A 57671-nucleotide genomic window follows, 5' to 3' on the forward strand; every position below is an offset into this window, starting at 1 on the left:
CATACCGCCAGCGTTCATCCTGAGCCAGGATCAAACTCTCCGTTTTGGTTTGTTTCGAGTTTGTGGCTCCGAAAAATTTATTTCTCGGAATCCTAGTTATAATTTCGACTATTTCTTTGGGAAATCCCAAAGATAAAATCTGTTTGACGAGGATTGGTTATTTCTTAAGCTTTCAAAGTATTATGTTTTTTAGGTTCAGCGCGTCGTTGGCTTCTTTTGCCTTCGCACTTAACTAGAGTAGCTAGTCTTTCTCTAGTTTGTCAAGGGGTAAAACAATCTTTTTTTCTAATGGGACAAATTGCTTGACTGGCAGTACTTTCAGGGAAATAGGTTAAGCAGCAGGAGATAAACGGAAATAAGTGGCTCAATCCTGATGTCTTAATGGTGCAAATTGGTAGTTAGTGTCCCCAAAACACCATCTAATTCAGGTTAGGGGATTTAGATCGTGTTTATCTTACAAGACAGGAGTCAGTCTTGCTGGAGCGATTTATCCCGAATCCAAATGGCCAAACTATATCTGACTTTTCACAAGATATGGAAAACAAGAGAGCGAAACCTAACCCCCAGTTCCCAAGCTTTATAGGGTTGGGGGAGGATTCAAAGCCTCTCTACAGTGGGAGAAAGGAATGGAAGTGAGGTTTTCCAGATCAGAGGGGAAAGTTAGAACTATATAAGATAAAAGCATAACCATTGTCGAGCTTGCTGTTTAAGACCCCCATCCTACGGGTGAAGGTGGTACTGAGACTCAAGTACTTGAAAAGGCTCGGTCTATCGCCACCGCTACGAAGATAGGCAGCCGCTCATGGGAAGGTTCGTTACAGTGAGTCTAGCGCTGTAAAGGGATTTCACAATCGATAAAATAGGTAAAGATAGGGATTCTATCAAAATTATCAGGAAGAAATTTAAATAAGTGGGACAAAGAAAAATTATTGCCATAACTCCAAAAATCTAAGTGCGATCGCCATGATAATTGTCCAATCATATTTTTTAACCAGCTGATTTTTGGCTTACATGCTTATAAATCAGGGACTTTTAAAGGATGAAACAGCTTTGGACTTAAAAAGAGGGCACTTTGCTTTTTAAAATCGATAAAAGTATTTTTGTGTCAATATAAAATCAATAAAATTAGTCAAAAGTAATAATTAAGTTTTAAGATTGGTCGAAACCAGAGAAGTGCGGCAGGTAATATCGTCCATTGACTCTAAACAAATGAATTTTTGATAAAAAGCTAAAAACTAAACTAGGCAATAAATACAGATGATCCGACCGCGTAAGGTCTTTGCTCAACATTGGCTCAAAAGTGAAAAGGCACTCGACGCGATTATTCAAGCAGCAGAGTGTACACAAAGTGATGGCTTTGCCAACGCTAAGGGCGAACGCATCCTGGAAATTGGGCCCGGAACCGGCATTCTGACTCGTCGTTTATTACCCCTAGTGCAATCTCTGGTTGCAGTTGAAATAGACCGCGACTTATGCGAACTATTGGCAAAGCAACTGGGTAAGACTGAAAATTTTTTACTGCTGCAAGGCGATTTTCTCACCCTGGATTTACCATCTCATCTAGTAGCCTTTCCCAATTTCCAAAAGCCAAATAAAGTAGTAGCCAATATTCCTTACAACATTACAGGGCCAATCATCGAGAAACTACTGGGTACGATCGCCAACCCCAATCCCGAACCATTTGACTCAATAGTGTTACTCGTACAAAAAGAAGTAGCAGAAAGGTTGTATGCTAAACCAGGGTCAAAAGCCTTTGGAGCGTTGAGCGTGCGGGTACAGTATTTGGCTGAGTGTGAGTTAATTTGCACCGTTCCAGCGGCCGCATTCCATCCACCGCCAAAAGTTGATTCAGCAGTAGTACGATTATGTCCCCGAAAAATAGAAATAGCAGCACTTGACCCAAGACGGTTAGAGAATTTTTTAAAGTTGGGGTTTGGTGCCAAGCGCAAAATGTTACGAAATAATTTGCAATCTGTTATTGAACGCGATCGCCTGATCCACTTACTGGAACAATTAAAAATAAATCCCCAAGCCAGAGCCGAAGACCTCAGTGTTCAGCAATGGGTAATTCTAGCAAATGAGTTAGGAGTTAAAAGTGAGGAATGAGCAGTTAAGAGTGAACATGTAGATGATTGCTTTGATTCAAAACTCAAAATTCACCCATTCCCAACTAGCAACCCATAACTCCTAACTTTTAACTTTCAAAATGCATTCCTACAGCCTAATTGCCCCTGCCAAAATCAACTTGTATCTGGAAATCATTGGCAATCGTGCTGATGGCTATCATGAGTTAGCCATGATACTTCAAAGTATCGGACTTGCAGACCAAATTGATCTGCGTTCCATCAGCATTGACAGCATCCGTGTTCACTGCAACCACCCACAAGTACCAACAGATAAAAGTAATCTGGCATACCGAGCAGCAGAATTAATGGCAAGGCAATTTCCCGAAGCCTTTGCCAAATATGGGGGTGTTGAGATTACCGTCAATAAGCAGATTCCTGTAGCTGCTGGGTTGGCTGGGGGTTCGACGAATGCAGCAGCTGTGTTGGTAGGGATAAATTTACTGTGGAAATTGGGATTAACTCAGTCAGAACTAGAGGAGTTGGGAAGCACACTTGGTTCAGATGTACCATTTTGTGTAGCGGGTGGAACTGCGATCGCAACAGGTAGGGGTGAGCAACTTTCTCCCCTGCCGAGTTTAGATAATATATATGTAGTATTGGGGAAATACCGCAGTTTGGAAGTTTCCACGGCTTGGGCATACAAAACCTATCGAGAGCAGTTTGGTAATTCTTATATTAGAGATAGCGATAACTTGGTAGCGCGTGCTAATGCAGTTCATTCAGGAACAATAGTAAAAGCTGTCCTGGATAAAGATGTGGGAGGAATTGCCCAAAAACTGCACAATGATTTAGAGCGTGTGGTATTGCCAGCCTATCCCCAAGTCTTGCAACTGCGAGAAGTATTCGCAAATAAAGAAGGTGTTTTAGGAACAATGATGTCTGGTTCTGGACCAACAGTATTTGCTCTTTTTGAGTCTCAACAGCAGGCAGAACTAGTTTTGCTGCAAGTAAGGGAAGCAATTCTTGATCAGGACTTAGAATTGTTTGTAACTCGAACAATTACACATGGTATTAAAGTGGCATCGTCTGTTTAAATAATTATTTTTCGTTAATGAAGTATAAAGAATAGACAAGAATTATTCCTAATGACCCAATCCAAAATATAAAATCTAAAATGGTATGAGTGAGCAAAATTTAACACCACAAACGGATACTAAAATACAGTCGGCAACGAGTCCGTTACGCTGTTTAACTGGGGCAGTGATTTCTGGAGGAATGGGATATGCAGTGTATTCGCTGATGATTGCGATCGCCACAAATTTCGCTACTAAACCGATCCATTCAATTAATCCATTGGTGGTGAAGATTTCTTCTGCTGTTCGGACTCTGGTTGTTGGTGTAGTTGCTTTAGGAAGCGGGATATTTGGTATAGTAGCAATTGGTTTGTTGGCTTTGGGTGTGCAATTATTAGTGCAGGAGTTGACCAAGCAAAAAAGTAGTGAAAACCAGTAATTTGCTTTTAATCAGCAACCTAAAGACACAAGTTTTTCTAACGAACCACAATTTTTGAGCAATTGTAGCTTCGCGCTTTTGAAGGCTGAAAAATTTGTTGCTGTTTTCTTCAAGTTTTGAAAGAAAGCCCGTGGTGCTGACTAAACTGGCGAGAGAAATCACACGTATTTTGATCGCCCAGTGCAATAGCAATCTGTGTATAGTATAACCGTTTGACCTTGACAGATTTCAGGTTGACACTTTATAGACTGGCTGATATTCACAAATTTATGCGGAATTGATACCAGCAACACTGAAATTGATAGCAGCAACATCACTTCTAAGCAAAGTTTATGAACACAACCAAGAGATATTTTTTACCCATTATTTTTATGGCAATGGTTATCAGCCTCAGCAGTTGTAGTTCTAACCCCACAGTTGGTAATGTTGATAGCGGAACGCCATCCCCTACCCTAACACCGACGAATAGCTTATCGTCTCAGACTCCCAGCCAAATTCCTAGCGTAGCTCAGTTGAGAGAAAAATCTTCTAATCAAGAATCTCCTAAAGAAGATACGCCTTCCTCACCAACTTCTAAAGCTGCCACTAACAAAACTACCAAAGTCACACTATACACAAGTGATACTCAATGCCAAAAACTAATTCCAGAAAAGGTTTCAGTACCAGCCGAGGAACCAGTGAAAAATGTAGTGGGTAAAATCTTAGAAAAACGAGATACAAGCGACTTTAGCTTGTCTGGGTATCGTGTCAATATCAAAAATGGCATTGCTACAGTTGATTTGCGAATATCTCCTGAGTCAAAGCGGCAAATAACTTCTCTTTCTAGTTGTGAACAGTTTGCTCTGTTTGGCAGTCTCCGCAAAACCCTAAAGAGTAATGCCCAATGGAATATTAAAGAGGTTCGCTTCACCGAGCGAGGTGAGGACATTGTTCTTTAATTAAATATGGGAGTAAGTGCCGTCATCAGCTAGCTAAAAAATTCCCTAATATGAACAGCCACAGGACTCATACATCAGCAGTTGCCAAAACAGCGTATGTTCTAGCTAATTGAAAACAGCTGTAAATAATGGTATGATTCATTATAGCCCCAAGTTTATGGCAGCAATTCGCGGGTGTAATTCAGTGGTAGAATCTCACTTTCCCAAGGTGATCGTCGTGGGTTCGAGTCCCATCGCCCGCTTTAAAATCATGTACATTAACTAATTATTTGTCACTGTTGACAGGTTAATGTCACTTTTAACAAATTGATGTCATCATTTAGGCTGATGTTAAGCCACTATAGAATTAGTCTTCGCCCAACTACCAGATGTGCAGGTAATTATTTTTGAGCCGTTATCCCAAAGTAGCACAAGATACTGAGCAGGCGATCGCCTGCGGCAACCCATTCGGTGTACGCAAGCGCAAGCGATTTAAGCTTGAACATATTCGCAAAGCTTGGCAGTGTTTGCATGAGCAAAACTGGCTAAACATTAAAGAGCAAATAACTTCTTGAATGTTCTCTCAAGAAAATTCCAAATAAAATTCCAACATAGAGTTTGCCTTACCTCTGTATGATGTATGGCGTTACTGTCATTTATTGGACTTGGAGAACAATTAAATTTTTCACATGAACAGGCTTTTCGTTTACGAAGTCTGTAATACTCTTGCTCAAGAGTAATTAATCCTACATTTTTAAAGTCTGATTTTTTCAGACGAAGTTTGTAATTTTTATAAAAGTGTTTGCTGACTTCTTTCCGAATCCATTTATCCAATTCGCGTATTTGTTGGATGTCTGTAATAACCATAAAAAAGCCCATCCAACTTTTTAGTCTTTCTCCTAGCACACCACCGCATACATCACATATTTTCTCACCACGCCCAGTTACTTTTCTATTAATCACATATTTGATAAAAAAGCTAAATCTACGCTCGAAATTTTCACCAGTTTTATAAGACTGCTCTTTATTAATCTTTTCTATAATTCTTTGCTGAAATCTTAAAATGTTTCCTGGTTTAACTTTGATATGCTCAAGAGTAAATTGAAAACCAACAAACTCTAGAAAATCCTTAGCTATATCAACATATTTGGTTTTACTTTCATCAGTATGTAATTCCAGCTTTATATCTTGTAATTTTTGAGCCACTTCTTGATGTACTATAGAAATTAATTCTTTTTGTTTTAAAAGTATTACAAAATCATCGGCATAACGGACGTATCTTAGAGAACATTTTTTCGATAAATCATTGATAACCCAACAATCAAATTCATGTAAATATAAATTTGCTAACATTCCCGAAAGTACACCGCCTTGAGGGATACCCTGAGTTCTTATAATTCTTTGATTATTAAAAATAGGCTTATGATGATGAAAAAAACGGTATCCGTATGTTTTGCCACGTTGATTTTTATGTGGAAGTCCACCAGCTTTTATAAACCGTATTAATAATTTATTAGTTAGAGTATCTTGACCAAACTTTCTCTCTATAAGTTCAAAAAGATATTCGTGAGACAGCCTATCGAAAAATTTTACTATATCAGCATCTAAGGCAAATATAAAACCTTGTTTAATATAATGATGAATCAAGCTTGCTGCATAGGGTACAGACTTTCCCTTTCTATATGCACAAGATACTTTATCTAGTCTATGTGTGGCTTGAAAATCTTTTTCTATTTCTTTGTAAATAGCATCATACAATACTTTTTGGACAATAACATCGCGTATAGTCGCAATCGATAAAACTCGCTTTCCACCAGATGGCTTAGGAATTTCTATTTCTCGAAAAGTATAAAACTGATATGTACCTTTAAATAATCTATTTGATAGAACCTGACAACGTAAATCAAGTTCTTTTTTAAAGGTTTGGTAAGAAATACCGTCCACCCCCATCTGAACTTTTGGCTCACCCTGCTGGAAGAAGTCCGTTTTTTGTTGTTCGTAAGCTTTAAACGCAGCCTTTAGCTTCTCCGGCTGAAAGTATTCAGTGAGTAAATCGTCCAAATTCTTGGACATAGTCTTATTTTGTAGTGATTTAATTATTTGGAAGTGCTTATTGCTTAGGCGGACAGAGAACGCTAGACACTCCCTCAACCTGTCTCCTCTACGATGGTGTAGAGTATAACCACTACCTATTATTTCTAACAGGTATAAAGAAACTCCTAGTAAGGTGGATCTTTATTGTTTATTCCATACCTGGATTCTATCACAGTTGGAAAAGCAGCCCCCTTGGGATCAAGATGCTTTTAAGCATCTTCCGGCAGGTTCAAAGACCTAACCCAGCATTATTAGACAGCATATCATCAGTTATTAATCTATTGCTTGTAACTGAAATTTTCTATACCAAAAAAACACAAATTAAGTATTATTACTCGAAAACAGATAGAGTGGATTCATTAAAATCATTCTACAAGACTTGTCAAAATAATTTATGCCCCAAAGAACTCCTGAGTATATTCATGTAGAACTGCCTACCGTTCAACAACTCACCAGCATGGGTTGGCAGTACATTGAAGGAGATTGGGACAATGCCAAAGTTACCGAATTTTCAGCAGGTTTTTAAGGATTTACGCAGAAACATATACGCACTCGCTAATTGCTTACAGCTAATGGTAAAAAACAATTAGCAATTCGCAATTAGCACTATGGCAAATTTTCTCCAACCGCCAAGGTTACGCATTGGTGAAGACACTGAAGAAGAACGACGCGCCACTTGGCTAGAACTTTTTTATGATTTGGTTTTTGTAGTTGCAGTTTCTCAACTCGCCCACAATCTCAACGAGGATATCTCTCTATCAGGATTATTTGGGTTTGTAGTTTTATTTATACCAGTTTGGTGGTCATGGATTGGCACTACATTCTACGCCAACCGCTTTGACAGCGATGATGTGGGACATCGGCTGCTGATTGGTATACAAATGCTGACAGCAGCAGCAATGGCTATTAATATCCACCACGGTTTGGGTGAGAGTTCCCCTGGTTTTGCTATTTCCTATACTCTCGGTCGGGTTGTACTGGTAATAGAGTACGTCCGTGCTGGAAGACATATCCCCTCCGCACGTCCTTTGACCACTCGCTACGCTATTGGTTTTGCGATCGCAAGTTTGTGCTGGGCAAGTAGTTCAAGACTTCCTCCATTGCGGCCCCAATCCCCCGTTGGTTGACCCTTAAATATACATCTTCCCTTAGTGTCGAACATGTGTGCGCCACTACGACAGATCCACGCAATTGAAATATAAGGCATTTTGTGAAATGCATCTATCCTATGGAGGAATTTACCATAAATATAAATAAATATTTATATAGTTTTTTAAAGATAATGTAATCTCAACATTCAAACCCAACGCTGTAATGCTGATAACCCAACACATTGCCGTCTATCAGAGGTTACAGAACTAAAGGAGGAATGTCAACATTAGGAGATGTACCTTTGGGCAGCGAAGTCAAGTAGCTGAAATATTTATTAATATTATGAATAGGAAGTGTAAATTCAGCATCAGGAGTCAGAAAAATTCCTAATGGCAGGTATTTCCGATCAATCACTTAATTTCTCACCAACAGAACAGAAGCTCATGAAAGACCAAAAACCATCAAACTCAAAGGAATTCGTCGGAAATCTCAAGAATGGCATTTGGCTGTTTGGACTGTCATCCTGGGTATTTGGCATTACCGATCGCAGTATTGCTTCATTTGCAGATGGCTATCTATCTGCTTTGGATTTGACGCAACTATTCACAGCGGCTACGTTCTTTGTGGCATGGCTATTTTTAAAACCGACATCCAGACTTTAAGATCGGCGACTGATTGAGTGTCGAGTCACTCTTGACGCTAGTTATGTCAAGATTCGGAAAGTTATCTAAAGGAGAATACTTTTGATCGCTATAAAGGGTGCGCCACAGAATGTATCGATGCTTTTGCATTCAGAACAATCGGGGTAATTCTGTAAAATCTCAGAATTACCTTGATTTCTAGTTTTCACTAAATAATCCAAGTTGCTAGTTATGAAAGACGGCAACAGGAGATAAGTATGTAAATTTTTAATCTACTTAATGATCACTAAATTCTATCTTTTTCTTTTTTAAGTCAGAGTTATAGCTCAATACAGTTCAGTTAAGGATAATTGCAGGTTGGGTTGAACGTAGACGCCAAAGGCGGCTTAAGGCAGGGTAGTCAGCCCCAACTCTTGGAGACGCTACGCGAACGGGGAAGTCAAAAGTCAAAAGTCAAAAGTCAAACCCAACAAATGCCCGTGTAGGTAGGGTTTCGCTCCTCAAACGCCACTTGCAAGGCTCGTCAGGAAACCGCTTGGGCGTAGTGGCTCTCCAACCTACGCAATACATTTTATGTGGCTTTAACCCAAGCGTATTGAGTTATAGGTTCTTTTATTTGGGTGTATCTAGAAAAATTTTTCTAATTTTCCGGAATTGGTTATGCTCAGGTGGTAGTCTCTATCAGACTACGGATTTATACTGAAACTCTATAACTAACCTTCGGGGAATATAACCCCATTTCGAATTAAAAGCCCGGCCATCAAGGTCGGGCTTTTGACAAGGAATTAAAAAAAATTGGGGTAACTCTAGAAAATCCCAGAATTACCCCGAATTTTAAAAGTTAGAAGTTAGGAGTTGAAAGTTAAGAATTGTTCTTAACTCTTAACTACTCGTTAAATTAGGCAAACGCAGCGGTTGTTACATCGTTATTCGATAGAATTTCTTGCAATTCTTCAGCGTCTACCGTTTCTTTATCAACCAACATTTGCGCTATCTGATCTAAAATGTGGCGGTTACGCACCAACACTTCTTTAGCGCGTGTATAGGCTACATCCACAAGTTTGCGGACTTCTTCATCAATGGCGGCAGCGGTTTCTTCAGAGAAATCACGCTCTGACATGATATCCCGTCCAAGGAACATGTTACCTTGCTGACGACCAAGGGCGACTGGGCCTAAGCGATCGCTCATCCCAAATCTGGTGATCATCTGACGCGCAACCCGTGCTACTTGTTGCAAGTCGTTGGAAGCACCAGTGGTCACTTCTTCTTCACCAAAGATTAATTCTTCAGCAATTCGACCACCCAAAGCCACAGCCATCTGATTTTCCAGATAAGCACGGCTGTACAAACCAGTGTCCATCCGGTCTTCGCTGGGGGTAAACCAAGTTAAACCACCTGCACGACCGCGAGGGATGATGCTAATTTTCTGCACAGGATCGTAGTCTGGCATTAAAGCACCAACTAAAGCGTGACCAGCTTCGTGATATGCCACCAAGGTTTTGCGCTTTTCGCTCATTACCCGGTCTTTCTTCTCTGGCCCAGCTAATACGCGATCAATTGCGTCGTTGATTTCATCCATCGAAATTTCAGTCAAATTCCGGCGTGCTGCCAGAATTGCGGCTTCATTCAGCAGGTTGGATAAATCTGCGCCAGTAAAACCGGGGGTACGACGGGCAATTTTATCCAAGTCCACATCTTTCGCCAAGGTTTTGCCACGGGCGTGAACCTTGAGAATTTCGCTGCGTCCGGCATAGTCGGGACGGTCTACCACAACTTGACGGTCAAAGCGACCAGGACGTAACAGTGCTGCATCTAAGACATCAGGACGGTTGGTAGCGGCAATAATGATGATGCCTGTGTTGCCTTCAAAGCCGTCCATTTCTGTGAGCAACTGGTTGAGAGTTTGTTCGCGCTCATCGTTACCACCACCTAAACCTGCACCCCGCTGACGACCTACGGCGTCAATTTCATCAATGAAGACGATACAGGGAGCATTAGTCTTAGCTTGTTCAAATAAATCGCGGACGCGGGATGCACCCACACCGACGAACATTTCTACAAATTCCGAACCGGAGATCGAGAAGAAGGGTACACCTGCTTCACCTGCTACAGCACGAGCTAGAAGGGTTTTACCTGTACCAGGAGGGCCAACTAACAGCACACCTTTAGGAATTTTTGCACCAACTGCGGTAAAGCGATCGGCGTTTTTCAGAAAGTCTACGACTTCGTTTAATTCCAACTTGGCTTGGTCAATACCAGCAACATCACCAAATGTCACCTGAGTTTGTGGTTCCATTTGGACTCTGGCTTTGGATTTACCAAAGTTCATCGCTTGGCTACCTGGGCCACTTTGAGCGCGACGTAGCAAGAAGAATAAGCCAACCAAAAGCAATACAGGAAAAAATAAGCTGCTTAGTGCCTTAAACCAAAATCCTTCATCGCTTTGGGGCAAAACAGAAATATCAACGCCTTTTGAAGTCAGAGTATTGATCAGGTCTGGATCGTTGACTAAGGTCACAATCCGTTTATTTCCGTCATATTTGGCTGTAACCAGTGCTGTAGAGCGATCTGCACTCAAACTGACTTTTTCTACTCTGCCTTGTTGAACTTCTTGAATAAACCGGCTATATCGCCATGTCTCTCTGCTTTGAGGTTGTTTGTCAAAAAATGCTGTTCCCAGCGCAATGACGACAATAAACAGCAGCGCGTACAGCCCTGCATTTCTCCATCTTTTATTCACTAAGGTCTATCCTCCGGTATTTTTCGCGCGTTAGCTCTCAGGCGGCGCAAAGCGCCATCGCCTAGCGTCTCTGTTTGGAGAGGTCATTATTAAGAATTATGTTAACTTATCTTAAGTGTAACAAAGTGGCGTGGCTATCATGCTACAAAAAGCTCCCTTATTTGCAGAAAACTAGGATGGTAGGGATCATATTGTAGCGACCCTGTGCGCTGATGAACGGTATGAATGGGAATAATTTCTACCACACTATTAGTGTAGGCGATCGCTTCAAATTTCTGGACTAACTCGACCGTCCAAGGTTCCTCTAGCACCGGCTGCTGGTGGTTTTGCAACCAGTTTACAAGTTGCGATCGCACAATTCCTGGCAAAATTCCTGCCTTTATTGGCGGCGTCCACCAACTGCGATCGTACCATCCCCAAAGGTTGCCTGTGCTGGTTTCTAGCCAATTTCCTACAGCATCGACTAATATTGCTTCTTGAGCATCTAAGCTAGTTTTTGCCAGCCAAGCACTTAAATAGTTTCCGGTTTTATGAGAGGGGAGAGAGCGATAAAATTCAAAACTAGCAACGGCACACACAACGCCAGTTTTTTGTTTTTCTCTCAAATCCTCTGGTAAGAATCTGCCAGTTATCCATTCCCGGCCATCGGGAAAAAGGGTAATTCTGAGAACGGGAAAGTGTGCCAGGAGAATTTCGGTGCCTTGACGCACACGATTCCAATCGGGTTGCTGCCAACCAAAAGATTGTACTGAGAAAAGTAGGCGATCGCAGTGTGCTTGCCAATTAGTTAAATTACTGTCTAGCGAGTTCTGATAAACCCGCAATGTTGTGAAAACAGTCGCCCCATAAAGTAAACCCGGATCATTAATGTCTAACTCTAAAATTCGGGACTCAACTAATTTGCCGCTATACCAAAAAATCTCATTTTTCACAACCAGATTGCTTCTCGCTACAACTCTATTCCAAAGTGATGACTTGTAATGCTCATGCGCTGCATGAGATAAAATCTGTGAGCTGCAAATCGCTGAACGCCAGAATCAAGACTGAGGTGTTTACAGTCATGATTTATTGCATATTCAATTAGCCACTGAAATAACTGTTTCCCATAGCTTTGTGACCGCTTCAACTCATCAACAACTAAGTCATCAATATATAAAAACTTTCCTGATGCTAAACACGTATAAATGCGAAATCCAGCTACTGCCACAGCTTGCTGCTCTACTTCCAAGAATACAAGTTGATATCCTTCTTTCATTTGATATCGAACTTGTTCTACAAACTTAGCCTGCTCAAGGTGAGGACGCAACTGGGACATAACAGGAAAACACTTTAATATTTGAAAATCAGATTCTCCTAATTGTATTGACATCAATATTGCTCCTGAAAATATGATGCGTACTCATCTTACTTTCTCAAGTTATCGAGAATATTGCAATTTTGTAAAAGTTTTTCTCGGAAGAAAATGCTATAAATAATAATTTAATCCTTTGGAGGAAATAAAATTTTCTGAGTACCTTCAGGAGTTGTAATTACTTTTCCTCCCAAAGCTTCGATTTCTCTAATTGCACGTTTCCGAGTTCTCTCATCAACTTGATTATTTAAAACCATTGACCAGGTTGCAATTTGAGCATATTTACTGTTAGGATTTCGACTCAGAAATTCCGCAGTTTTTTGGGAAGTATTAGCTATAAGCTGACTCTCTGCATCTGAAAAGTTACTAGCCCAGTTTGCCGCCGTTGCAAAAGACTTTTGAGCAGCTTGAGCATTGCCTAAAAATAATAACTCATCAATTCCTTTGTAACGCCACACGTAATAAGACTTTTCGGGAACGAAGGGAGATAGTGATTTTAAGCCTTTCTCTGATAGTGCGATCGCCCGTTCTGGCATAGCAGCATACAATGAAGTACTGATAGAAAGACTGCGATACGCTTCTAAAAATCGCGGGTCACGTTCTAGAATGACTTCAAAATATTCGGGACTTAAACTGTAACCTGTTTTATCCCGAACTTCATCATCTCCAAAATATTGTAAAAAATTGATATATACCAAATCTGCAATGAAATTATCATAACCAAAACTAGGCATTTTTTGGAGAAAATTCAGACGGATATTTTCTGATTTTATTTCTTTCTCTAAAGTTTCTAAGGAAGCAGATTGTTTGCTATTTATCAGTTTTTGTAATTGGGGGAATTGAATCAAGCCAACTCCTAAAATACACACACAAATTACAAAAGGTGTAGCAATGGCTTTACGCGACAACAACATATTTTTTTTTGTTTTCCTAGGCAGAAGCAACTCATTGTATATAATATACTTCTTGGAAAATTACTCAGCTATATAGTTACAGTCGCTTACACAGGAGAGTATCCATCAAGCCGCTACCCTACCCTTTAGCAACGACTAACAGTGAACAAGCCTATCTTTCCTCAAGAGAAACCAAAAACAAGTAGCTTGGCAAACTCGGCAGCAAATATTTAATATTATATTATATCTTATGTATGTATGCTAAGTATAATTTACGCTTTCTTCTTTACCGCATCTAAAAAATTATTTTATTTTTTGAGATGAAATTAGCTTGTAGAAATCTAGCTTTACTTTTCTTGAGCAACAAGTTCTTAACTTATTAAATTCTTTTGAGATTACTTAGTTTGGTTAAGTAAGGGCAGTAAAATTTACAATATGAATTAAAATTTGAACGTAAATTAAACATAATGCAGAAGTTCGCTTTTTGATGTATACCGAATGGGTCATGCTTGCAAGCAGCGGTTCCTTAGCCGTATTGAAAGCGATCGCTATTTAGATGCCCTTTTGGTGAAAAATATTGTAAGTGTGAGTAGTGTTTGTAAAAATTAAAGCTTATGTTTGACCATCTATCCTTTGGGGTGAGTAGTTTAGAACGCAGTCTAGCCTTCTATGATGCTGTGCTTGCGCCGTTAGGCGTCAAACGCCTATTTAATTTACCTGACATCGCTGCTTATAGTGCTGGTACTTACCCGATGTTTTGGATTGGGAATCGTCGAGAGTTTACCAATGAAGTATCCAAGGGCTTTCATCTGGCATTTGCGGCTGATAATCGCCCTGCGGTGGATGCTTTTTATCAACAAGCGATCGCTTTCGGAGCTAAGGACGATGGCAAGCCTGGATTGCGTTCTCATTACCACCCCAATTATTATGCCGCTTTTGTGATTGATCCTGACGGATATCGCATAGAAGCTGTTTGTCATCAACCAGCTTAATTTGTCATTTGTCATTCTCCCCCTGCTCCCCTTCCTCTTATTCCGGTAAACCCCCTACCCGCATCAAATCCAATTCCCGTTCAAATATTTCATCAATTGGCAACAAAAGACCATCAACAGTCATAAATTTATGGTCTTTTGTTGCCCGAATCACTGAACCATCTTCCAAGCAATATTCAAACACCTCTTGTTGTCCGCGATCGTGCCACTGTGCTATAGGTTGTGTGTAAATATTTCCATTATTATCAACGCTGTACACAGTACATTCAATGAGTTTTTCGACAATTTCCCCAATCGGCATTAATCCATATTCTACTGTCAATATTTCCGTGTCATAGCTTAAACAATATTCAGCAAACTTCAACATTTGCTCAAATAATTCATCCGCAACTTTTTTCTGAACACCATTTTTAGCTGCACCATCCACGAATTTTTCTCGCTGCTTTTGCATCTCAGAAACTTTCTTTTTACCCATCGCCCGACGCAGCAAGTCAGCTTGTCCTAATGAATATCCAGCCATATCCTGAGCAATTTTCATGATTTGCTCTTGATAGACCATAATTCCATAAGTTTCGTCTAATACTGATTCTAGAATTTGGTGTTGATAATCAATCTGTTCTCGTCCGTGTTTGCGGTTGATAAATTTAGGAATCAATCCCGCATCTAATGGGCCCGGTCGATAAAGTGCCAAAATCGAAGAAATGTCTTCTATATTAGAAGGTTTCAAATCTCGCACAATCTGACGCATTCCAGAAGATTCTAATTGAAATATCCCTTCTAACTCACCTGCTTCTAATAGTTCATAAGTTTTTTGCACATCTTTTGGCAGAGTGGTATGTTCACCTTTAGCTAATATCTTTTGGGCTTTTCTCTCTTGGTGGGTGATTTCATCAGGATCAACACGATATCCTTTAGTTTCTTGAATTAAATCAAGGGTATTTTGAATCAGCGTCAGGTTCCGTAAACCTAGAAAATCCATTTTCAACAAACCCATTGATTCCAGGTCTTCCATGAAATACTGGGTAATCACGGAACCATCATTATTCTTCTGTAGCGGGACAATTTCATCAAGTGGATCGGCAGAAATTACCACACCTGCTGCATGAACACCAAAAGTTTTATTAGTTCCTTCAATTCGCATCGCCATATCAAGCCAATGGCGAACATGCGGTTCTTTATCATATTTCTCTTTAAACTGTGGTTCTGGGGTTTCATTAGAAATCATCACCTTGAGTTTCGTTGGTTTTCCCCGCACTACAGGAATTAATTTCGCCATTTTGTCAGCTTCCCCGTAGGGAATATTCAAGACTCTGGCGACATCTTTCAAAACTGCTTTAGAAGTTAGGCGGTTAAAGGTAATAATTTGGGCAACTTTATCTGCACCATATTTATCAGTTACATATTCAATAACTTTATCTCTTTGTTCAATACAGAAATCCGTATCAATATCAGGCATGGATTTCCGTTCTGGGTTCAAAAAACGCTCAAATAGTAGCCCATGATGCACAGGGTCAATGTTGGTAATTCGCATCGCATAGGCAACTAATGAACCAGCCGCCGAACCCCGACCAGGCCCCACAGGAATGTTATTATCTCTAGCAAATTTGATGTAGTCCCATACAACTAAAAAGTATTTGGAAAAACCCATCTGCTGAATCATTTTTAGTTCGTATTCCAATCTTTCTTTATAGACGGAATCAACCTCATTGCGTGATTTCCGATTTAACCGTTCTAAAAGTCCGTTCCATGCAACATCTTCGGCGTAAGTGTCAGCAGTATGACCAGAGGGAATGGGGGGTGTAGGGATTTGAGGCTCACCCATAATATAGTAAGGCTCGACTTTATCAGCGACTTCTTCAGTAGTGGCGATCGCTTCTGCAATCACATCATCTGGCAAATGGTCACGAAATAGCTGCTGCATCTCTTCACCAGATTTGAGATACTCTGTGCCACTATAACGCATCCGCTTATCTTCAATAATTAGCTTGCCAGTCTGAATACATAGCAAAGCATCGTGGGCTTCAACGTCAAAACAAGAAATAAAATGCGAATCATTAGTAGCAACAATTTTAATCCCTAGTTCCCGGGCAATTTTGACTATTTCAACATTAACAATTCGGTCTTCCTGGGAGCCGTGGTCTTGAATTTCTAAATAATAATCATCACCCAATACATCTTTATACCACTGAGCAATTTTTCGGGCTGCATCTGGTCTATTACTAAGAATCGCTTGGGGAACTTCTCCACCTAAACAAGCGCTGGTGACAATCAAGCCTTCATGATATTCTTTTAATAAATCTTTATTAATACAAGGACGAGAAAAAATTCCTTTGCCTTGAACACCTTTAAGGTGAGAAATTGTGGTTAATTTAACTAAATTTTTGTAACCTTTGGTATTTTTAGCTAAAACGACTTGATGATATTTCGGACGGCGTTCTTGTTTTTCAATATCGCCATTAATTATATACATTTCATTGCCGATAATCGGCTTAATATTTTGACTACGGCAGATTTTGATCAGTTCAATGGCCCCATACATGACGCCATGATCAGTAAGGGCGATCGCTTTCATCCCCAGTGCGATCGCTTGATCCACCAACTCTGGTAGCTGACTTGCCCCATCGAGCAGACTGTAGTCACTGTGAATATGTAAAGGGACAAAGGACATAAGCATCTCCAACCACAAGCCAAGATATCTCTAGGGGCCTACCTTGTGGTATACCCTTTCGAGCTAGATTTTGCAAAGCAACGGAATCTTAGATTAACAGTTTTTAACCAAAATTCAAGCTGTTCTTTTTCCGAAATTGTCACTATCATAAGTCTTGTTTTAATAGTTACAGCAGTTAATCAGCATCTAACTAATGAGTCAAACAGAGAGTACTACTTCGCCTGAAACCAAAGCTAGCCCTTGGTGGCAGCGTATCCCTCTCACATTGCAAATTCTCATCGCCCTAGTAGTGGCAGTCAGCGTCGGAATTGCCCTTGGTGCGGGTAATCCCAATCCCAGCAATGCCACTTTAATTAATAATTTAGCAATTCCGGCGGAATTGGTGTTAAAGGCTCTCCGCGCCCTAGCTACGCCTCTGATTCTGGTAGCGGTGCTGCATACCTTAATGACTACGAATATCCCCGGTACAGCCGGACGGCGTCTGGCAGTCCTACTTTTAACTAACACTACCGTAGCTATTTTAGTGGGACTTTTGGTAGCGAATGTGCTGCGTCCAGGAACTTGGGGCAATGTAACCACCTCAACAAGTACAGAAATAACTCCTCAGAGTCTTGACCCTTGGGGAATACTCAAAGATGCTGTACCGGAAGCTGTTCTCAAGCCGTTAGTTGATAATAACGTTATCCAACTGATTGTGATTGCCCTGAGTTTTGGCATCGTCCTGCGAGGATTAAAATCTGAACAAATCACTCAAGGCAAGAACGGATACCAGCCAATTGAGGATGTCATCGGAATTTTATTTGAAGCGGTAGTCCGTATCCTCAACTGGGTAATTGCCTTAGTGCCGTTCGCAGTCTTTGGGATTGTAGCTAAAACTATTGCTATGCAGGGCTTTGCACCGTTTAAATCTTTGGGTGCATTCATCGTGGCGGTGCTGTTAGCATTGGTATTGCAGGCGTGCTATTACCTCACCAGAGTAAAATTTGGTTCTTGGGTACATCCGTTAAAATTCTTAACTGGCGGTTCTGATGCCTTTTTGACAGCTTTCTCAACTTCTTCCTCTGCGGCGGCAATGCCCGTAACCTTTGAGGTTTTGCAAACAAAAGTCGGTTTAAGGGAATCTTCTGCTGCCTTGGGGGCATTAGTCGGGGCAAATTTCAATAATGATGGCACTGCCCTCTATGAAGCAATGTCTGCGTTATATATTTCCCAACTAATTGGACAACATCTGAGTCTGGGACAGCAGTTAATTGTCATCCTTACCTCGATTTTTGCATCCGTAGGTGCGGCAAATATTCCCAATGCTGGACTGGTAACGATGACACTAGTGTTCACTTCTGTAGGCTTACCTACCCAGTACATCGCTTTGCTAGTTACTGTAGACTGGTTTCTGGATCGCTGCCGCACCGCGATTAATGTCATGGGAGATATGACTGTCAGTGCTTTACTTGACGGCAAAAAGCCTCGTTCTGTAGACGAGGCTTAGTTTACGGCTTTTCAGGTAGCTAATGCTGTTGAGGCCCTTTGGCATCACATTCTTTAGTCCAGCAGCGTTCTAGAAGTCGAAGACGCCAGATGAATGCAAAGCGATGGGGATTCAATACTAATCTAGGATTGTGACTAAATAAAGGCTGGTTCAGATACTGCCAAAGGGGAAATTTAATTTTGGTGTGTTTTGGAGTCATAAGAACAACAAAATATTATAAAAGTTTAGTGGCACTAGTAGTTCGCCAATGGAACTTGGCTCTTTAAAGGGTAAGAGGAAAAGGGAAACGGTTTTTAGCCCCTTTTCCTTTAACCTTTCCCCTTTCCCCAGCCCAAACCCAGCAATTTTGGTTTGGCAAACTACTAGTTGGCATTTTGTCTAGCAACTCCCTGATACTGTTTTTCTAGTTAAAGGCTACACTGCGTTTCTACAATTGTCTTGGTGGCAATTGCGGAATTTCAGCGAGTGAATTTATGTTGTTTCCGCTTTAATACTGAAATTGCACGCACCATTTTTCTGATTCCACATCCCATGAAAAGTCATACCATTTCACGAAATTCATGCTACAGATAAGGTTGCTAGGGGCGTAGACTCGAAGCCGCCACCGTTGATGTCCCCTGCATTGCTGACGGAGCTGCCTAAGAAGTCTGTACGTTTGATCAGCTGCACTTAGCGATCGCACTTGAGACACTTCCTAGCCAGTGGTTCTTCATTTCAGAAATCTACCAGAGTATTGTCCGAATCCCTTTTAAAACAATAGATGATTTTGTAATCTCAAAGTTTATTGTGTATAACCTGAAACTTAAAAACCTCGAACATCTGTCTAAAGATAGATAAGCTCGTAGATAACTAAAATTTACTTGGGCGGACTCTACATATCGACAAAAAAACTGGGATAAGCATCTTGCCCATCCCATAAAAAAGAGAATTTTTGTCATAAAACGCCTTGGCTATATTCAAGCTAAGGCGGTTTCGTTGAGTTAAATTTCTCACTATCTAATAATGAGTGCCTGTTTTGCGATGATTGATGGCAGTAACAGCATCGGGCTTGAGTAATTTACCTTCATCCACAGTTGCATACACAACCCAATGATCGCCACATTCCAGACGTTGATTGACTGAGCATTCCAAATATGCTGATGCATCAGTGAGGATGGTACAACCGTTATCTGCAACTGCTGTACTAAAGTTGGAAAATCTATCTTCCCCAGGCGCGAAAGATTTACGGAAATGTTTCATGTAGTCTTGATGATTGCCTTCAGGTAGAATATTTAAGGCAAACTTACCACCTGGATACATCAAAGATTCGATCGCTCGGTCTTTGGCGATCGCAACAGTTAGTCCAGGTGGGTTGAAGGTGGCTTGAGAAACCCAAGCGCCTAACATTGCGGTAGACACTTCTCCAAGTTTCGCTGTAACCACGCAAACGGAACCAACGATCCGACCGACAGCCTGTTCCACTGGAGTAGCGGTTTGTTGTGGTACGCGTACCTTTTTAGCCTTTTTCAGTGCTTGGGCAAAGTCTGTGCCTAGTTCTTCACAGAACTTGAGAGTGACATCATCAGGTTTAAACTTAACCTTCAGGGTGTCAAAGCCAAAGCGATATCCAGCATCCCGGAGTTTACCTTCAATTAAGTCAAATGCTTCGCCACTCCAGCCATAGGAACCAAAGACCCCAGCGAGTTTGCTATTGTCACCGCTCGATAGCACAATCCCTAAAGCAGTATGAATAGGAGTTGGCGCATGACCACCAATGGTAGGAGAACCGATAATAAAACCGTCTGACTGTGCTAGGTTGATGCGAACTTCATCGGGGGTGGCAAATTCGCAGTTAATCGATTTGACTGCGACTCCACCTTTAGTCAGTCCCAGAGCGATCGCTTGTGCTAAAGTCGCCGTATTCCCGTAAGCTGAAGCATAAAGTAGGGCAACGGAAATCTCGCGATCGTTGTGAGCACGACTCCATTCTCCATAAGCTTTGGTAAGTTCGATTAAGCTGGTGCGTACCAAAGGCCCGTGACCCACAGCATACATTCTCACCTGCAAATCTGATATTTTTTCCAAAGCTGCTTGCACATGAGGTGCTTGGGGAGCCATCAGGCAGTTAAAGTAATAACGCTGGTCTTCTTTGAGCGCTTCCCAGTTATCATCAAATAGTTCATCACCACAAAGATGAGTTGCAAATAACTTATCTGTGTAGAGAATTTGGGTTTGCTGGTCGTAGGTACAAAGTCCTTCTGGCCAACGTGGACTAGGAATGGGGAAGAATTTTAAAACATGACCCTTGCCTAAATCCAGAGTTTCTTTCCCTCGCATCACCAAGACTTTCAAATCGTGGTCTAGGAAAGCAGCACGCAAATTGTTCGCACCAGGAAGAGAACAGACAAAAGTTACCTGTGGTGCCAGTTGTAAAATTGCTTTCAGGGTTGCAACTCGGTTGGGATTAAAATGACCCAGGATTATATAATCCAAACTTTGCAAATCTAAAGTCTGCTGCAATGCCTCTAAATAAATTTCGGTAAAGCTTTCTGGGGGTGGATCAATAAGTGCGGTTTTATCAGCTTCAATTAAATAGCAATTGGAAGTAGTACCTCTTTCAAGTGCGTATTCAATTTCAAACCGCAGACGTGACCAACTACGTGCTCTGATCGCCTTAGTATTTGTAGCAATTGGTAGAACTTGTACGTCGCGTGGCTTGGAATTGGTCATAGCTGTTGGGTAAAGTTGGGGAACAAGAGGGCATTGGGCATTGGGAATTGGGCATTGGGCATTGGGAATAAGGAGAAATAACCCATACCCCATGCCCTATGCCCAATCCTTAGTAGTAATTACCTACTTTGCGATGGCGAACCGCTGTCAATCCATCGTTTTTGGAAACACGACCTTCTTCGACGGTGCAGTATAAAATCCAGTGGTCGCTGCATTCCATGCTGGTCTGTATTTCACATTCCATGTACGCCAGAGCATCAGTTAGAATCGGGGAGCCGTTTTTCGCGGTTTGAGTTTTCACCCCAGCAAAGCGGTCAGCACCGGGATGCAAGCGCTTGAGAAAGTGCTTTTTCAATTCTTGATAATTGCCTTCTTCCAAAACGTTGAGGACGAAGCGATCGCCTACTTGCATTAAGGAATCAATGGCGCGGTCTTTAGCAACGGCAATTGTGAATCCTAAGGGTTGCAAACTCGCTTGTGTTACCCAGGATGCCAGCATTGCACTTGACACATTTTCTTTTTTCGTGGTGACTATATATAGTCCACTACTAATTCGACCCAGCGCCTTTTCCATGTCGACGTCGAGGGACTTGATGTGCTTGATGTTGCGATCGCGCACTAACAATTGTCCCAAGTCTTTACCCGCTTCTTCACACAACTGGAATGTTGATGCGGTAGGAGCCTCTCTAATCCGAATAGCTGGGAAAGCTTCTTTGATGCCAGAGTCGAGAAATTTTCTGCGGAGTGTATCAATGGGTTCATCATCCCCACCGTAACATTCAAACAGCCCAACCATTTGCTTGTTCTTGGCGACAGCTAGCAATGAACTGATACTAGATTGGGCGGCGGCGCTTGTAGTCGGGGGCATACCAATAATGATGCTAGCTGCTCTCCCGGCTAGTTCCTGGATTTCTTGGCTCTGGGCAGTACTTAGATCCAGTACTTCTATCCCAACCCCAGTTTTCAGTATACCCTCAGAAATTGCATGACCAAGGCGCTCACTATACCCATAATCTGAGACAAAAAACATGCCAACTGTTGTTTCTGCTTTAGCTTGTTTTTGGCTCCAATTTTCGTAGCACCCAGTTAAAACATCTAGGTGGTGGTGTAATAATGGCCCGTGACCATTGGCGATAATATTAATCTTCCCTAGTTCACCCATCCGCTTCATGGCATTCACCAAAGAACGAGCGTTAGGGCCCATCAAGCAGTCGTAGTAAAATCTAAAATCAGCTTCGATCGCTTCTAAATCTTCGTCGAAGGTGCGATCGTCACAAAAGTGCATCCCAAAAGCATCACAGGTGTAAAGGGTTTGGGTTTTGCGGTCAAAGCTAAAGATTGTATCTGGCCAGTGCAGGTTAGGCGCACTCACGAATTCGATTTCGTGTCCTTTGCCGATATCTATGCGATCGCCAGTTTTCACAACCCGCTTACTAAAAGGATCGTGGACTAAGCCTTCCAAAAACTGAAGCGCAACTTTTGAGGCTAAAACGGTAGCTCTAGGAGCTAATTGGAGGACATCTTCTACTAAGCCGCTATGGTCTGGCTCAGTGTGACTGACAATTATATAATCAATTGTTTTGGGGTTGACAAGACCTTTTAGAGTCTCTAAATACAGATCACGAAACTTCTGGTGAGAAGTATCAATCAAAACTGTTTGTTCACCCCTAATTAGATATGAATTATAGGTTGTACCGTTTTGCAATCCGAATTCGATATCGAAGCGATCGCGATCCCAATCAAGAGAGCGAATCGCCGTTGTATTAGGGGCAATTTCTACAGTTTGTATAGTTAGGCGATGTTGAACGTTTTGTGCGATCGCTACCATTATTCGTCTCCGAGCGCAAATTAACAGGTTTTTCTTCTGCCCCCATTGTCTCTATTATTTTTTGTTTAAGTTGTAATAAATATCAGCTTTTTTAAATTTTAACTTGTATCAATTATTGCTGTTTTTTTGCTAAAAATGTGACTCCAAAAATATACTAAATATTAATTTATTCCGGCTAATTCACTGAGTATTTAATTTTGCAACTTTCTCTGAATTTATCCTAATTAAAAAATATCATATTTATCATATTCTTTAATAAAAAAAACTTAAAAAATCAAAATCTAAAAAAATATTATCCATCCAGGATTGTTATGCTAACCTTTATTTTGAGAATGACGGATGAGTGCTAAGGATATACCAGGATTTACAAACAGACTGTGTAATTGTGGTGGAAAATATTGGGCGATCGCAAAATTGATGTCTTAAGAGAATAAATTTAAATGTCAAATAGAAAAAGTTAGTTTTTTGAAGTCCTCTCTTATAACTAAGTAGGAAAAGTAGGAAAGGTAGGAAAGGTAGGAAAAATTTTTTACACCTTTTCAATACGCATCAAATAAGCTGTTGACACTGTTTTTCCCAATCGGTATTGAATATATTCTTGTCCCAACCAAGAATCTTGTTACGTAAAATATAAATTTTCTGTAAAGTCGATAAAATAGATGTCTTTTTGGAGATAATAAAAGCAAAGTTTCTGAGACGAGCGGAATAAAAAGAACTGAGCCTGTATATCTTTTTCTGCTCATTCAAGTATAAACTAGCGTAAAAATCATTTTTAAAGTTTCGATAAATGACCGTAACAATACGAATAATTTAATAATTTTAATGATACAGTTTTTTATTATCGACCTTAGGCACTAGTCAAGACAACGCCAACAAATTATTTTCATCATAGCCATAAGCTACAGCATCTGGCTATTTAATCTATATGCCCATACAAGCTAAGGGCGTCGTTTTTTATCTGCCTAACTTTTTACGAAAATTCATTACCGATGATAAATTACAAACTTTAATAATGTTCTCAAGCTAATACTTCGCCCCTAACAGCCATAAGGCTAAACTTCGGTATATTTAATACTTGTTGTTAAGTCTATAACTGTATTATTAAACACATGCCGGAGTAGATATAGAGGTGTGAATAGACATATACAATGCCAAAAATTGACTATGTGAAAGGTTATCGTTTATGGGATGCCGATTAAAAGTCTTTCTAACTGACGAAGAAAAGCTGACTTTAGAAGAATTGAGAAAAGCCAAAGATGTTCCTCAACGTACCAAGGATCGTGCTCAAGTTTTACTGCTGAATACTCGCGGCTTAAAAAATGAGCAAATCGCTAAAGGCTTAAACTGGGCGATTTCAACAGTACGTCAAACCCTTCATCGCTGGGAAAAGATGGGTTTAGCAGGTCTATGGGATGCCCCTGGTCGAGGAGGAAAACCCCGATATTCCGAATCAGACTTGGTTTATCTAGAAAATTGTTTAGCTCAAGAGCCACAAACTTATAACTCTAAACAACTGGCAAAAAAACTGGCATCTGAGCGTCAAGTAAGCTTGAGTGCAGACCGATTACGACGGGTACTTAAAAAAAGGGGAAGGAGGTTTGGAAGCGCACGCAAACAACCTCAGGAACAGAATAATTAGCAGGGCTATTTCATTCTCATCTAGCCCGCCTCAGAATGAATTCACCAGTCTAATAGCGAAAGTAGTCTTTAGACCAATACGCTTAGGTTAAGGATATTTGTAGATTGGGTTGAACGTAAATGCTGGAGGCGGCTTAAGGCAGGGTAGTGAAACCCAACAAACTATAGAAAAATGTCTGGTTACCCTGCCTTAAGCCCCTTTGGGTCTACGTTCCTCAAACGCCACTTGCTTGGTTGTCGGAAAATCGCAGACGCTCGATGACTCGCTACCGCTTCGCTATGCGCTAAAGCGTCTCCCCTTCTCCCAAAGGGAGAGGCTAGCGCCTGCCGTAGGATGCCCAAAGGGCTGTAGGGAGAAGGGCGCAGCGGCTCCCCAACCTACGCAGGTTAGATTTTTGGCTTTAACCCAAGCGTATTGGTCTAAAGACGACTGAGAAGAGGTTATAGTCCGTTAAAACGGACTTTAGTTCTGGGCGGTTGATGTCTAGAACAAAATAGTCCTGGAATAATTAGCTGAATAAAAATAACTGATAAAACAAAATCCACCTAAACATTAAAGTGTTTGGTGGACTTGTTATTTATTCTTAGTGGATCCGAGCAGAGTCGAACTGCTGTCCAAATTGGGTATTGACTCCCCGCTCATTCACAGGTTTAGCCTTTCTGACCCTCAAGGCGGGAATCGTTCATTATCCCGAACGTAGGATGCTCTGATTTAATCTTAGCCAGCAAGCCAACCAGAGAACGCTTGCTAGAGCATCCGTTGGGGTTTGGTCTTCAGTCCTTAACGGAGTCAAACTAAAGACGCTCGAACCTATAAGAGGTGTTTAGGCTGCTACTAGAGCAGGCTTACGAGCAAAGTTAACGATGTTATTCGCATTTACTTTTTGTTTGAGCCTTTGATTTCCGAGAGGAGACTCACTCTCGACCTGAATCACAGAGCAGCGTTCGCCAACCTGTCGAAACCGTGACGGACCCATGCGCTTCATACTTTAATTATAATACGCGATTTGTAATTCGTAATTATCAAAGTCAGGATATATGCCTCCAATTACTCAAAATAGCCAATCGCTAATTTTAAAATCATTAGCAATTGGCTATTTGCCATGAGCGACAATAAGTATTTTCCTAAGTTAGTGCTTCAGCACCACCAACAACTTCAAGGAGTTCTTGGGTGATTGCAGCTTGTCGGGCTTTGTTGTAAGACAGGGTGAGGGTGTTAATCAGTTCACCCGCATTTTCGCTGGCATTACTCATGGCTGTCATCCGGGCTGCTAGTTCACTAGCCGCCGATTCTTGCAGCGCTCGCAATAGCTGGTTACTCAGATACAGGGGCAACAGAGAATCGAGAATCTGTACTGGATCTTGCTCGAAAATCATGTCAGGAGCCAACGCACGGGCTTGGTTAGTCACTTTTTCCCGTTCTACTTCAAATTTACCGCCACGGGTTGTCAAGCGGAAGATTTCGTCATCGGCTGCTTCTAAGCCTTGAGTATCTAGCGGAAGTAGGGTTTGCACCACGGGACGGGAGCTAACCAAGGAAAGGAATCTGGTATAAATTAATTCGATGCGGTCTACTTTTTCCGATAGAAATAAGGAAAGTAGTTGATCGGCAATCTGATTGGCTTCCGCAGCGGTAGGGATTTGCTCTAAGCCACCGTAAGTAGCATCAATGGGCTGATTGCGGCGTTGAAAGTACTGTGTAGCTTTGCGTCCAACGAGCACAAATTGATAGTCTAAACCTTCTGCCTTAATTTCTTTGGCGCGGTTTTCTGCACGACGGATAACATTATTATTGTAGCCGCCGCATAGACCGCGATCGCCTGAAATTACCAACAGCCCGACTGACTTAACTTCCCGTTTTTTTAGCAGTGGCAGGTTTGCTTCTTCAAATCGTAGACGGCTTTGCAAACCATACAATACTTGTGCCAAGCGATCGGCAAAGGGGCGAGTCGCTAGCACTTGTTCTTGCGCCCGACGCACTCTAGCCGCAGCTACCAGGCGCATGGCTTCTGTGATTTTTTTGGTGTTTTTGACCGACTGAATGCGATCGCGTATTGCTTTTAGATTGGCCATAATTCGATTTTAGATTTTAGATTTTAGATTTTAGACTTGGGGTTTCGGATTTTAGATTTAATCCGAAATCCAAAATCCAAAATCCAAAATTGCTATGCTGTAGCTTTGAAGGTCTTCTTGTATTCGGTGAGTGCTTCCTTCAAGGCAACTTCTTCTGCATCACCTAGTGCTTTAGAGCCTTGTACTCCTTGCACATACTGTGGTTTACCAGTCTTTAAGTACTCGCGCAGACCTTTGGTGAAGGTGGTTACTTGATTTACAGGTACATCATCCAAGTAACCATTGATACCAGCATACAAAATTGCTACTTGCTCGTATACTGATAGTGGCGAATTTTGTGGCTGCTTCAGGAGTTCGCGCAACCGTTGACCGCGTGCCAACTGGTCTTGAGTAGCTTTATCTAAGTCGGAAGCAAATTGAGCGAAGGCTTGCAGGTCGTCAAATTGTGCCAGTTCCAATTTAATTTTACCGGCAACTTTTTTCATTGCCTTGGTTTGCGCCGCCGAACCTACGCGGGATACGGAAATACCAGGGTTTACAGCGGGACGGATACCAGCGTTAAACAGGTCAGAAGACAGGAATATCTGACCATCGGTAATGGAAATTACGTTTGTAGGGATGTATGCCGAAACGTCACCAGCTTGAGTTTCGATGATTGGTAGAGCGGTCATACTGCCTTTACCTAATTCGTCACTCAGCTTTGCTGCTCTTTCTAGTAAGCGGGAGTGGATGTAGAATACATCTCCAGGGTAAGCTTCGCGTCCGGGTGGACGACGCAGCAACAGGGACATTTGGCGATAAGCTTGGGCTTGCTTGGAGAGGTCATCGTAAATAACTAGGGTAGCTTTACCCTTGTACATGAAGTACTCAGCGATGGTTGCACCTGTATAGGGAGCTAGGTATTGCAGGGTTGCTGGTTCACTGGCGCTAGCGGCAACGACGACGGTGTAATCCATCGCGCCTTTTTCTTGCAATGTCTGCACCACGTTAGCAACTGTGGAAGCCTTTTGACCGATCGCAACGTAGACACAAATTACATCTTCTTCTTTTTGGTTGATGATTGTGTCGATCGCGATCGCAGTTTTGCCGGTTTGCCGGTCACCAATAATCAATTCGCGCTGACCGCGACCGATGGGAATCATTGAGTCAATAGCTGTGATCCCCGTTTGCATGGGTTCGTGTACAGACCGACGAGCAATGATACCGGGTGCTGGAGATTCAATCAAACGGCTTTCTGAGGATTTGATGTCTCCCTTCCCATCAATGGGACGACCCAAGGCGTCTACAACTCGTCCAATTAAGGCTTCTCCTACTGGCACCTGGGCAATTCTACCAGTCGCAGTTACGGAGCTACCTTCTTGAATTTCTATCCCTTCACCCATAAGCACCGCGCCCACATTGTCTTCTTCCAAGTTCTGGGCGATGCCAATTGTACCGTCTTCAAATTCTAAGAGTTCCCCAGCCATTGCCTTTTCGAGACCATAGATCCGGGCAATACCGTCACCAACTTGTAGGACAGTACCAACGTTAGCAACTTTGACCTCTTGATCGTATTGCTCGATTTGTTGTTGGATTATGCTGCTAATTTCGTCAGGTCTAATTGATATGCTCATGTGTCTATCTTTTTTGCTTTCGAGACGGAAAAATTCAATAGTTAGGAGTGATGAGTTAAAAAAGCAAAGGTTAAAAGTTAAAAGTCAAAATAAATTACTGTTTACTTAACTCCTAACTCCTAACTCCTGTACAGACGCGATTAATCGCGTCTCTACTCCTAACTTTCTAGCTATTAGTTAAGCGCAATGAAAGGCGGCGCAACTGACCCCGGATACTGGCATCAATTACCTGCGAACCTACTTTAATGATTACACCACCAATTAACTCACTGTCTACCTTGGTTTCTATTTCTACCTGGCGAGCATTAGTTATGGCAATCACCTTTTCTGTAATTGCCTGCTGTTGAGCTTCTGTGAGGGGAACGGCTGAAATCACTTCCGCTAATACGGTTTGATTCAGCTGCCGCAACAGCGCCAGATACTGTTGAAAAATTGATTCCAAGAATGCAATGCGGCGTTTGTCTACTAGTATTAGCAAAAAATTGCGTAAGTAGGGGTTAGCGCCTTCACCGAGTATTTGTTTGATTAGAGATTTTTTGTTCTCAGACTGAATAAACGGGTTGCTGAAGAAGTTTTGTAGCTGTTTGTCTGCCCTGAGCAAACCCAGGAAAGTCCGCGCATCTTCCCCGAACTCTTCTGTCAAATTTTTCGATTGCGCTATTGACAAAAGTGCCTGTGCGTAAGGCTGGGCTACTTCGCCTGTTGCTACTTTGCTTGTCATACATTGCCTCCGAGTTGTGCGATGCTGCGGTCAATTAAACCTTGTTGAGCATCGTCGGCAATCCCGCCTTTGAGTTGCGATTCGACTTTTTGCAATGCTAGAGTAGCTACCCGTTGCCGCAGTTGAGCGATCGCTCGCTCGGTTTCAGTGTTTAAATCTGCTGCTGCTGTTTGTTTCAAGCGTTCTACGTCTTGCACTGCCTTCGCCAACAAGTCTTCTTTCGCCTTTTGGGCGTTTTCTGTGGCAGATTGGCGGATGCGTTGTGCCTCTGCCTGAGATTGCTTCAACTGTTCTTGCGCTTGGGAAAGGGCAGTTGAAGCCTCTTTTAAGCGCCCTTCTGCTTCCTGAATTGCGGTGGCAATATTGGATTGTCGCTCGTTCAGGATATTGCTTAAAACTTTACGTCCGAAGTAGAATAGTATGCCAACTAGAATCGCTAGATTGATCAGATTGGTTTCAAAAATGTCTAGGTTTAGACCGAAACCACCTTCTGCTGCGCCTTCTGCCAATTCAGAGTGAACAGCGCTCGCTTCTGCGGCAAGTAATAACAATGTCCCCATGATACCCATTTACAAGTGCGCTGCTCGCTTGCTAATACGTTGTATTTTCCCGTAGGGAAATTAAGTATCTTTCCCCCGTAGGGAAATTAAGTATCTTTCCCCCGTAGGGAAATTAAGTATCTTTCCCCCGTAAGGAAATTAAGTATCTTTCCTCCGAAGGGGAAAAAGTGCCTTTTTTTGACACTTAATTAAGCGCTCTGGACTAGGCTCCAGTTGCGCGTATGCTTTTACAGAACCAGTCTTGTTAGCTTATCTAACTGGAGTTGGCCCCAATAGTTTTTCTAGAATCTGCCTGCTGAGAGCATCAACTTGTTGCTCTAAGGTGCGAAAAGCTTCCTGCTTTTGTTGTTCTATTTCAACAGCAGCTTGTTCTCGTTGAGACTGAGCTTCCTTTTGGGCCTCAGCTATTTTCTCGGCAGTAATTTTCTTAGCTTCAAGTTGAGCTGCTTCTAGGGTAGCTTGCGATTGTTTGCGAGCTTCTGCGAGTTGCTGCTCATATTCGGTAGCCAAGCGCTCGGCTTTAGCCAAGCTCTCCCGCGCCTCAAGGGTATTCGTTCGGATATAATTATCGCGATCGTCTAGTACCTTGGTCAGTGGCTTATAGAAAATTGCATTTAACAAGGCTGCCAATAGCAGGAATTGCAATGCCATGAAGGGCAAGGTAGCATCGAAATCAAACATTTCTCTCCTCTTTGGCTGGAGTAGCAGTTTTCATGGCTAGCAACATCATCCAACCTTTCATATTTTAGAAACCCATAGCCAACAAGGGTCAAGTAATTTTGGACTTTAGATTGACGATAGCGTAGCCTTAGCGACGTAGAAGCGTCTTTTAGATTTTAGAGCAGGCATAGCTCAGGGGCATGTACCGAAAACTCTTGATAATCCAAAATCCAAAATCCAAAATCGGTAGTCAATTGAACATTAGAACTATTAAGATACCCAAAATATTTCGATTGTAGAGGCGTGATCACTCACGACTCCACACTTACAAAAACTTTAAGGTATTAGCCGAAGGGATTAGCAAACAGCAATACTAGGGCAATCACTAGACCATAGATAGTCAAGGATTCCATGAATGCCAAGGTTAATAGCAGAGTACCGCGAATTTTTCCTTCTGCTTCAGGTTGACGGGCAATACCTTCTACTGCTTGTCCAGCAGCATTTCCTTGACCAATACCAGGGCCAATTGCAGCTAAACCAATCGCTAAAGCAGCAGCGAGAACTGAAGCAGCCTGCACTAATGGATCCATGTTGATTTTCCTTGCTTTGATTACAAAACTAACAGACATTACGTTAACGACTAGAGACGTGTTTTTCACGCTGCACCGAGTTCTTCAGATCGCGCTTTGCGATGTTTTGAGCGAAAATGCTCTTGGAACTGTGCTATCAACTGAGAAGTTTAATGCTCCTCATGTTCTTCTCCACCATGTCCCTCCATGGCCTCATGAATGTATGCTCCGGCTAGGGTGGCAAAAACCAGGGCTTGAATGGCACTGGTAAATAAACCTAAGGCCATTACAGGCAGAGGTACAAATAGAGGAACTAGCAGCACCAGTACCGCAACTACCAGTTCATCCGCCAAAATATTACCAAATAGACGGAAGCTTAGGGAGAGGGGCTTGGTGAAATCTTCGAGAATTGCGATCGGCAATAGAACAGGTGTTGGCTCTATATATTTCTTAAAGTAGCCCAAACCCCGTTTGCTAAAACCTGCGTAAAAGTACGCTAAGGAGGTTAGCAGTGCCAATGCAACAGTCGTATTGATGTCATTGGTGGGAGCTGCCAATTCGCCTGAAGGTAGCTTGATGAGCTTCCAGGGAATTAGCGCACCTGACCAGTTCGAGACGAAAATAAACAAGAACAATGTGCCAATAAATGGCACCCAAGGGCGGTACTCTTTCTCACCAAGTTGGTTTTTTGCCAAATCCCGGATAAATTCTAGGGCGTATTCCATCAAATTTTGGATGCCCTTGGGAATTCTTTGTGCGTTGCGAGTAGCAGCAATTGAAGCCACTACTAAAATGCTAATCACAAACCATGAGGTGAGAAAAACTTGCCCATGAATTTTAAGATTGCCCAATTGCCAGTAGAAATGATGACCTACTTCTAATTCGGCGAGGGGAAAAGAATTAAAGGCGTTTAAGACACTAAGCATTTGCATTCTTCAAGCATTTTCCCCAACGAGCGAGGATGGGATTACTATCTTTGTGAGCCTGACTTTTTAAGAATCAGGAATGAACGCAATTTGCACCATATAAACGAGGAGCGTGGCTTTGTAAGTTAGAAATCCCAAAAATATGGGCAGAATTTGTAGCTCACGCCATTGAGTTGCCACAATTATGACTCCCATAAATAGAGCAAAACGAGTTTTGCTCAAACTGGTTTTCTCACTACCGAGCTGCTCAACGTCTCTAGCCAGCATTTTTAAGTAAACCACACCTGTACACGCCCCAATTAAATAATTTAGGGCAATGTTTAAGGAATAAAAAATCCACACAGAGATAAAAATAACCCCCGTCAAGACAAGCGTGATTACCAACAATCGCTGGAAGAGTTGATAGAACTCTTGCATAGAGTCACCTGATTCTGTATCTCCAGAACCAGTTTTAGCATCTTGTTGCGTTGTCGGAGTGGGCGCAATTGATTCGTCTGACAAGCTCACGAGACTTGAAACCAGTACAGCTAAATTATGATGACTGCACATTCAGTCAGCTGAATCATATCACGATCCGGTAACAATACTTTAGGAAAAAACAATTAACTTCTTGGCAACGTTAGACAGTCAGTAAAATCACGCTCCCAGAAGTGAGAGAGCGGCTGATGAGGTGAGGGACTGTGGGGGTGAATAATCAATAATCGCTGCCTGAAAATTCAAAATTTCTTCCAATTTCAGCTTTTTTGAGTGAATAGTTCTTCTCCAATGTCGTTACATAGCATCTTGCTGTTTGAATTAAGTCGGTATCAATAAAATCAACTGGTGCTTGAGGAGTGTATGGGCCTACCGCAAATCAGAAATCGTAGAGTAGCGGCTTGTCATTAAACATTGCACCACTGCTGAATTCCAAAAAACTCAAACTTTTGGGATGTACAATACCCCGTTTGTTGGGCACTTTCCTAATCTACATTAATTTGCCAAAAGTGGTGATGGGCGATCGCTCATCACCACGAGTATAAATTGCTTTTATTAACTCAGTAATGAAATGCAGTGTAATTAAGCAGGTGTCAACAAAATCAACTGCTGCCGGAGGAGCGTTTTCACCCCATCCAATCCCAGTTCTACACTTGCCAAAATCTCTGCAACTGTGGAATTACTATCACATCTTTGCATAAACTCAAACTCTGCTACTGATAAATTAACAATCTGGTAATCGTAATTAAAGAAACATTGACTAGGAAATCCTTCAATACAAGGATTAAGTTCGGGAATCGCAGCCAGTACGGCGTTATCGTTTGACCAGTCGGCTTTGATGAGGGGAGGACGACCCAGGAAAAACTCGTAATGAGTTACTTCTGGATCTAGTAATTCTATCAGACGATAAAGCTGGCGATCGCTCAATTCTTTTGCCCGTTCTACTAACTCTGGTGCTTTGCCCAAAAGTCTCTCCAAATCCCAAAAACTCGGATTCGAGAAACCAATAAACTCCAATCCCGAAGCATCTATTAATTCAAACAGCGTCTCAATGTTATAGTCAATTTCCTGAGGGTGAACGTACATATCGGCAAAGTGTTCATCCTTGTGGTTTTCTAACGACCAACGCTGTTTATCGGATTTGACAATTCGGTTATTTTCTGGTAAAGAGGAAAATATTTTTCGCCCGACTTGGACACCATCACGATAGTCGCCTTTTTTGTCACCTTGAAGAAGGGCGATCGCCTTTTGCATGAGTTGAATTTCCCAACGTCCCAACTCTCCGTACACAAAAATGTGCATTAAGCCACCTGGGGCTAACTTTTTCGCCAAAGCTTGAATACCGCGAATTGGATCAAGCGTATGGTGCAAAACGCCAACGCAGTTAATTAGATCAAACTCACCCGGTAACTGTTCCACATCAAACAAGCTGAGGTGATGAAATTCAACGCGGGTAGCCCCTGAACGCTGACAACGTTCTTTAGCTACAGCCAAAGCGCCTGTACTGAGGTCAATTCCCACAACAGAAGCCTGGGGATTGAGGTGAACCAGGTACTCCGTACTCACCCCTGTACCGCAACCTGCATCTAAAATCCGAATATCTTGCTTTTGGGGTTTTTGACCTGTGCAAAAATTATAAGCGGCTAGCCAATTCCAGCGCCAGTTATAGCCTGGAGGTGGTTCATCCAACAGGGCTTCCGGCGGAAAAGGGTAGGTATTGTAGAGTTTGGCAACAGCAGCACTGACATTTTGGGAATCGGACATGATGAGGAATAACGCAGCATTTCTGAGTTTAACGGATGGTGGCTGATTAGGGCAAAGGTTACTATTGCTTATTTCCTTGCTACTTATCCAACAGCAAAGTCAGGAAATTCGCGTTTATAAGGAGCGTGAAATTTTAATACAATATCTTCTTTAAGTACACCAGCAGCAATTAATTCATTAGCGATACCGATTTCTATACTATCTCTTTGTATCCAAATTTTGTTGTCTTTGATATCAACATGAATGATGACTCTATAAATTCTTCTTGTTCTTTCCAGCCAATATTTAAGACTTGATAATGATAGCGTTCTGTGTCAAAGAACAATTGAACTTCCATGCCATTAGCTACGTCATTTGCGGAATGGTTCTTTAAAATCTCTTAAATAATTTGAGAGTAATTTATTCCTTCCATAAAACAATGTCCTTCAGGTATACAGATAATTATGATCGCCATCAGCCCATATATTTTAAGCAGGAAACTTGTTTCAGTAAAAACACTAGTGTTTAAGTATTTATTAACTAATAAGATTTAATTTTAATTTTGTATAATAATTTACTTAATCAGGAGTATTCAATGGCTGTAGGAATGCCTGAATTCGTTGAAAATCCAGAAAATCGTTGCCCTGTAATTCTGTTACTCGATACTTCTGGGTCTATGTCAGGTCAGCCTATCCAAGAGTTAAATCGAGGACTTGCTGCTTTCAAAGCAGATGTACTAAAAGATTCCCAAGCATCGCTGAGTGTGGAAGTGGCCATGATTACATTTGGTCCTACAGTTAAACTCACGCAAGACTTTGTGACGATTGACCAATTTACACCGCCTATATTGGAAGTAGGTGGTGTTACCCCAATGGGTGCGGCGATTGAGTATGCTTTGGATTTTCTAGAGAACCGCAAACAGACTTATAAAGACAACGGTATTCTCTATTATCGCCCTTGGGTGTTTTTGATTACAGACGGAGCGCCAACTGACTCCTGGGATTCAGCCGCGCAAAGATTGAGACAAGCAGAAGCACAAAGCCGACTGTCATTTTTTGCGGTTGGTGTACAGGGTGCTGATATGAATATCCTCAAACAAATTTCTCCACCTCAACGTCCACCAGTTACGCTAAATGGCTTAAATTTTCGTGATATGTTTGTCTGGCTTTCTGCTTCGATGAAACGGGTTTCTAGTGGCAAAGTGGGGCAAGCTGTAGCTTTACCAGCTATGGGATGGGGTCAAATTAGTAGTTAGAGGAAATTTTGTGAATTGGAAAGCTGTTGCACGTTCAGAGATTGGAACAAGTCATCAAAAGCAGGGGATAGTTTGTCAAGATTATGGGAATTATTGCAGCTTTGGTGATGTGATTGTAGGCGCTGTTACTGATGGTGCTGGTAGTGCTAAACATTCTGATGTTGGTTCTAAGTTGGCGGTAGAAACAGTACTGAAATGCTTTTCTGATATTAATGAATTTCCTCATAAGCAAGCTTTTTCTCAATCACTTGACAAAGAAGAAGCTCAGAAAGTGTTTGCTAAGATCGTGAACCAAGTTATTACAGAATTACAGAAGCAAGCAGATGAAGGAGATTATTCTGTCAATGATTTAGCTTGTACGTTGTTGATTTTCGTGGCAACTCCTGACTGGCTTGCAGCTATGCAAATCGGAGATGGATTTATTGTGGCGCGTTCTCAAGATTCAGAATATCAACTGTTATTTCAGCCAGATAAAGGCGAGTTTGTCAATGAAACGACTTTTATCACTTCAGCAAATGCAGTCAAAGAAATGCAGGTAAAGGTTATTCCTGAAAAACAAGAGTTTATTTGTGCTTCCACTGATGGACTCGAAAAAGTAGCAATTCGCCTGAGCGACTGGGAACCTTTCTCACCTTTCTTTAAACCTTTGGAGGAATACTTGCACGAAACTGTTAATCCAGAGGATGAAAATAAATATCTGACGGAATTCCTCAACTCTGAACGGCTAAATTCTCGCACTGACGATGATAAAACTTTACTTTTGTGCTTGTTTGATGAGAGTAAAATTCAATGACAGTTCTCACCTGTACCAGTACGGGACAATCGATTACTCTGCTGGGTGAAGCGATCGCTGATAGTGGTGAAGGTTTTCAAGAAGTCATCTACTAGTCGTGATAAGTAAGGAGGAATATATGAGTGAATTTCTAAATATTTCGTCAATAGATATAAAACAAGGCATACGTGAAGCAGTGGAACAAATAGCCGCAGAACCAGGAACTAAAGTTTTTTATCTTGATGGTAAAAAAATTAATAGCAAAGAAACATTTTTAAGTAAAGCTGCTGAAGCAATGCAATTTCCTACATACTTTGGTGCTAACTGGGATGCTTTTGATGAATGTATCACCGATTTAACATGGTGTCCGTCTGAGAAATACGTAATATTATATGACCATGCTGATATATTTGCTCAAGCTGAACCGACACAGTACCAAATAGCATTGGATATTTTAAATTCCGCCAAAGAATACTGGGAAGCTAATAATATTAGTCTGAAGTTTTTAACTATAAACAAATAGGTGAATTTAGCCTTGAGACAAATTAAGATATAGTCCAATCTTCTAAGCGCAAATTAGTAACTTTCTTAAAATATTTCCAGTTGGGGGTTACTAAAATACCATTCACTGACAGCGTAATTGCTGCAATTCGCAAATCTTGTGTACCAATACGGATTCTTTGACGAATCAAGTCTTCGTAACAATTAATAGTATACTCGTCAAATCCTAGCGATCGCACGTTTTTGAAAAACTCTAAAGTAGCCTGTAACTTGGCGTAGGCTAATAGCAATGCATCAGATAAGGAAGCCTTTCTGATTACATTAAACCTCCCACGGAGTTGTTCTTCAACTGTAATTATTGTTATGGCAATGTCTTCAGAATTAACTGCATTAATACGCTGTGTGATAACTGGATGCAACTGTTGAAAAAGTGAGACGTGATCTGTATCAAGTATCCATAAAGTCACTTAGTTTCATTCTCCGCATCAAGTTGCTGATAATATTCCTCCATTTGTGCGTCAAGTTCACGGCGATCAGCTTCTATATATGCCAGTATCTCGTCAAATTGCGGTCATCCTTGAACATACCTGCAAATTTCATCCAAGGGTTTTCGGCTTTAGGTGCTTCAATTTCTAAAGTCACAATCTTGGCCGTTTCTAACCGAGTTTGCAAACTTTGACTGAGTTTTTCTATTGCTTCAGTTTCGGTATTTCCTAAACCTTCACAGTCTGGTAAACCTAACAATATTGCTTTAACTGTGCCATCTTGTTGATTTTCAATCAGCACATCATAACTTAACTTTGGTCTAGTTGTTAGAGGGGTACTTTTTACAGCTAAATTCATAATATTTTGATTTTTCAAATTTTATATTGATTATAACATTTAGGTCAATTTAGCCTTGAGACAAATTAAGATCACTGGCTTGGTTAATTTGTGGTTTGATTTTTATCATATTGTCTTTTGCGATCGCTCCAATGATTTACAACCAATCAGAGTTTAATTTACGCTGTGAATGGGGGCCACAAGGAGTTGCTCAACTCGCTCCTATCAGTGATGTAATTGTAATCGTTGACGTTCTCTCTTTTTCTACCTGCGTGGAAATTGCCACCAACAATGGTGCGATAATTTTTCCCTACGCTATGAGAGATGAATCTGTCATAAATTATGCTAAATCAGTGCGAGCAGAGTTAGCAAGTCATAGACAACGTTGGACTACAACAGGATATTTTCTCTCACCAAAATCGGTAGCTCAGATTCCTGCTGGAACTAGACTAGTTTTACCCTCACCTAATGGTTCTTTTCTGACTTTACATACTGGGAATACACCAACTTTGGCTGGTTGCTTGCGAAATTGCCAAGCTGTAGCGCAGTTTGCTCAAAAGTATGGTGATAAAATCGCTGTGATTCCTGCCGGTGAGAGGTGGAAAGATGATGCTAGCCTAAGACCTGCATTTGAAGATTTGATTGGTGCTGGGGCAATTCTCAGTTATTTACATGGTAGTTTATCACCAGAAGCCGAAGTGGCTGTGGCAACATTTCAAGCTTTCCAGCAGGATTTACTGGGATACTTAAAAAAATGCAGTTCTGGTAAAGAGTTGATTGCAAAGGGTTTTGAGTCAGATGTTGAACTCTCAGCTGCCAATAACGTTAGTGATTGCGTGCCTTTATTTACTAATAATGCTTATGTAAATTCCAGGCTACACACTTAATCAAAGGTCACATTGATTAGTTTGGCAATATTTGGCATTATTTATAAATTCTGGCAGATTTCTCAAGGGAATTATCTGAAATGATGACCCACCCTGCACCTGAGCAGTGATGTAAGCAAACTTTTGCCCACGATAAAACTGGTCACGACCAACTTTGGTGACATACCCAGACTTCTGGAAGTCATTGGCGATGTTGGAATTATAAATATTTTGTAACAGTTTGACCGCTTTGACATTTTTTGTGGTCAATTTGAGGCGATCGTCACCACTAACGGTTATTCCTTCTTTGGTCACTGTCCCATTTTGTTCTGTAACATCAGCATAAAAGTATAAATTCCCCTTTGTACCCTCATAACCGTGGGCTTCGCTGTTGTATCTCAGAGTTGGTAGTTGTGATCGAGTTTTTGCCCATTTAACAACGGTGCTGATATTTTGCTCTGGAAGCGCATTTGCAGGAGTGACAGCTAAAATAACTGTGATCGCACACAGAGTAGCATTGAATAAATAGTTAAATTTAAAACTTTTGTGCATAGTATTTTCCGGTTAAAGAATGCTGATAGCTAATGCTTAAACCACCACAATTTGAAAATTATTTCCCGGTTGGTGTTATTTCTTAACATTCAGTTATAAGTAGCAAAAATAACTTAGCATCGACTAATGACTACTGACCACTGACGTTGCTGGAGGGAATTTGGTTTCAACTGAGATTTTGCCCAAATTGCAATAATTATCGGGTGGATACTGCCATAAACATCAAAATCAAGGTTTTCGGCATCGGTAGACCATGCCTACCCTAGTACTGAGTTACAAAACTTATATTTTATCTCAGCAAATAAGAGTATCTATTTTTGAGATTGCATGGATAAAAGCTACAGGTTCTACACACTTCTTAATAAACCCGCCTTGAGAACGCAAAACGTTTTAATCTAAAAGCTAACTGGGTTAATTTACTGGCAGTTTTGCAGGCAGTACTCTCAAGCTCATATAGCACAGACACAGCGATGTGTCAAGCCTCAAAGCGACCCAGACTTAACACATAAACGATTATGATGGGAGTTTTACAAATCCGATGAGTGTTAAGGCGAGTGGTGGAAGCTCAGTTGCGCGTCCGCAACTATATCAAACCCTAGCTGTAGCGACAATTACCCAAGCCGAGCAGCAAGACCGCTTTTTGGGAAGTGGTGAACTAAATGAACTGGCAAGCTATTTTGCATCTGGTGCAAAGCGTCTAGAAATTTCCCAGAGGCTTACGGATAATGCCGAGATTATCGTATCTCGAGCTGCCAACCGGATTTTTGTCGGTGGTTCGCCAATGGCTTTTTTAGAAAAGCCCAGAGAAGTAGAAATAGTACCTGTTAGTGCTGGTGCTAATGTTCAACAAGGGATGCAACTGGGAACTGTAACCTACGTTGAAAGTCGTGGTGGGTTCCTAGAAAATTTACGTTCAATATTTAACTCATCCCCCAGTGGTCCAACACCTCCAGGGTTCAGACCAATTAACATTGCCCGTTATGGTCCGAGCAACATGGCCAAGAGCTTGCGGGATTTATCCTGGTTCTTGCGCTACGCTACTTATGCGATCGTTGCTGGAGACCCCAACATCATAGCGGTGAACACACGAGGTTTGCGGGAAATAATTGAAAATGCCTGCTCTGGTGAAGCAACGCTAGTAGCTTTGCAGGAAATCAAAGCCGGGTCACTTTCCTTTTTCCGCAATGATCCTGAGGCTACAGAGATTGTGTCTCAGTACATGGACGTTTTGCTAACAGAATTCAAAGCAGCCACACCTTCAAATAAACTGCGCCAACGCCCCTCTAGCGACCAGCAAGGGTTGGAACTACCGCAAATTTACTTTAATGCGGCAGAACGGCGTCCCAAGTTTGTGATGAAGACTGGGTTATCAAGTAGCGAAAAAAATGAGGTAATCAAGGCTGCATATCGGCAAATCTTTGAGCGCGATATTACCCGTGCTTATAGCTTGTCCATATCTGACCTAGAATCCAAGGTAAAAAATGGCGACATCTCCATGAAGGGGTTTGTCCGTCGTCTAGCTAAATCTCCACTTTACCAAAAACAGTTTTACCAGCCTTTTATTAACAGCCGAGTCATTGAACTAGCTTTCCGTCACATTCTGGGACGGGGGCCAAGTAGCCGAGAAGAAGTACAAAAATACTTCTCCATTATTTCTAATGGTGGTCTGCCAGCCTTAGTAGATGCCTTAGTAGATTCTGCTGAATACAGCGACTATTTTGGCGAAGAAACAGTACCCTACCTCCGGGGTCTGGGTCAAGAAGCACAAGAATGTCGCAACTGGGGCCTGCAGCAAGACCTGTTTAACTACAGTGCGCCTTTCCGCAAAATACCTCAGTTCATTACCACATTTGCTGCTTACGAACAACCGCTACCAGATCAGCATCCTTACGGTTCTGGGAATGACCCCTTGGAAATTCAGTTTGGGGCGATTTTCCCGAAAGAAACTCGCAACCCCAGCACCAGTCCGGCTCCTTTTGGTAAGGATACCAAGCGCATCCTAATTCACCAAGGAGCAGGGATTAATAACCAAAATAGTAATCCCAATGCGCGGGGTGAAGCTCCTGGTACCCTTGGGCCTAAGGTGTTCAAATTAGATCAACTGCCTGGTACTATTGGTAGAAAGGCTGCCAAAGGTTCTAGCGTCAGATTCTCCGAAAGCTCCACGCAAGCAGTGATTAGAGCTGCTTACCTACAAGTTTTCGGTCGTGATGTTTACGACGGTCAGCGGCAAAAGGTATTGGAAATCAAGCTGGAAAACGGCCAAATTTCCGTGCGGGAGTTTATCCGTGCTCTAGCTAAGTCGGATGTATTCCGCAATCTGTACTGGTCATCGCTGTATGTTTGTAAAGCGATCGAGTATATTCACCGCCGCTTGTTGGGTCGTCCGACTTATGGTCGTCAAGAAATCAACAAGTACTTTGACATCGCTGCCAAACAAGGCTTTTACGCAGTAGTTGATGCCATTATTAACAGCGTAGAATACAGCGAAGCATTTGGTGAAGATACAATCCCTTACGAACGGTATCTAACTCCTGGTGGTGTAGCAGGGCGACAATTGCGCGTTGGTAGCATTCGTGATGATGTTGCCGCGAAAATCCAGAAGGAAGTAACGCCGAGCTTTGTGACACTGGGTACAGTCACAGAAAAGCGCTCAGAACCAGATATTCAGTTCCGTATTAACCAAGGTGTTAGCAAGCAACGAGAACAAACCAAAATCTTCAAGCTGGTGGCCAATACCAGTGATAAAGTTGCAGTAAAAACCTTGATCAGCGCTGCGTATCGTCAGATATTTGAGCGGGATATTGCCCCCTACATTGCCAAAAACGAATTTACAAAATGGGAAAGCAAGCTGGGGAACGGCGAAATCAGCGTGAAGGAATTTATTGAAGGTTTGGGTTACTCTAACCTCTACCTGAAAGAGTTCTACACACCCTACCCCAACACCAAAGTGATTGAGTTGGGAACCAAACATTTCCTGGGACGTGCGCCACTAGACCAAGCAGAAATCCGCAAGTATAACCAGATTTTGGCTACTCAAGGTATTCGTGCTTTTATCGGTGCCCTGGTAGATAGTGTGGAATATAACCAGGTATTTGGTGAAGATACGGTACCTTACCGTCGCTTCCCGACCCTACCTGCGGCAAACTTCCCGAATACGGAGAAGTTGTACAACCAGCTTACCAAGCAAAACGATGACGTGGTTGTACCGAGCTTTAAGCCAGTACAAGCCCGCGTCGGAGTGAGTAATGATACAGCGCTTTCGATACAGGCGATCGCAGATATATCAGCGCAAACAAATGGTGTAAACCAGAGTCAGCCCTCATTTGCTGAACTAGGTCGTTCCTACAACGATGGTAGCGGACAATCCGTGGAGCTAGGTGTGCGTAAACATGCACGCATTTACCGTCTGGCAGAGAACGCTAATCAAACCGAAAGACAACAGGCAATCAACGCCATTTACTGTCAAGTGTTGGATGTTAGCGGTGAAGTGCCTGATAATTTCCGCCGTACTGACCTAGACAGCAAACTCCAGAATGGTGAAATTTCCGTCCGGGAGTTTGTGCGTGAACTAGCCAGTTCCCAAATCTATCGCCAGCGCTTCCACATACCTTATCCTCATGCCAAGGTAATTGAGTTCCTCTTCCGTCACCTGTTGGGGCGTACACCCACAACTCAGGAAGAAATTCGCCAGTATAAGAAGCTGCTAGCTGATAGTGGTTTGTCGGCTGCTGTAGAAGCAATAGTCGAAAGCCCAGAATATAGCCGCTACTTCGGTGAAGATGTTGTGCCTTACAACCGCTTCCCATCACTGATGGCAGGTAACTACCTCGGCAGTGTACAGGCGGCTGAATAGGGAATAGGGATTGGGGATTGGTGAGCGAGGAGTTAATTTTCTTCTCAATGCCCAATACCCAATATCCCTTCGTAACCTTTCGTAATATTGCTCTCAGATTACAGCGAAAACAGGGAATTCTGAAAAGCAATATTACAAAGTGTTAAGAGCAGTCATAAATGCTCAACAGAATGCCGGAAAATGTTTTGCGGAAGGTACACTGAGTTTAAAAGCTTGTGTACTTCTGTTGACTCAAGCAAACTCCTAATTCATTAGCTATAGCAGTTATTAAACTGTTGTATCTAAAAGAACTAGAGAATAAACTCAGTGAACCGAATTAAAGTCGTACCAGTTTAATCAAATCCTGGTTTCATTTGTATTGGAGGAATCCATTAATGAGTATCGTCACGAAAGCTATCGTGAATGCTGACGCAGAAGCTCGCTATCTTAGCCCTGGTGAATTGGATCGGATCAAATCCTTTGTTGCCAGTGGTGAACGCCGTGTGCGGATTGCTCAAGTTTTGACAGAAAACCGTGAACGGCTGGTTAAGCAAGCTGGCGATCAACTGTTCCAAAAACGTCCTGATGTTGTGTCTCCAGGTGGTAACGCCTACGGTCAAGAATTGACTGCTACTTGTCTGCGTGACCTAGATTACTACCTCCGCCTCGTTACCTACGGTATCGTTGCTGGTGATGTTACCCCCATCGAAGAAATTGGCGTTATCGGTGCCCGTGAACTGTACAAGTCCTTGGGAACTCCTATCGATGGTGTTGCTGAAGGTATCCGTGGGTTGAAGAATGTCTCTGCTACATTGCTGTCTGGTGATGACGCTGCTGAAGCTGGTAGCTACTTTGACTACTTAGTTGGCGCCCTGCTATAGGGTGATGCTGTTTCCCTGCCGAAACAGAAGTATTGCAATACGGTTGGAAATAAGGAATTAACAACATGGCTCAAGACGCAATTACCGCTGTCATTAACTCCGCAGACGTTCAAGGTAAATACCTAGACTCTTCTGCTTTAGAGAAGCTAAAAGTTTACTTCTCCACTGGCGAACTGCGGGTACGTGCTGCTAGCACCATCAGCGCCAACGCTGCTGCGATCGTCAAAGAAGCTGTAGCAAAATCCTTGCTATACTCTGACATCACCCGTCCCGGCGGCAACATGTACACCACCCGCCGCTATGCTGCTTGCATCCGTGATTTGGACTACTACCTCCGCTATGCCACTTACGCTTTGTTGGCTGGAGATCCTTCCATCCTAGATGAGCGTGTGCTAAATGGCTTGAAGGAAACCTACAACTCTTTAGGCGTTCCCGTCGGTGCTACCGTGCAAGCTATCCAAGCAATTAAGGAAGTAGCCGCCAGCTTGGTAGGTTCTGACGCTGGTAAGGAAGTCGGTGTTTACTTAGACTATATCTCTTCTGGATTAAGCTAAGAACTAGTTTGCGCTTAAGAATTTAGGTGCGGCTTTATTAAGGTCTGGAAATCAACTGTGAGTGCTAGAACGTTATATTGCTTATCTTGGTAAATTATCAGTGATGAGTGTTGCTGGTCTAGTATTGATGTTTGATTTCCAGCCTTTGAATATTAAAAGATTTGCACTCAAGATTTTGAGATAAAAAAAGTTTTCACAAAGTATACAGGAGATTTTCAGAACATGTCCCGTTTGTTTAAAATTACTGCTCTAGTTCCCAGCCAAACCCGAATTCGTACCCAACGCGAACTACAAAATACTTACTTCACTAAGCTAGTTCCCTATGAAAACTGGTTCCGCGAACAGCAACGCATCCAAAAAGCAGGTGGCAAAATAATCAAAGTGGAACTAGCAACTGGTAAGCAAGGTGCTAATACTGGCTTATCGTAATTCTGTAAATAGAACGTTATTTTAGAGAATTAGTAAGAGGTCAGCAAAGACCTCTTTTTTGTTGCTTAGATTTTTGAAAGTTAGAAAATGCGATCGCTCACTGGTGATTCTGCTAACAATCCTTGTATCATCATATCTTCTAAAAGCCAAGCAGTTAATCGGATTAAGTTATTAAGTTATGATAAAAAATTGCCATAATCACCACTGACGATTAGCCACGATTAAAGCCTCTGCTGTTGAACTATCCAAGGGCTTCGAGAAAAAATTTCCCTGGCCATATTCACATTTCATTGCTCTCAGGAGTGCTAATTGTTCTGCCGTTTCCAAGCCTTCTGCTGTAACAGTTACACCTATTTTTTTAGACAGGGTGACAATTGTCTCAACAATATCTAAATTTCCTTCACCAACACTCCTTCCACTAACGAAGGAGCGGTCAATCTTCAACTCATGAATCGGAAAGTGATGAAGGCGACCTAATGAAGAATAGCCTGTACCAAAGTCATCAATTGCCAACTTGATTCCTAAATTTCTTAGTAGATTTAACGTAGTGGTGACATTCTCGCCGTTTTCCATAATTACGCTTTCTGTGATCTCCAATTTCAAACTCTGTATATCTAAACTAGTCTCCTGTAAGACTTGATTGATGTGCAGCAGTGGCTTTTGTTGACTGAACCAAGAACTACAAAGATTGACGCTAATGGTCAAGGCTTGCTCACCCAACTTCCCTGATTTTGGAGGGAATCGGTCTTGCCACTGCTGTGTCTGGCGGCATGCTTCACGCATCACCCACTCATCAATTAAAATACTCAGCCCAGTTTCTTGAGCAGTTGGCAGGAAATCTTCTGGAAAAATAATACCCCGTACTGGATGCTGCCACCGCACCAGTGCTTCAAAACCAGTTATCCTCCCGGTAGTGAGTGACACAATTGGTTGATAATGAATCCGAAACTCCTGACGTTCAATAGCTCGTCGCAGAGCCGTCTCCAACTGCAAGTGTGCCATTGCCTGAATATGCATATCAGTATTAAACATCTGGTAGCGCACCTTGTCTTGTGCCTTAGCTCGGTACATTGCAATGTCGGCGTTACGCAGAAGGTCTTCTGGTTGGTTATAATCTGTCATGCTCAAGGCAATACCAATACTGACTGTGGTAAACACTTCTTGTCCATCTAAAACTACGGGAATTGCCAGTTTTTCTTGTATCTGTTCAGTCATGTGTACTACGTGGTTGACATCCTGAATTCCTCCCAACAGGATTGTGAACTCGTCTCCTCCCACCCTTGCAGCTACATCCATAGAGCGCAAGCATTCCTTTAGCCTTTGAGCAATAGTCAGCAGTACTTGGTCACCAAATGTGTGTCCCAAGCTGTCGTTGATAAATTTGAAGCGATCTAAGTCTAGAAACAGCACAGCAAATAAATAATCTGAATGCCGCTTTGAATAATCGATCGCATTTTTGAGGCTATTCATAAAGAAAGTGCGGTTTGGCAACCCCGTTAATGCATCGTGAAATGCCAAATGTAGCAGTTGTGATTCTGCTCGCTTACGCTCTGTAACTTCAATTAGCAATTCCTGATTTATTTTCGCTAGTTCTGCTGTTCGTTTTCTGACACGAGTTTCTAGCTGATCATGAGCTATTTGTAACGCCTCTTCTGCTTGCTCTAGTTTCTGATTCTTTTGTGAAAGTTTTTGAATGTAAGTTGCGATCGTTTGGATAAGGTTGTTGAAGGATATTGACAATAGACCGATTTCATCTGATGTGGTGACCGGAACTCGCAAAGTAAAATCTGATGAAGAACTGACAAGTTGAGCAACCTGAGTTACAGCTTCTATCGGGCGGGCGATCGCTCGACTGGTAGAGAAAGCTAAGACAGCAGCGAACAAGACTGAGAGTACCATACCGATAGCAATAATCTGGTTTCGCAAGTCCTCTGCTTCTGTCAAGGCGTCCTTTGCTTTATTCTCTTGCTCTCCAGCGCTTTTAATAAAAGTTGTGAGATCGTAAGCAGAGCTAACAATTGCACCAAATTCCGGGCCACCTGTAAAGTCTGTGATTTGTTTCTTAGCTGCACCACTTGATTGTGGTTGTAACATCTGCGGCTTTATCTGGTTGAGCACGACTTCAAGCTGTTGGTAGAATTTTTCTGCCGCCCGATAATCTTTGGACAACAAACGATCCAAGTTTTTTGTAGCTGTGGTTTGTGGTGATCGCTGGAGTTCGTTGATCAGCTGCTTAATTTTTTCTGCCCGCTCAGACAATTCCAACTTGTGTTGCTCAAACTCTTTCGGCTTTTTGAGTAAAGGTACAAACTCTATGGTAGGTAGAGTCCGAAGCATGGCTACTTGCAAGTCACTCAACAGCTGACCTTGTTGATTAGCACTGTCTTGACTGGTACTCGCTTCTTGCTGGTAGTAATTGCCAAGGGTCAATCCAGCGATCGTTCCTCCTACAGCAATGCTCAGAGCTACAGCATAGCCGCCAATAATTTTATTTCTCAAACTCAAACGACGCAGGATGTCTGATATCCTGTTTGAACGAGTTTTTAATAGGATAAATCGACAGATGAGATTGGGTTGACTCTTCACAAGATTCTAGCTTTTAGAGTAAAGAATTTTGCTACAGTTATATAAATCAAAGGAAGTAGCCTTCATTCTTCTACTCTAACCCGTACAGCAGGGCGCAAATAAACCAACCATTTAAAATGAGTGAAAACTTTATTTGGTAAGCTTTCTTAATTTTGAATTCTACGTAGCGGTACTACGGTTAGGTGTTCTATCAAGCCCTTCGGAAGAGTCTAAAAGTTTATTGCAGCAAAGGTTTTAGATTAGCTGGCATTTCATAAGAGCTACTCTAAATATTACTTACTACCACTACAGTGATGAAACAGAGCTAATTAACTCTCAACAGTGTTGATAACAGAAGGCAGTAGAAGTTCTGGTGAACTCATCCACCAGCGAATAATTCTTTCTTCTTTAACGCTGCACTGTACGGCACCCCCCACTGCTGTTAGATATGTAATAACCTCTGGCAAAAGCTGACGAATTATTTTGCGTGTTCCTTGGGCAGTAAAGATTTCTACTTCCCCAAATAATTTTTCCATATAGACTGAGTAGAATCCCATATCTCGCAAGGAATTAATTAATCTTGTGTCTGACTGCTCCCGCGATAAAGTAATGTGCAGCTCATCTTGACGAAATGTTCCAGGTGCTAAAGATGCCAACTTAAGCTTAAAAGGAATTTCGATTTCTGGATTGAAAGATTTTTCCTCAATTTCTACGTCAACGGGAATATATTCCGCCTCAATGTACCCTTCTATAGCTTCAGAATTATCCTCTAAGTAGCGGAGAATACTAGCAAAGTTTTCTCGAACTTCTGAGCCATATTTAGTTTTCATTGTCAAGTGCTTTTTTGGAGGACGATGAGCAAGTCCTTCGGGATGACCTGAGAAGTCGGAATTCCAAAAGTTCTGAGTCTCAATCAGAAATTTTTCAAAAGGAGTTGAAAGCGTCTGAGCATCAATATGAATGTGAAACTCACCTACTAATGCTGGACGAGTAGATTTACGCACAATTGTGTTTGTGGGGGCTTTGCTGTTATTCGTCATATTTACGCAAGCTTTTTAAATAAGCCAATTAACCATAGCCCTAAGAAAGTTAAGCCACTACCGTAATATTACTGAAACTTTATCTGGGCTTTTTATGAGAAACTTTCTGGATGCGTGATAAATTAAAAATTTTTCGGTTTGTCAAAAGTCAAAGCAAGGAAAGCAAAAAGTATTGTTATTGTGTTGTCAAATTTGGTAGTGGTCTGAGAAAAATATCCTTTGTATCAACTAGCGATCGCTAGAACCACCCCAGTCAAGGCGACTAGGAATTAGATTAACAGTTGCTAGCTGAGTGTATTCAAGTTGACCATTATCAAATGTATCGTTGTCAAAGCGACTTAAGAGTTATAAGTTATAAGTTACAACAGCACTTTGCGGCATGACAATTTGGCTAATTGCCCTAGCAGCTGGGTTACCTTACAAGAACCTATCCCACTAATAAAATTTGTGGTAAAAAGCTTAAGCTTATTGAGAACTGAAAATGAAAAATCAAGGTTTTCAAGCACATTTTACGAACAGAAGTAGGGTTTTTTAGAATAGTGGGATAGGTTCATATCTATGGATAGACAACCAGTTATTGCGTTAAATCATTGAGTTTGATTAAATAAATGGGTATTTGTCCCCAGCAAATTGTTTACGTAGTGATCGCCACAACAATCTTATTGATAAATTCCCAATACTTAATTTAATAGAGTCTTCAGCACCTGTTATATTATGTCCGCTTGATTACTTATTAAACTCGAAGAAACCCAAAGAGCCAAAGTGTAGCTTTTGCGGTTCGTTTTGTGATGATTTTGCGTAAGTCCTGATTAGATCATTTATAGTAGTAACGATTTTGTATAATTTAAAACTTTTTTTACGTAGCCATACCTTCTTTAGGAGACGCTACGCCAACAGCAGGCATAGCGATCGCAATTTGTCAGAAATATTGATCGAGCGGTGTATTGATGTTGACAACTCTAAGATTTATGGTTGTAAAGCCTACTTATGAGTTATGAGTTATGATTTATGAGTTTTATTGCTAACTCCTAATTCCTAACTTTTTACCCGTACTGATCGTGAATCTACGCCGCCTGATTCCAATTTTTGATAGTTCAGTCTCCAACTGGGCATTAGAAGCGCGGTTGTTGCGCTGGTTAACGTTGATTTGGCTGTTCGTCGGCTTGATCATGCTATTTTCAGCATCCTATCCTGTGGCTGACGCTCGTCATCATGACGGGCTGTACTACTTTAAGCGTCAACTACTTTGGGTGTTAGTTTCTTTAATCGGATTCAATATTATTGTTAATTTCCCGTTGCAAAAAATTTTGGGACTATCCCATTGGTTTTTGTTGCTGTTTTTGGCGTTAATTTTTGTCACACTGATCCCAGGATTGGGAAGGAAGGCTTTTGACGCAGCGCGTTGGATTGCGATCGGGCCAATTCCGATTCAACCCTCAGAATTAATTAAACCCTTTTTGGTGCTGCAAAGTGCGCGGCTTTTTGGTCAGTGGGAACGAATCAGTTGGCGGGTTCGCTTGGCTTGGTTGGGTATTTTCGGTCTGGTACTTTTAGGAATTCTTGCCCAGCCTAACTTAAGTACAACAGCACTTTGCGGCATGACTATTTGGCTAATTGCTTTAGCTGCTGGGTTACCTTACAAATACCTGGGAGGAACAGCAATTGGTGGAGTGATGTTGGCAATCCTCAGTATCAGTATTAAAGAGTACCAGCGTAAACGGGTGATGTCATTCCTCAATCCGTGGGCGGATGCTACAGGAGATGGTTACCAGTTAGTGCAAAGTCTACTAGCCGTAGGTTCTGGTAGAACTTGGGGAGCCGGATTTGGGCTTTCCCAACAAAAGCTGTTTTATTTACCAATTCAGGATACCGATTTTATTTTTGCGGTATTTGCCGAAGAGTTTGGCTTTGTTGGCAGTATGGTGTTGTTGGTACTTTTAGCTACATTCGCCACTCTCGGATTAATTGTGGCGCTGAAGGCTAAAAATATAGTGCATCGATTGGTAGCGATCGGCGTGACGATTTTGATGGTAGGACAGTCATTGCTTCACATCGGTGTTGCTACAGGTTCTTTACCAACTACTGGTTTACCTTTACCCATGTTTAGTTATGGTGGTAATTCCATGATTGCCAGCTTAATAGCTGCTGGGTTGCTGATTCGGGTAGCACGCGAAAGTAGTGAAGCTGAGGTAGTACCGTTGCGAAAACCCCTGTTGGAAAATGGGCGCAGACGCCGAGCTTTTCAGAAAAATAGGAATTGAGCTAGTACGCTCTTTGCACGATCAAAATTGAATAAATTATGGAAAACCTAAAAAAAACAGTAATCAGCAAAGAGTCTTTATTTTCGGGATTGAGGCATCGCATAGAAGATGATTTTGGAGGCAGTCTTCAACTTTCATATATCTCTGCTTTTTACATTGCCCAAAAAGTTACCTTAGAGGGAAGGGAGTCTTAAATGGGCTATTGTTGCGTGGTAGAGTAGATGGAATTGGGTTAATGCTAGGTATAGGAGTAGGAGTAGGCACCACTTTTTTGATAACTGTGATTGCAAATCCTCTTTGCTGGGGTTGTTGCTTGCCAGATATGTCATTAACTTGTAGTGCGATTTGAGGCGGGAAGGCTTGATTGACTGGAAGTTTTATTGAGTCAACTGGTTTAACATCATTGCCGTATGGCAGAAGTTTAACCTGAATATTTTCTCCCTCTACTCTCCAACTTAGAGTAGTAAATTCCCCTTCCTTGAGAACCAAATTTGGTTGCTCACTACCGTTGATTCTAAAAGAGACAATCTTAAATGGTTTTGGTAATATTTCAATTTTTGATTCAGTCTTTTTAAAACTATTTTTTTGACTTCCATTGTTAGAAAAAGCTTTGATTTGAAACGCAAAGTTTCCAGCTTTATTTGCTATTAGAGGAATATTTGTACATCGCAGTTGTTGATTTTGTTGTGTACATAGTTTTTGGAATTTAGGGTCGCTAATCTTACCTTGATTAAATTTATAAGCAATTTGTTGACCATAGGATGTACCATCATCTGCACTGCCAGCAATTTGAATTTGTGCTAACAATAATGGACGGGCAATTGTCCAACTTAAAAGAATATTTTGACCTTTTGTATATAGTGGTTTATCTGCTTGGAAACCAACTACTTCAGCAATTTCTTTTTCAGCTATTTCTACTTGTGTTGTTTGGCTTACTACTTGGTTCTTTGGAGAAAATAATTGTATACCATTACGATAAAAGGCTTGTAAATCAAAAGTGTAATTACCTTTTGTTTTCACTCCAGTTTTAACGTTGCTACAAATTAGCTCTTGTTTTTCTTGCACCTGACAAGGAGGTATTTCATTAGCACTTCCTTTGCCTAGTGTTTCAGGAATGCCATTGCTAAAGTCATAGGTAATAGGCTGAATAGGTTGCGAACCTTTGGTCGTCAGAACCAACTTTTTCAACTGTTGATAATTGTGAATGTCCCACTTTAAAGCTACCTCATCCTCCTCTTCAGTAATTCGAGGGTTATTAGCACTAAAATTTTCTAATCTCAAAGGGTCAGGATTTAAAATTCCCCAAATGATAAATCCTATCCCTCCGAGTAAGCCCAAAATTGCCAAAATTAACAGAATAAATTGCCACAAAGGACGAGGTTTCCATACCAAACTTCCTTGAGGCAATGTGTTAGGTAAGGGTAAATTTTGTTCGTCTTTGATATCGAGTTGAAAGTTGATCACTAACCCTGTGCCAAACCACGGTCTTCGCCACCAAGGTCTGGGTTTGACCGTCAAATTGGCGACAGCACTTCTATTGGGTAATAATCTTACTTCAGTCGGATCAAATTTGTAAGTATATAGTTCTTCTTCGTCTCGACTTTTTAAACTTAATATTAGTTCGCGGACAATATTGCCCTGGTTCGCTAGTGATAATTCGTACTTGCCAAGACTACGGCTAACTTGTCCCAAGATGGTATTAAGTTCTATATCTAGGCGATAATTTGTCGGAATCTGGATGTACACCAAATCCAGCAGTACTAAGTCTGGAGAGCTTTCCGAATACAAGCGGATTGTCGGAGAATAGCTTCCCGCAAGGGTATCCCCAGGTGGATGAAATTTCAACAATATTTGACCCTGAGTACTAGGGTTGAGTTCTAGTGCACTCACATCAGACACCAACCCTGGCCCCTCAAGTCCAGTTGCAGGATAATTGATTGTGAACCAGTCATTATCTAAATCTGGGCAACTCAAGCGGAATCTGTCTACGAGATAAGAGCGATTGTCAACTATTACCTCCACTTGTAGAGGTTCACTAGGATTGAAAATTAGTGGCTTGTTGGGGTTGGTGTTCGGTCTAATGGAAAATGTCGGGTCATTCACCCGAATTGCTGTCTGTTCTTTTAGTAGAACCTTAATTTGGTTTGGGAAGGTTATGGGAGTATCTTGTGGATAATGTAGAGGAGAATCTACGACTAGTGTATAGTCATAGGTTCCTGGGAGAGCATTTGCGGCGATTTGAAATTCAAATGTTACTTCGTCACTATTCTGTTGGGGAGCTAATGCTAAACTTTCTCTAGGAGAACTAAACCAACCGGTTAAATTTTGAAATACTTCGTCAAAAACAAAATATAAATCAATAACCGCACTCTGGTCTCCCTGATTGATTACAACAACATACAGTTGAATGGTATCTCCTGGCATCCCAAATTGAATTCCAGGTGGATTGATAATAACTTCCAGTGGATTGAATTTAGCTTGCATGTCATCGACTCCCTTATTTGATGCGGTGTAGTTTGACCTGAAAATCTTCACTACCACTCACAATCATGGTTCCTTGATTAGTTTTCAAGTCGATACTATTGATTTTTTTAGAGCTTTGGTAAATGGTTTTACCTTCTGCTGCCTTTGTTTTGTCGAGCTTATGTTCGGGGGTTAAGTACCAAACCACTACTCGTCCATCATCGCCACCACTTACTAACAGACTACCATCATCACTAAATGCCAGACTACGCACAGATGTTTTTGATGCTGACCATCGGTCTAGTGGCGAACAATTGAGTTCATTTACTTTTTCTTGCGGATTCTGATTTTTGAGAGTTTGACACTGATTTAAATTCCAAATCGTAATGAATCCCGCAGAATCGGAAGTTGCTAAGATTTTTTCTGCTGAGTTAGGAACAAAAGCCAATCCCCAAATATAGTCTTCACGCCCAACTCTTTCGTCTAGTTTTTCGAGATTTTGCACTGATAAACCTGGGAGTTTATCAGATTGAGTTGGATTCCACTGCCACAATATGAAACGCTTAAAGTTTCCGGCAATTACTAGAGTTTTTGCATCTGGGCTGAGATTTAATGCCCGGACTTGGAAACCTGATAGTTTCAATGTACTTTGTACGTCGATAACTTCTCGCGGTTCTGGCAGAAAATCGCTGTTAGGCGCTGGTCTTGACCATAATCTAACTTTACCACTGCCATAACCACTGAATAAGTTAAGTGAGTTTGAGGTGAAAGCTAGGTCAAAGACGCGATCGCCTTTTGCCTTTGGATCTTTAAGGTCTTGAAGTTCACTGATCTTTGCACCTGAGGGGACATCTCTGAGTTCAATTACACCATTATCTAAACCAACAGCAACACGATCATTTTGTAACGGCATGAAACGTAAGACTTCTACAGCGTCGTCAGTAATCGCCATCAAACCTTTGGGCTGTTGCGCTTTATCACAAGCAACCGGCCCCCCAGCATATGTTACTCTATCGTCGGGGTCTAACCTATCAGCACCGATTCTCCAAAGTCTTAAGGTGCAATCATCTGAGCCACTGACCACAGATAAACCAATACCACTAAAACGCACTGAATTCACAGAACGTGTATGCATTACATCTCTTGGTTGCAGTATCCATGCTAGGAGTGCAGCTAATAATGCGATCGCAGCCAGCTGTAGCCATAGAGGTATAATTGGAAGAGTCTCCACTTCCAATGTCTGCGTGGCGGGGTCTGTACTCCCTAAACGTTGGTCGGATAATTCAGATTTGGCCTCCAGCAACAAAGTTTTGCCGATTCCTACCCAAGGGCGTTTTGTTTTAACATCGAGGATGACTTTACTTGTCTCTCCTAAATGGAGATTGGCAATTTCGGGAAGCTTTTTGAAACTACATTTTCGCCAGTCTCTACCCTGCACTTGTACATTAATTTCTTGGTTGAGGTTGCTAGCGTTTTTAAATAGTAATTCAAAGGAAGCTGTATCCGACTTCCAGTCAGGCAACCATGCCGATTTACTAGGAATTTTCAGGTGTTTTTGTGTGATGCCAAAGTCTATAAAACCCACAGGCAAGACTTCAATATTACCTTCAGCACTACTTGGATAACCATTATTGCTAACAGCTTCAATAGTAAAAGGGTAATTTTGACTGGGCGCTTGCACTACAGAAGGAGGTTGGCATTGGAATGTCGCTTCTGCTAAACCACCTGCTTCTAAGAATAATCGGCGTTCTGCACTGCTTGTTAGCCAAGAAGGATCAACACCTGTAAAACGTAGTACTACATCGGTAGGTTGTTGCCCCAAGTTCCGCACCCGTACTGGTATATCGAGAGAATTTCGGGGATAAACTTGGAACTCCCGCACAGGCAATTCCACACTTAAATGTGTTGGTCTGTTGTCTCGCTCGATTTTCAGCCTCAGCACAACTCTGGACTGCTGTGCTAATTGCGGTGAAAAAATCTTCACCATCAGGTTGACAGTACCGACAAATCCCGGAATGGGTGTATTGAATATGAAGACTTGGAATATTGTACTACTGCCTGGTGGCTTCGCTGCTGCCACCTCTGGTTCGAGTCGATACCAGAGATATCCTGTGTTCCGGGTTTCTCCTGCTGCGGTAACTTCTATCTGAAAATTGACAAAGCGATCGCTGTCATTATTGACAGTTACTTCAAATGAGACAGGAGTATCACCTGGACGAAAGGTTAGGTTCTGAGTAGAAAGACTGGCATTAATAACATTTTTTTCCATGCTATTATTTATACTTTTTTAGTACTTTGCATGACTAAGACTCTTAAAAAATTAATATCTGCGAAAATGTCACAATAGTTCTTTTGGTTTGATTATTCAAATGTATATATTCAATATTGTGTAATAAATTTGTCAATTTATAAAATTCATTTTCAGAAAAGCTATATATTCAAATCCAAATTCATCAATTGCATATCTGGTACAATTCCCAACAAAACTTGAGCAACCGGGTTTATGGTCGGAAAATTGAGGTTTTCAGGTTGAACCAGCATAATACCTGATTTTTGATGCTTATGTTAAATATGAGTTGAGCTGCTTAGTAAAATTACATAGTTTGATTGCTTTACAAAAGTGGCAACTTGCTAGATAATAGCAACGAAAGGGAAAGTAATTAGTAAATATATATATAGTTTTTTAGTTATTGATAGTTGTGTGAAAACCCTGTAATTACAAGGCTGAAGTCAGTTTGAGTTTCCCTCATCACCTAAGCTCAAAGTAAGAAAATGGCAACGCTACATACCTCACACTTGCAAGTAAATCACGCAACTTCCACCTCCAATACCGATAGTATAGTCTTCATTGACATGGCAGTTGAAGACTATAGCGGTTTAGTCAATGGCGTGGTTGATAATACCCGAGTGTTTTTGCTTGACTCGACAGACAACGGTGTTGAACAAATTACGGAAATACTGGGGAGTTACACTGGCGAGAATTTGACTAATATTCATCTTGTCTGCCACGGTGCCCCAGGTTACTTACAATTGGGGAACACGCATTTAGGACTTGATACCCTCGAGGAATACAGCCAGCAACTGCAACAATGGCAGAAAATATTTTTAGCCTCTGCTAAAAGCGATAATCCCTGGAACTTACTCATCTATGGTTGCAAAGTGGCTTTTGGTGATGCCGGGGCAGAATTTGTCGAAAAACTGCACCAACTCACAGGAGCAAATATTGCCGCTTCCTCTAAGCTGATTGGCAATGCAGCATTAGATGGGAACTGGGAGTTAGAAGTTTGCACTGCTGATATAAAAGTAAATCTTGCGTTTGCAGAAACGACGCGGAAAGCTTACGCAGGAGTACTGGCAACGTTCACGGTGAATAATACCGGAGACACGGATGATGGGAATGCGAACAACGGTATTACTACCCTCAGAGAGGCAATTAACTTAGCCAATGCCACTCATGGGGATGATACCATTGCCTTTGGGGGTGTATTCAGTGATACTACCCCAGATGTGATTACCCTCACCTCTGCACAACTGACGATTACTGATGATGTGACTATCTTGGGGACTGGGGCATCGAAGCTAACTGTGAGTGGCAATAATGCCTCCAGGGTGTTTGAGATATCGGGCATAGGAACAGATGCCATGATTGATGGTTTGACCGTTGCTAATGGTAATATCAATACCAATTACGACAGTGGCGGCGGTGTTCGAGTCGATGACAGTGCCATTCTTAGGCTCACTAACAGCACTGTCTCCCGCAATACCGGAGGTGGCCTCTCTAACCCTGGCATCCTCAACCTAACGGGAAGCAGTGTCTCTGGCAATACAGGAACCGGGATCGCTAATGGTGGCTTCCTCGACCTAACGGAAAGCAGTGTCTCTGGCAATGCAGGAGAGGGTATTGCCAACGATGGTACAGTCAGTCTAACTAATAGCAGTGTCTCTAGCAATACAGGAGATGGCATCTCTAATTACGCTTTTGGCGCTTATCATTTAATTTCCTCTGGTTCCCTCAGCCTGACCAATAGCAGTGTCTCTGATAATACAGCATCAGGCATCTCTAACGTAGGCAGCTATCTTAGACTTACTAATAGCAGTGTTTCTGGTAATACGGCAGGAGGCATTTCTAACTCACACCTCTCTGATACATATTTTGATGCCTCAAGTTCAGCAATCTTGATTAACAGTACTGTATCTGGTAATAAGGCAACCTCTAACGGTGGCGGCATCTATAATAACGACACTCTCACCCTTATCAACACCACGATTACCAATAACACAGCTGACTCAAACAGCGATGGTACTGGCGATGGTGGCGGTGTTTTCAACGATGGTGGAACTATCACTGTTGGGAACACCATCATTGCAGGCAACTTCGATAAATCCACCTCCGCTAATATCTACCCTGACGTGGCTGGAAGCTTTAGTGACTCTGGCAATAACCTGATTGGTAATAACACTGGTAGCACTGGATTGACCACCACCACCCTGGTTGGCAGCAGTGCCAACCCGATTAACCCCAAACTCGGTCCTCTACAAAATAACGGCGGTGCAACCTTTACTGATGCAATACTGCTCGGTAGTCGCGCTATTAATGCAGGCAATAATTCTCTAATTGCTGGTAGTATTAATACTGACCAAAGGGGCGCTGGATTTAACCGAATATCTGATGAGACGGTGGATATTGGTGCTTATGAAGTCCAGCCCCTCACAACTAAGCCACCTATTAATACTGACACAGTAGTGACTAATACTAACGATTCCGGAGCAGGATCGTTGCGGCAGGCTATTCTCAATGCCAATGCTACTGTTGGGGCAGATACGATTACCTTTGCAGGCGTCTTCACCGATGCCACCCCAGATATCATCACCCTCATCTCTGGGAAATTGACGATTACCAATGATCTAA

General features: G+C 41.8%; 44 protein-coding genes, 1 tRNA gene, 1 other RNA gene and 3 pseudogenes (1 of these 49 running past the window's edge). 23 read left to right on the top strand and 26 right to left on the bottom strand.

What is annotated here, in order from left to right:
- Positions 1-1257 precede the first annotated feature (1257 nt).
- The 6 genes from rsmA to Q0541_RS10010 all read left to right on the top strand — a co-directional run bounded on the left by rsmA (position 1258) and on the right by Q0541_RS10010 (position 5070).
- Complete coding sequence (gene rsmA / locus Q0541_RS09980) at positions 1258-2106, top strand: 16S rRNA (adenine(1518)-N(6)/adenine(1519)-N(6))-dimethyltransferase RsmA (protein ID WP_298908979.1); 849 nt, start codon at positions 1258-1260, stop codon at positions 2104-2106.
- A gap of 100 nt (positions 2107-2206) precedes the next feature.
- On the top strand, positions 2207-3160 hold the full coding sequence (gene ispE, locus Q0541_RS09985; RefSeq protein ID WP_298908982.1) for a 4-(cytidine 5'-diphospho)-2-C-methyl-D-erythritol kinase: 954 nt from the start codon (positions 2207-2209) through the stop codon (positions 3158-3160).
- Between the two features lie 85 nt (positions 3161-3245).
- On the top strand, positions 3246-3578 hold the full coding sequence (locus Q0541_RS09990) for a DUF3082 domain-containing protein (RefSeq protein ID WP_298908984.1): 333 nt from the start codon (positions 3246-3248) through the stop codon (positions 3576-3578).
- Between the two features lie 332 nt (positions 3579-3910).
- Positions 3911-4516, top strand: coding sequence for a sporulation/spore germination protein (locus Q0541_RS10000; RefSeq protein WP_298908986.1), 606 nt, complete (start codon positions 3911-3913; stop codon positions 4514-4516).
- A gap of 170 nt (positions 4517-4686) precedes the next feature.
- Positions 4687-4758: transfer RNA gene (locus Q0541_RS10005), tRNA-Gly, on the top strand.
- Between the two features lie 144 nt (positions 4759-4902).
- Positions 4903-5070 (top strand): hypothetical protein, encoded by a 168-nt coding sequence (locus Q0541_RS10010; protein ID WP_298908987.1) that lies wholly within the window; start codon positions 4903-4905, stop codon positions 5068-5070.
- Here Q0541_RS10010 and Q0541_RS10015 read toward each other — a convergent pair.
- A complete protein-coding gene (locus Q0541_RS10015) occupies positions 5048-6568 on the bottom strand; it encodes a reverse transcriptase domain-containing protein (protein WP_298908988.1) in 1521 nt (506 codons plus the stop codon). The genes Q0541_RS10010 and Q0541_RS10015 overlap by 23 nt on opposite strands.
- 415 nt (positions 6569-6983) lie before the next feature.
- On the opposite strand from Q0541_RS10015, the gene Q0541_RS10020 reads away from it, so the two are divergent.
- From Q0541_RS10020 to Q0541_RS10030, 3 genes and pseudogenes are all read left to right on the top strand, one after another.
- Positions 6984-7115 (top strand): hypothetical protein, encoded by a 132-nt coding sequence (locus Q0541_RS10020; RefSeq protein ID WP_298908990.1) that lies wholly within the window; start codon positions 6984-6986, stop codon positions 7113-7115.
- A gap of 82 nt (positions 7116-7197) precedes the next feature.
- A pseudogene (locus Q0541_RS10025) lies at positions 7198-7686 on the top strand (low temperature requirement protein A); the annotation flags it as partial.
- Positions 7687-8124: 438 nt separating this feature from the next.
- Complete coding sequence (locus Q0541_RS10030) at positions 8125-8343, top strand: hypothetical protein (RefSeq protein WP_298909172.1); 219 nt, start codon at positions 8125-8127, stop codon at positions 8341-8343.
- Between the two features lie 877 nt (positions 8344-9220).
- Here the strand turns inward: Q0541_RS10030 and ftsH3 are convergent.
- From ftsH3 to Q0541_RS10050, 4 genes are all read right to left on the bottom strand, one after another.
- Positions 9221-11062: an ATP-dependent zinc metalloprotease FtsH3 gene (gene ftsH3, locus Q0541_RS10035; RefSeq protein ID WP_298908992.1), complete on the bottom strand. Its 1842-nt coding sequence runs from the start codon at positions 11060-11062 to the stop codon at positions 9221-9223.
- Between the two features lie 137 nt (positions 11063-11199).
- Entirely contained in the window at positions 11200-11994 is a 795-nt protein-coding gene (locus Q0541_RS10040) for an aminotransferase class IV (RefSeq protein WP_298908995.1), read from the bottom strand.
- Between the two features lie 17 nt (positions 11995-12011).
- The gene (locus Q0541_RS10045) at positions 12012-12431 is read right to left on the bottom strand and encodes a GNAT family N-acetyltransferase (RefSeq protein ID WP_298908998.1); all 420 of its coding nucleotides are present in this window, start codon (positions 12429-12431) and stop codon (positions 12012-12014) included.
- A 110-nt stretch (positions 12432-12541) separates the two neighbouring features.
- A complete protein-coding gene (locus tag Q0541_RS10050) occupies positions 12542-13327 on the bottom strand; it encodes a hypothetical protein (protein ID WP_298909003.1) in 786 nt (261 codons plus the stop codon).
- Between the two features lie 593 nt (positions 13328-13920).
- Here Q0541_RS10050 and Q0541_RS10055 point away from each other — a divergent pair.
- On the top strand, positions 13921-14298 hold the full coding sequence (locus Q0541_RS10055; protein ID WP_298909005.1) for a VOC family protein: 378 nt from the start codon (positions 13921-13923) through the stop codon (positions 14296-14298).
- A 37-nt stretch (positions 14299-14335) separates the two neighbouring features.
- Here Q0541_RS10055 and Q0541_RS10060 read toward each other — a convergent pair whose 3' ends face one another.
- Entirely contained in the window at positions 14336-16966 is a 2631-nt protein-coding gene (locus Q0541_RS10060) for a DNA polymerase III subunit alpha (RefSeq protein ID WP_298909009.1), read from the bottom strand.
- A gap of 193 nt (positions 16967-17159) precedes the next feature.
- Between Q0541_RS10060 and Q0541_RS10065 the strand changes: the two genes are divergently transcribed.
- Complete coding sequence (locus Q0541_RS10065) at positions 17160-18452, top strand: dicarboxylate/amino acid:cation symporter (RefSeq protein ID WP_298909012.1); 1293 nt, start codon at positions 17160-17162, stop codon at positions 18450-18452.
- 996 nt (positions 18453-19448) lie between these two features.
- Here the strand turns inward: Q0541_RS10065 and Q0541_RS10075 are convergent.
- Entirely contained in the window at positions 19449-21161 is a 1713-nt protein-coding gene (locus Q0541_RS10075; protein WP_298909174.1) for a diflavin flavoprotein, read from the bottom strand.
- A 109-nt stretch (positions 21162-21270) separates the two neighbouring features.
- Positions 21271-22989: a diflavin flavoprotein gene (locus Q0541_RS10080; RefSeq protein ID WP_298909018.1), complete on the bottom strand. Its 1719-nt coding sequence runs from the start codon at positions 22987-22989 to the stop codon at positions 21271-21273.
- A 1183-nt stretch (positions 22990-24172) separates the two neighbouring features.
- On the opposite strand from Q0541_RS10080, the gene Q0541_RS10085 reads away from it, so the two are divergent.
- Entirely contained in the window at positions 24173-24628 is a 456-nt protein-coding gene (locus tag Q0541_RS10085; RefSeq protein WP_298909020.1) for a helix-turn-helix domain-containing protein, read from the top strand.
- Positions 24629-25212: 584 nt separating this feature from the next.
- On the opposite strand, the gene ssrA is transcribed toward Q0541_RS10085, so the two are convergent.
- The 9 genes from ssrA to Q0541_RS10130 form a co-directional block, all read right to left on the bottom strand.
- Positions 25213-25602, bottom strand: a transfer-messenger RNA (tmRNA) gene (gene ssrA / locus Q0541_RS10090).
- 150 nt (positions 25603-25752) lie between these two features.
- Positions 25753-26700 (bottom strand): F0F1 ATP synthase subunit gamma, encoded by a 948-nt coding sequence (locus Q0541_RS10095; protein ID WP_298909022.1) that lies wholly within the window; start codon positions 26698-26700, stop codon positions 25753-25755.
- Between the two features lie 92 nt (positions 26701-26792).
- Positions 26793-28313, bottom strand: coding sequence for a F0F1 ATP synthase subunit alpha (atpA, locus tag Q0541_RS10100; RefSeq protein WP_298909024.1), 1521 nt, complete (start codon positions 28311-28313; stop codon positions 26793-26795).
- 166 nt (positions 28314-28479) lie between these two features.
- Positions 28480-29034, bottom strand: coding sequence for an ATP synthase F1 subunit delta (gene atpH / locus Q0541_RS10105; RefSeq protein WP_298909027.1), 555 nt, complete (start codon positions 29032-29034; stop codon positions 28480-28482).
- Complete coding sequence (locus Q0541_RS10110; protein ID WP_298909030.1) at positions 29031-29603, bottom strand: F0F1 ATP synthase subunit B; 573 nt, start codon at positions 29601-29603, stop codon at positions 29031-29033. The genes atpH and Q0541_RS10110 overlap by 4 nt, the downstream gene beginning before the upstream one ends.
- A 240-nt stretch (positions 29604-29843) precedes the next feature.
- Complete coding sequence (locus Q0541_RS10115) at positions 29844-30275, bottom strand: F0F1 ATP synthase subunit B' (RefSeq protein ID WP_298909033.1); 432 nt, start codon at positions 30273-30275, stop codon at positions 29844-29846.
- Between the two features lie 323 nt (positions 30276-30598).
- A complete protein-coding gene (atpE, locus tag Q0541_RS10120) occupies positions 30599-30844 on the bottom strand; it encodes an ATP synthase F0 subunit C (RefSeq protein ID WP_012411162.1) in 246 nt (81 codons plus the stop codon).
- A gap of 149 nt (positions 30845-30993) precedes the next feature.
- Positions 30994-31755 carry a F0F1 ATP synthase subunit A gene (atpB, locus tag Q0541_RS10125; protein WP_012411161.1) on the bottom strand — a complete coding sequence of 254 codons (762 nt, stop codon included), beginning with the start codon at positions 31753-31755 and terminating at the stop codon, positions 30994-30996.
- A gap of 60 nt (positions 31756-31815) precedes the next feature.
- Positions 31816-32298 (bottom strand): ATP synthase subunit I, encoded by a 483-nt coding sequence (locus tag Q0541_RS10130; RefSeq protein WP_298909052.1) that lies wholly within the window; start codon positions 32296-32298, stop codon positions 31816-31818.
- 326 nt (positions 32299-32624) lie between these two features.
- On the opposite strand from Q0541_RS10130, the gene Q0541_RS10135 reads away from it, so the two are divergent.
- Positions 32625-32768 carry a hypothetical protein gene (locus tag Q0541_RS10135; protein ID WP_298909055.1) on the top strand — a complete coding sequence of 48 codons (144 nt, stop codon included), beginning with the start codon at positions 32625-32627 and terminating at the stop codon, positions 32766-32768.
- 37 nt (positions 32769-32805) lie between these two features.
- Here the strand turns inward: Q0541_RS10135 and Q0541_RS10140 are convergent, their stop codons facing one another.
- Positions 32806-33987: a class I SAM-dependent methyltransferase gene (locus Q0541_RS10140; RefSeq protein ID WP_298909058.1), complete on the bottom strand. Its 1182-nt coding sequence runs from the start codon at positions 33985-33987 to the stop codon at positions 32806-32808.
- Positions 33988-34070: 83 nt separating this feature from the next.
- A pseudogene (locus Q0541_RS34395) lies at positions 34071-34363 on the bottom strand (XisI protein).
- A 198-nt stretch (positions 34364-34561) separates the two neighbouring features.
- On the opposite strand from Q0541_RS34395, the gene Q0541_RS10155 reads away from it, so the two are divergent.
- The 3 genes from Q0541_RS10155 (at position 34562) to Q0541_RS10165 (ending at position 36516) form a co-directional block, all read left to right on the top strand.
- The gene (locus Q0541_RS10155) at positions 34562-35221 is read left to right on the top strand and encodes a VWA domain-containing protein (protein WP_298909065.1); all 660 of its coding nucleotides are present in this window, start codon (positions 34562-34564) and stop codon (positions 35219-35221) included.
- A 10-nt stretch (positions 35222-35231) separates the two neighbouring features.
- Positions 35232-36014: a PP2C family serine/threonine-protein phosphatase gene (locus tag Q0541_RS10160; RefSeq protein WP_298909068.1), complete on the top strand. Its 783-nt coding sequence runs from the start codon at positions 35232-35234 to the stop codon at positions 36012-36014.
- A 118-nt stretch (positions 36015-36132) separates the two neighbouring features.
- A complete protein-coding gene (locus Q0541_RS10165; RefSeq protein WP_298909071.1) occupies positions 36133-36516 on the top strand; it encodes a barstar family protein in 384 nt (127 codons plus the stop codon).
- A gap of 22 nt (positions 36517-36538) precedes the next feature.
- On the opposite strand, the gene Q0541_RS10170 is transcribed toward Q0541_RS10165, so the two are convergent.
- Both Q0541_RS10170 and Q0541_RS10175 read right to left on the bottom strand, forming a co-directional pair.
- The gene (locus Q0541_RS10170) at positions 36539-36961 is read right to left on the bottom strand and encodes a type II toxin-antitoxin system VapC family toxin (protein WP_298909074.1); all 423 of its coding nucleotides are present in this window, start codon (positions 36959-36961) and stop codon (positions 36539-36541) included.
- A 73-nt stretch (positions 36962-37034) separates the two neighbouring features.
- Positions 37035-37337 (bottom strand): hypothetical protein, encoded by a 303-nt coding sequence (locus tag Q0541_RS10175; protein ID WP_298909077.1) that lies wholly within the window; start codon positions 37335-37337, stop codon positions 37035-37037.
- 95 nt (positions 37338-37432) lie between these two features.
- Here Q0541_RS10175 and Q0541_RS10180 point away from each other — a divergent pair, with 95 nt between their 5' ends.
- The gene (locus Q0541_RS10180) at positions 37433-38203 is read left to right on the top strand and encodes a 2-phosphosulfolactate phosphatase (protein WP_298909080.1); all 771 of its coding nucleotides are present in this window, start codon (positions 37433-37435) and stop codon (positions 38201-38203) included.
- On the opposite strand, the gene Q0541_RS10185 is transcribed toward Q0541_RS10180, so the two are convergent.
- Positions 38204-38734: a hypothetical protein gene (locus Q0541_RS10185; RefSeq protein WP_298909083.1), complete on the bottom strand. Its 531-nt coding sequence runs from the start codon at positions 38732-38734 to the stop codon at positions 38204-38206.
- Between the two features lie 538 nt (positions 38735-39272).
- On the opposite strand from Q0541_RS10185, the pseudogene Q0541_RS10190 reads away from it, so the two are divergent.
- From Q0541_RS10190 to Q0541_RS10205, 4 genes and pseudogenes are all read left to right on the top strand, one after another.
- Positions 39273-42584 (top strand): annotated as a pseudogene (locus Q0541_RS10190) (phycobilisome rod-core linker polypeptide); the annotation flags it as partial.
- Between the two features lie 380 nt (positions 42585-42964).
- Positions 42965-43450 (top strand): allophycocyanin subunit alpha, encoded by a 486-nt coding sequence (gene apcA / locus Q0541_RS10195; protein ID WP_298909086.1) that lies wholly within the window; start codon positions 42965-42967, stop codon positions 43448-43450.
- Positions 43451-43515: 65 nt separating this feature from the next.
- The gene (apcB, locus tag Q0541_RS10200; protein WP_292760850.1) at positions 43516-44004 is read left to right on the top strand and encodes an allophycocyanin subunit beta; all 489 of its coding nucleotides are present in this window, start codon (positions 43516-43518) and stop codon (positions 44002-44004) included.
- Between the two features lie 222 nt (positions 44005-44226).
- Positions 44227-44433 (top strand): phycobilisome linker polypeptide, encoded by a 207-nt coding sequence (locus tag Q0541_RS10205; protein ID WP_012411143.1) that lies wholly within the window; start codon positions 44227-44229, stop codon positions 44431-44433.
- 198 nt (positions 44434-44631) lie between these two features.
- On the opposite strand, the gene Q0541_RS10210 is transcribed toward Q0541_RS10205, so the two are convergent.
- Positions 44632-47019 (bottom strand): EAL domain-containing protein, encoded by a 2388-nt coding sequence (locus Q0541_RS10210; RefSeq protein ID WP_298909097.1) that lies wholly within the window; start codon positions 47017-47019, stop codon positions 44632-44634.
- Positions 47020-47327: 308 nt separating this feature from the next.
- On the bottom strand, positions 47328-48038 hold the full coding sequence (locus tag Q0541_RS10215) for a hypothetical protein (RefSeq protein ID WP_298909100.1): 711 nt from the start codon (positions 48036-48038) through the stop codon (positions 47328-47330).
- A 1058-nt stretch (positions 48039-49096) separates the two neighbouring features.
- On the opposite strand from Q0541_RS10215, the gene Q0541_RS10220 reads away from it, so the two are divergent.
- On the top strand, positions 49097-50299 hold the full coding sequence (locus Q0541_RS10220; RefSeq protein ID WP_298909102.1) for an FtsW/RodA/SpoVE family cell cycle protein: 1203 nt from the start codon (positions 49097-49099) through the stop codon (positions 50297-50299).
- Positions 50300-50467: 168 nt separating this feature from the next.
- Here Q0541_RS10220 and Q0541_RS10225 read toward each other — a convergent pair whose 3' ends face one another.
- Together Q0541_RS10225 and Q0541_RS10230 are read right to left on the bottom strand one after the other, a co-directional pair.
- Complete coding sequence (locus Q0541_RS10225) at positions 50468-52783, bottom strand: hypothetical protein (protein WP_298909105.1); 2316 nt, start codon at positions 52781-52783, stop codon at positions 50468-50470.
- Positions 52784-52796: 13 nt separating this feature from the next.
- Entirely contained in the window at positions 52797-55031 is a 2235-nt protein-coding gene (locus Q0541_RS10230; protein WP_298909107.1) for a hypothetical protein, read from the bottom strand.
- Between the two features lie 503 nt (positions 55032-55534).
- On the opposite strand from Q0541_RS10230, the gene Q0541_RS10235 reads away from it, so the two are divergent.
- Positions 55535-57671 carry the 5' end (the start) of a DUF4347 domain-containing protein gene (locus Q0541_RS10235; protein ID WP_298909109.1) on the top strand. It continues 2171 nt past the right edge of the window, so only the first 2137 of its 4308 coding nucleotides appear in the window; its start codon is at positions 55535-55537; the stop codon falls past the right edge of the window.

Origin of the sequence: uncultured Nostoc sp. (genome assembly GCF_937863485.1) — a bacterium.
In the GTDB taxonomy this organism is placed as follows: Bacteria; Cyanobacteriota; Cyanobacteriia; order Cyanobacteriales; family Nostocaceae; genus Nostoc.

Bases quoted from the DNA above. Each gene is read 5' to 3' on its own strand.
- rsmA (WP_298908979.1), top strand. From the start codon at position 1,258: ATGATCCGACCGCGTAAGGTCTTTGCTCAACATTGGCTCAAAAGTGAA.
- ispE (WP_298908982.1), top strand. From the start codon at position 2,207: ATGCATTCCTACAGCCTAATTGCCCCTGCCAAAATCAACTTGTATCTG.
- Q0541_RS09990 (WP_298908984.1), top strand. From the start codon at position 3,246: ATGAGTGAGCAAAATTTAACACCACAAACGGATACTAAAATACAGTCG.
- Q0541_RS10000 (WP_298908986.1), top strand. From the start codon at position 3,911: ATGAACACAACCAAGAGATATTTTTTACCCATTATTTTTATGGCAATG.
- Q0541_RS10015 (WP_298908988.1), bottom strand. From the start codon at position 6,568: ATGTCCAAGAATTTGGACGATTTACTCACTGAATACTTTCAGCCGGAG.
- Q0541_RS10020 (WP_298908990.1), top strand. From the start codon at position 6,984: ATGCCCCAAAGAACTCCTGAGTATATTCATGTAGAACTGCCTACCGTT.
- Q0541_RS10030 (WP_298909172.1), top strand. From the start codon at position 8,125: ATGAAAGACCAAAAACCATCAAACTCAAAGGAATTCGTCGGAAATCTC.
- Q0541_RS10045 (WP_298908998.1), bottom strand. From the start codon at position 12,431: ATGTCAATACAATTAGGAGAATCTGATTTTCAAATATTAAAGTGTTTT.
- Q0541_RS10050 (WP_298909003.1), bottom strand. From the start codon at position 13,327: ATGTTGTTGTCGCGTAAAGCCATTGCTACACCTTTTGTAATTTGTGTG.
- Q0541_RS10055 (WP_298909005.1), top strand. From the start codon at position 13,921: ATGTTTGACCATCTATCCTTTGGGGTGAGTAGTTTAGAACGCAGTCTA.
- Q0541_RS10060 (WP_298909009.1), bottom strand. From the start codon at position 16,966: ATGTCCTTTGTCCCTTTACATATTCACAGTGACTACAGTCTGCTCGAT.
- Q0541_RS10065 (WP_298909012.1), top strand. From the start codon at position 17,160: ATGAGTCAAACAGAGAGTACTACTTCGCCTGAAACCAAAGCTAGCCCT.
- Q0541_RS10075 (WP_298909174.1), bottom strand. From the start codon at position 21,161: ATGACCAATTCCAAGCCACGCGACGTACAAGTTCTACCAATTGCTACA.
- Q0541_RS10080 (WP_298909018.1), bottom strand. From the start codon at position 22,989: ATGGTAGCGATCGCACAAAACGTTCAACATCGCCTAACTATACAAACT.
- Q0541_RS10085 (WP_298909020.1), top strand. From the start codon at position 24,173: ATGGGATGCCGATTAAAAGTCTTTCTAACTGACGAAGAAAAGCTGACT.
- Q0541_RS10095 (WP_298909022.1), bottom strand. From the start codon at position 26,700: ATGGCCAATCTAAAAGCAATACGCGATCGCATTCAGTCGGTCAAAAAC.
- atpA (WP_298909024.1), bottom strand. From the start codon at position 28,313: ATGAGCATATCAATTAGACCTGACGAAATTAGCAGCATAATCCAACAA.
- atpH (WP_298909027.1), bottom strand. From the start codon at position 29,034: ATGACAAGCAAAGTAGCAACAGGCGAAGTAGCCCAGCCTTACGCACAG.
- Q0541_RS10110 (WP_298909030.1), bottom strand. From the start codon at position 29,603: ATGGGTATCATGGGGACATTGTTATTACTTGCCGCAGAAGCGAGCGCT.
- Q0541_RS10115 (WP_298909033.1), bottom strand. From the start codon at position 30,275: ATGTTTGATTTCGATGCTACCTTGCCCTTCATGGCATTGCAATTCCTG.
- atpE (WP_012411162.1), bottom strand. From the start codon at position 30,844: ATGGATCCATTAGTGCAGGCTGCTTCAGTTCTCGCTGCTGCTTTAGCG.
- atpB (WP_012411161.1), bottom strand. From the start codon at position 31,755: ATGCAAATGCTTAGTGTCTTAAACGCCTTTAATTCTTTTCCCCTCGCC.
- Q0541_RS10130 (WP_298909052.1), bottom strand. From the start codon at position 32,298: ATGTGCAGTCATCATAATTTAGCTGTACTGGTTTCAAGTCTCGTGAGC.
- Q0541_RS10140 (WP_298909058.1), bottom strand. From the start codon at position 33,987: ATGTCCGATTCCCAAAATGTCAGTGCTGCTGTTGCCAAACTCTACAAT.
- Q0541_RS10155 (WP_298909065.1), top strand. From the start codon at position 34,562: ATGGCTGTAGGAATGCCTGAATTCGTTGAAAATCCAGAAAATCGTTGC.
- Q0541_RS10165 (WP_298909071.1), top strand. From the start codon at position 36,133: ATGAGTGAATTTCTAAATATTTCGTCAATAGATATAAAACAAGGCATA.
- Q0541_RS10175 (WP_298909077.1), bottom strand. From the start codon at position 37,337: ATGAATTTAGCTGTAAAAAGTACCCCTCTAACAACTAGACCAAAGTTA.
- Q0541_RS10185 (WP_298909083.1), bottom strand. From the start codon at position 38,734: ATGCACAAAAGTTTTAAATTTAACTATTTATTCAATGCTACTCTGTGT.
- apcA (WP_298909086.1), top strand. From the start codon at position 42,965: ATGAGTATCGTCACGAAAGCTATCGTGAATGCTGACGCAGAAGCTCGC.
- apcB (WP_292760850.1), top strand. From the start codon at position 43,516: ATGGCTCAAGACGCAATTACCGCTGTCATTAACTCCGCAGACGTTCAA.
- Q0541_RS10205 (WP_012411143.1), top strand. From the start codon at position 44,227: ATGTCCCGTTTGTTTAAAATTACTGCTCTAGTTCCCAGCCAAACCCGA.
- Q0541_RS10215 (WP_298909100.1), bottom strand. From the start codon at position 48,038: ATGACGAATAACAGCAAAGCCCCCACAAACACAATTGTGCGTAAATCT.
- Q0541_RS10225 (WP_298909105.1), bottom strand. From the start codon at position 52,783: ATGCAAGCTAAATTCAATCCACTGGAAGTTATTATCAATCCACCTGGA.
- Q0541_RS10230 (WP_298909107.1), bottom strand. From the start codon at position 55,031: ATGGAAAAAAATGTTATTAATGCCAGTCTTTCTACTCAGAACCTAACC.